The organism is Ignavibacteria bacterium, assembly GCA_017302895.1.
Lineage (GTDB): Bacteria > Bacteroidota > Ignavibacteria > Ignavibacteriales > Ignavibacteriaceae > UTCHB3.
Genome location: JAFLBV010000001.1, coordinates 1821723 through 1879393, shown reverse-complemented (window position 1 = coordinate 1879393; position 57671 = coordinate 1821723). Strand labels below are relative to the sequence as shown.

At 41.1% G+C, this 57671-nt stretch carries 42 protein-coding genes and 1 tRNA gene (2 of these 43 cut by a window edge); 20 read left to right on the top strand and 23 right to left on the bottom strand.

The window, feature by feature from the left end; genetic code table 11:
• Together J0L60_07610 and J0L60_07605 are read right to left on the bottom strand one after the other, a co-directional pair.
• Positions 1–704, bottom strand: partial view of a SpoIIE family protein phosphatase gene (locus tag J0L60_07610; GenBank protein ID MBN8545985.1) — the 5' portion only. The gene continues 484 nt to the left of window position 1, outside the view; 704 of the gene's 1188 nt are visible here — the first part of the coding sequence; its start codon is at positions 702–704; its stop codon lies beyond the left edge, outside the window.
• Positions 705–738: 34 nt separating this feature from the next.
• Positions 739–4368, bottom strand: coding sequence for a PAS domain S-box protein (locus J0L60_07605; GenBank protein ID MBN8545984.1), 3630 nt, complete (start codon positions 4366–4368; stop codon positions 739–741).
• 145 nt (positions 4369–4513) lie between these two features.
• On the opposite strand from J0L60_07605, the gene J0L60_07600 reads away from it, so the two are divergent.
• Complete coding sequence (locus tag J0L60_07600; GenBank protein ID MBN8545983.1) at positions 4514–5479, top strand: SPOR domain-containing protein; 966 nt, start codon at positions 4514–4516, stop codon at positions 5477–5479.
• Positions 5480–5651: 172 nt separating this feature from the next.
• Positions 5652–8147 carry a T9SS type A sorting domain-containing protein gene (locus tag J0L60_07595; protein ID MBN8545982.1) on the top strand — a complete coding sequence of 832 codons (2496 nt, stop codon included), beginning with the start codon at positions 5652–5654 and terminating at the stop codon, positions 8145–8147.
• Between the two features lie 96 nt (positions 8148–8243).
• Here J0L60_07595 and J0L60_07590 read toward each other — a convergent pair whose 3' ends face one another.
• The 3 genes from J0L60_07590 to J0L60_07580 form a co-directional block, all read right to left on the bottom strand.
• Positions 8244–8465, bottom strand: a complete 222-nt coding sequence (locus tag J0L60_07590) for a hypothetical protein (GenBank protein ID MBN8545981.1) — start codon at positions 8463–8465, stop codon at positions 8244–8246.
• 335 nt (positions 8466–8800) lie between these two features.
• Positions 8801–10519: an AraC family transcriptional regulator gene (locus J0L60_07585; protein MBN8545980.1), complete on the bottom strand. Its 1719-nt coding sequence runs from the start codon at positions 10517–10519 to the stop codon at positions 8801–8803.
• Positions 10520–10534: 15 nt separating this feature from the next.
• Entirely contained in the window at positions 10535–11125 is a 591-nt protein-coding gene (locus tag J0L60_07580; protein MBN8545979.1) for a hypothetical protein, read from the bottom strand.
• A 131-nt stretch (positions 11126–11256) separates the two neighbouring features.
• On the opposite strand from J0L60_07580, the gene J0L60_07575 reads away from it, so the two are divergent.
• Genes J0L60_07575 through J0L60_07565 form a run of 3 tightly spaced genes read left to right on the top strand, consistent with a single transcriptional unit; the run spans position 11257 to position 12751 of the window.
• The gene (locus J0L60_07575) at positions 11257–11769 is read left to right on the top strand and encodes an RNA polymerase sigma factor (GenBank protein ID MBN8545978.1); all 513 of its coding nucleotides are present in this window, start codon (positions 11257–11259) and stop codon (positions 11767–11769) included.
• 10 nt (positions 11770–11779) lie between these two features.
• Positions 11780–12232, top strand: a complete 453-nt coding sequence (locus J0L60_07570; GenBank protein ID MBN8545977.1) for a hypothetical protein — start codon at positions 11780–11782, stop codon at positions 12230–12232.
• Between the two features lie 48 nt (positions 12233–12280).
• Entirely contained in the window at positions 12281–12751 is a 471-nt protein-coding gene (locus tag J0L60_07565; GenBank protein ID MBN8545976.1) for an energy transducer TonB, read from the top strand.
• A gap of 108 nt (positions 12752–12859) precedes the next feature.
• Here J0L60_07565 and J0L60_07560 read toward each other — a convergent pair whose 3' ends face one another.
• A complete protein-coding gene (locus J0L60_07560; protein ID MBN8545975.1) occupies positions 12860–13213 on the bottom strand; it encodes a nuclear transport factor 2 family protein in 354 nt (117 codons plus the stop codon).
• A gap of 183 nt (positions 13214–13396) precedes the next feature.
• Here J0L60_07560 and J0L60_07555 point away from each other — a divergent pair, with 183 nt between their 5' ends.
• A complete protein-coding gene (locus tag J0L60_07555) occupies positions 13397–16213 on the top strand; it encodes a TonB-dependent receptor (protein MBN8545974.1) in 2817 nt (938 codons plus the stop codon).
• Positions 16214–16261: 48 nt separating this feature from the next.
• On the opposite strand, the gene J0L60_07550 is transcribed toward J0L60_07555, so the two are convergent.
• Positions 16262–17506, bottom strand: a complete 1245-nt coding sequence (locus J0L60_07550) for a T9SS type A sorting domain-containing protein (protein MBN8545973.1) — start codon at positions 17504–17506, stop codon at positions 16262–16264.
• A gap of 119 nt (positions 17507–17625) precedes the next feature.
• Complete coding sequence (locus tag J0L60_07545) at positions 17626–19368, bottom strand: ATP-binding protein (GenBank protein ID MBN8545972.1); 1743 nt, start codon at positions 19366–19368, stop codon at positions 17626–17628.
• 76 nt (positions 19369–19444) lie between these two features.
• Between J0L60_07545 and crcB the strand changes: the two genes are divergently transcribed.
• The 3 genes from crcB (at position 19445) to J0L60_07530 (ending at position 23515) form a co-directional block, all read left to right on the top strand.
• Entirely contained in the window at positions 19445–19819 is a 375-nt protein-coding gene (crcB, locus tag J0L60_07540; GenBank protein MBN8545971.1) for a fluoride efflux transporter CrcB, read from the top strand.
• 86 nt (positions 19820–19905) lie between these two features.
• Entirely contained in the window at positions 19906–22137 is a 2232-nt protein-coding gene (locus J0L60_07535; protein ID MBN8545970.1) for a glycoside hydrolase family 3 C-terminal domain-containing protein, read from the top strand.
• A gap of 64 nt (positions 22138–22201) precedes the next feature.
• Positions 22202–23515: a serine hydrolase gene (locus J0L60_07530; protein MBN8545969.1), complete on the top strand. Its 1314-nt coding sequence runs from the start codon at positions 22202–22204 to the stop codon at positions 23513–23515.
• Here the strand turns inward: J0L60_07530 and J0L60_07525 are convergent.
• The 3 genes from J0L60_07525 to J0L60_07515 form a co-directional block, all read right to left on the bottom strand.
• On the bottom strand, positions 23507–23980 hold the full coding sequence (locus J0L60_07525; protein MBN8545968.1) for a hypothetical protein: 474 nt from the start codon (positions 23978–23980) through the stop codon (positions 23507–23509). The two genes, J0L60_07530 and J0L60_07525, sit on opposite strands and share 9 nt — an antisense overlap.
• Positions 23981–24036: 56 nt before the next feature.
• On the bottom strand, positions 24037–26328 hold the full coding sequence (locus tag J0L60_07520; GenBank protein MBN8545967.1) for a PAS domain S-box protein: 2292 nt from the start codon (positions 26326–26328) through the stop codon (positions 24037–24039).
• A 102-nt stretch (positions 26329–26430) separates the two neighbouring features.
• Positions 26431–27633, bottom strand: coding sequence for a histidine kinase (locus J0L60_07515; protein MBN8545966.1), 1203 nt, complete (start codon positions 27631–27633; stop codon positions 26431–26433).
• A 315-nt stretch (positions 27634–27948) separates the two neighbouring features.
• Here J0L60_07515 and J0L60_07510 point away from each other — a divergent pair, with 315 nt between their 5' ends.
• Positions 27949–29589, top strand: coding sequence for a PAS domain S-box protein (locus J0L60_07510; protein ID MBN8545965.1), 1641 nt, complete (start codon positions 27949–27951; stop codon positions 29587–29589).
• Positions 29590–29648: 59 nt separating this feature from the next.
• On the opposite strand, the gene J0L60_07505 is transcribed toward J0L60_07510, so the two are convergent.
• The 7 genes from J0L60_07505 to J0L60_07475 all read right to left on the bottom strand — a co-directional run bounded on the left by J0L60_07505 (position 29649) and on the right by J0L60_07475 (position 35962).
• Positions 29649–29861, bottom strand: a complete 213-nt coding sequence (locus J0L60_07505) for a TM2 domain-containing protein (GenBank protein MBN8545964.1) — start codon at positions 29859–29861, stop codon at positions 29649–29651.
• Between the two features lie 390 nt (positions 29862–30251).
• Positions 30252–31214: an NAD(P)-dependent alcohol dehydrogenase gene (locus J0L60_07500; GenBank protein ID MBN8545963.1), complete on the bottom strand. Its 963-nt coding sequence runs from the start codon at positions 31212–31214 to the stop codon at positions 30252–30254.
• A 200-nt stretch (positions 31215–31414) separates the two neighbouring features.
• Entirely contained in the window at positions 31415–32077 is a 663-nt protein-coding gene (locus tag J0L60_07495) for a DUF2461 domain-containing protein (GenBank protein MBN8545962.1), read from the bottom strand.
• Between the two features lie 45 nt (positions 32078–32122).
• Positions 32123–32971 (bottom strand): UbiA family prenyltransferase, encoded by an 849-nt coding sequence (locus J0L60_07490; GenBank protein ID MBN8545961.1) that lies wholly within the window; start codon positions 32969–32971, stop codon positions 32123–32125.
• 283 nt (positions 32972–33254) lie between these two features.
• Positions 33255–33327, bottom strand: a tRNA-Met gene (locus J0L60_07485).
• A 176-nt stretch (positions 33328–33503) separates the two neighbouring features.
• A complete protein-coding gene (locus J0L60_07480; GenBank protein MBN8545960.1) occupies positions 33504–34211 on the bottom strand; it encodes a M15 family metallopeptidase in 708 nt (235 codons plus the stop codon).
• Positions 34208–35962: a M14 family metallopeptidase gene (locus tag J0L60_07475; protein ID MBN8545959.1), complete on the bottom strand. Its 1755-nt coding sequence runs from the start codon at positions 35960–35962 to the stop codon at positions 34208–34210. Before J0L60_07475 ends, J0L60_07480 begins: the two co-directional genes overlap by 4 nt.
• A gap of 174 nt (positions 35963–36136) precedes the next feature.
• Here J0L60_07475 and J0L60_07470 point away from each other — a divergent pair, with 174 nt between their 5' ends.
• Both J0L60_07470 and J0L60_07465 read left to right on the top strand, forming a co-directional pair.
• Entirely contained in the window at positions 36137–36541 is a 405-nt protein-coding gene (locus J0L60_07470; protein MBN8545958.1) for a hypothetical protein, read from the top strand.
• A gap of 226 nt (positions 36542–36767) precedes the next feature.
• On the top strand, positions 36768–40037 hold the full coding sequence (locus J0L60_07465; GenBank protein ID MBN8545957.1) for a PD40 domain-containing protein: 3270 nt from the start codon (positions 36768–36770) through the stop codon (positions 40035–40037).
• A 68-nt stretch (positions 40038–40105) separates the two neighbouring features.
• Here the strand turns inward: J0L60_07465 and J0L60_07460 are convergent, their stop codons facing one another.
• The 3 genes from J0L60_07460 to J0L60_07450 are packed head-to-tail and all read right to left on the bottom strand — an operon-like array spanning position 40106 to position 42978.
• Positions 40106–41749: a tetratricopeptide repeat protein gene (locus J0L60_07460; protein ID MBN8545956.1), complete on the bottom strand. Its 1644-nt coding sequence runs from the start codon at positions 41747–41749 to the stop codon at positions 40106–40108.
• Between the two features lie 13 nt (positions 41750–41762).
• The gene (locus J0L60_07455) at positions 41763–42767 is read right to left on the bottom strand and encodes a substrate-binding domain-containing protein (protein ID MBN8545955.1); all 1005 of its coding nucleotides are present in this window, start codon (positions 42765–42767) and stop codon (positions 41763–41765) included.
• Positions 42751–42978: a hypothetical protein gene (locus J0L60_07450; GenBank protein ID MBN8545954.1), complete on the bottom strand. Its 228-nt coding sequence runs from the start codon at positions 42976–42978 to the stop codon at positions 42751–42753. The genes J0L60_07455 and J0L60_07450 overlap by 17 nt, the downstream gene beginning before the upstream one ends.
• 234 nt (positions 42979–43212) lie before the next feature.
• Between J0L60_07450 and J0L60_07445 the strand changes: the two genes are divergently transcribed.
• From J0L60_07445 to J0L60_07430, 4 genes are read left to right on the top strand one after another with little or no spacing between them, the layout of a single operon-like run.
• Positions 43213–45735 carry a S9 family peptidase gene (locus tag J0L60_07445; GenBank protein ID MBN8545953.1) on the top strand — a complete coding sequence of 841 codons (2523 nt, stop codon included), beginning with the start codon at positions 43213–43215 and terminating at the stop codon, positions 45733–45735.
• Between the two features lie 56 nt (positions 45736–45791).
• Positions 45792–46979 (top strand): GAF domain-containing protein, encoded by a 1188-nt coding sequence (locus J0L60_07440; GenBank protein ID MBN8545952.1) that lies wholly within the window; start codon positions 45792–45794, stop codon positions 46977–46979.
• Entirely contained in the window at positions 46969–47616 is a 648-nt protein-coding gene (gene msrA, locus J0L60_07435) for a peptide-methionine (S)-S-oxide reductase MsrA (GenBank protein MBN8545951.1), read from the top strand. The genes J0L60_07440 and msrA overlap by 11 nt, the downstream gene beginning before the upstream one ends.
• A gap of 27 nt (positions 47617–47643) precedes the next feature.
• Complete coding sequence (locus tag J0L60_07430) at positions 47644–48396, top strand: TIGR00266 family protein (GenBank protein MBN8545950.1); 753 nt, start codon at positions 47644–47646, stop codon at positions 48394–48396.
• A 52-nt stretch (positions 48397–48448) separates the two neighbouring features.
• Here J0L60_07430 and J0L60_07425 read toward each other — a convergent pair whose 3' ends face one another.
• Together J0L60_07425 and J0L60_07420 are read right to left on the bottom strand one after the other, a co-directional pair.
• Positions 48449–50809, bottom strand: a complete 2361-nt coding sequence (locus J0L60_07425) for a TonB-dependent receptor (GenBank protein ID MBN8545949.1) — start codon at positions 50807–50809, stop codon at positions 48449–48451.
• Between the two features lie 73 nt (positions 50810–50882).
• Positions 50883–51494: a TetR/AcrR family transcriptional regulator gene (locus J0L60_07420; protein ID MBN8545948.1), complete on the bottom strand. Its 612-nt coding sequence runs from the start codon at positions 51492–51494 to the stop codon at positions 50883–50885.
• 154 nt (positions 51495–51648) lie between these two features.
• Between J0L60_07420 and J0L60_07415 the strand changes: the two genes are divergently transcribed.
• The 4 genes from J0L60_07415 to J0L60_07400 all read left to right on the top strand — a co-directional run.
• A complete protein-coding gene (locus J0L60_07415; GenBank protein MBN8545947.1) occupies positions 51649–51966 on the top strand; it encodes a winged helix-turn-helix transcriptional regulator in 318 nt (105 codons plus the stop codon).
• 25 nt (positions 51967–51991) lie between these two features.
• Positions 51992–52798 (top strand): arsenite methyltransferase, encoded by an 807-nt coding sequence (arsM, locus tag J0L60_07410; protein MBN8545946.1) that lies wholly within the window; start codon positions 51992–51994, stop codon positions 52796–52798.
• A 400-nt stretch (positions 52799–53198) separates the two neighbouring features.
• Positions 53199–56141 carry an ATP-binding domain-containing protein gene (locus J0L60_07405; GenBank protein MBN8545945.1) on the top strand — a complete coding sequence of 981 codons (2943 nt, stop codon included), beginning with the start codon at positions 53199–53201 and terminating at the stop codon, positions 56139–56141.
• Between the two features lies 1 nt (position 56142).
• A protein-coding gene (locus tag J0L60_07400) for a hypothetical protein (GenBank protein ID MBN8545944.1) crosses the window boundary here: on the top strand, positions 56143–57671 show its 5' portion. It continues 1078 nt past the right edge of the window; the window shows 1529 of its 2607 coding nt (coding positions 1–1529); its start codon is at positions 56143–56145; its stop codon lies beyond the right edge, outside the window.

The window sequence follows — 57671 nt, the reverse complement described above, 5'->3', positions numbered from 1 at the left end:
TCGGTCGAGTATGTTTTCAACAATCCTCTTGTGTCGCCCTGATCCACACTTAAGAATTTACTCAAAGTGAATGAAAGCATCGCAGAAGAGACTCCGTGACCAGAAACATCGAGGAGGTAGAACCCTACATTCTCTTCATCGAGCTCAAAATAATTAAAAATATCGCCTGCAACAAAAAGTGAAGGAAGGAAAATTGAATCAAACGAAAGATCATGGATTTCGAGGTGGTGCATCGGCAGGAGGCTTTTCTGCAGGTCGGCAGCAGCCTTAAGATCCTTTTCCAGCCGCTCATTGTACTTTTGCAACTTAAAATTTTTCTCTTCAAGGTCTTCCTGCAACCTGATAATTCTCTCGCCCGCTCTTATCCTTACATTCAGTTCCTGATTATTGAAGGGCTTGGTAATAAAATCGTCGGCACCGGCTTCCATTCCCTCTACCAGTTCATTTTTTTCATTTTTTGCCGTAAGCAGAATAAGATAGATATATCTGCCCAGATCGGTTTCCCGGATTTTCTTGCAGAGCTCTATACCTGTTAGATTGGGCATCTCCCAGTCACTTATTACCATCGCAATGTTTGAATTTTGAAGTGCCTCCCACGCCTCCTCTCCGTCTTCAGTGGTGGTAACATTGTGACCAAGTTTTTTAAGTATCGATTTCAGAAGCAATCTTGTTTCAAGAAGATCATCGGCAACCAAAATATCCATAATTACTTTTCCTGTTTCTTTAATTTTTTGTGAGTTATTTTCCGGCCCGGTTTTCTTTGATTTCTTTCAGGGCTTCGTTTGAGTAGAATTCAAGCGTGTCGAGAAGTCCCGGAATTTTCCTTTCGGGATCGCTCTCAAGAGCAAGTTTTTCTATCTGTGGCACAACCCCTTCAAGCTCCTTGATACCCATATAAGAGAGTGTCGGTTTGAACTTGTGAGCAACTTTTTTTATTTCTTCCCAGTCTTTCACTTCATAGAGTGATCTAAGTTTTGAGAGTATTTCAGGTGTGTTTTCAGTGAATAAATTCATCATCTCACCGATAATATCATCGTCACCACCTGTAAGTTCGTTCAGATAGTCGAGACGGATATATTTGAATTTGGAATCCACAGGCATAATGACCTCAGTTCTTTCATCTTCTGTGTTAATTTTTTCCGCCGGGATCCGGTCTCTTCCCGTGAGTGTAAAAATCTTTTTCTGAAGTTCAACCGGTTTTACGGGTTTGCTTATATAATCATTCATGCCGCTCGAAAAGACCCTGTCTTTCGACTCAATCATTGCCGATGCAGTAAATGCAAGAATAGGGATGTCTTTTTTCGGGAACGGGAAATCGAGTCTGATTGCTTCGGAGGTTTCAAATCCGTTCATTACAGGCATCGAGAGATCCATCAGGATGATATCAAAATCTTCATTTTTAAAAAGTTCTATTGCCTGTTTGCCGTTTGGTGCCACTTTATAAGTACAACCCCACAGTTTGAGGATATTGGTGGCCACGAGCTGGTTCATCTCATTATCCTCTACCACCAGCACTTTTAATCCGGTTAAATCTTTTCGGGAATGGGTTGTTTCCTCAATCAGATCACTTCCAAGGATGAGATCATCTCTTTTTGAGATTCTAAACGGCATTTTAACTGTAAATTCAGAACCAACCCCCTCGGTACTCGTCACATAAATTTCGCCTCCCTGTTTTTCAACCAGGGATTTTACGATCGCAAGACCGAGACCTGTCCCCATTTTTGCTCTTCTGTCCCTGTTTTTTACCTGCTCAAACGAGTCGAAAATTTTGTTCAGATATTGTTTAGGAATTCCAATTCCTGTATCAGTCACCCTGATTTTAAGCCTGATTTCTTCCTCGTCCTTGGCGAGGACTTTGACACTCACGGTAACTTCACCTTTTTCTGTGAATTTTACAGAATTTGAGACGAGATTCAGCAGGATCTGCCCGAATCTTACCTGATCACCTTTCACCCAGAATGGAACATCATCTTCAACCGAAGCGGAAACCCTTATCCCTTTTTCATCAGCAGAATATCTGACAGATTCAATGACATGATTAACCGATTCCAGGATCGAGAAGTCGTCAATGAAAAATTCAAGCTTGTTGGCTTCGATCTTCGAAAAATCGAGAATATCATTTATTATGACGAGCAGATTGTCAGTGGAATATTTAATTGCTTTCAGGAACTGTACCTGTTCTTCCGAAGGATTCAGTTCAAGAAGAAGGTGAGTAAAACCGAGAACTGCATTCATTGGAGTTCTGATTTCATGACTGATGTGAGCCAAAAACTGTTCTTTTGCTTTAGTTGATTCAATAGCCATGTTTCTGGCTGCTTCAAGTTCCTTAAGTCTTCTTCGTCTTTCAGTAATATCGCTCAGGGCAACGGTATAGTAGACTTCCTGATTGAATTCCATTCTTGAAACATGAATTTCCACGGGGAAGGTGGAGCCATCGCGCCTTACTCCAGTCAGTTCAATGCTCTGTCCCATTATTTCCCTGTACATCGAATCGACATCACCTGTCCATATTGCAAGATCAAACATCCCCTCCTTGAAGAGCATCTGGAAATCTTCCCTGATAAGAGCTTCTTTTGAGTATCCCCAAATTCTTCTGACCTCTTCATTGATGAGCATTATCCTGCTGTGACTGTCGAGCAGGATAATCCCGTCCGCAACAGTTTCAAGCACGGTCTGGAATAATCTTCTCGATCTCTCCAGCGACTCGTTAGCAGCTCGAAGGTCTGTAATGTCAAGCCCGTACCCTATCAGATAATCGACCTCACCCTCGCTGTTCAATATCGGATTAATCACCCTGAGGATTTTCTTTTTATTATCTTTGTTCCCGACCTCCTCCTCAAAATGGAGAGTCTTCTTTGTTTTCATTACTTCCCGAAGTGTATCCTCCCTTTTTGTAGCTGAAGCAGGATCATAACCCCGGTATGCAAAATATTCCGAATCGGTCTTTCCGATAATATATTTTCTTAATTCCTCGTTCTTAAGACTTTCGGGATTTATGAAAATGTAGCGAAGATTTTTGTCAAATACTGCAATCTGACCCGGAAGGTCATTAAGGATTTTCTCATAAAACTGCTTCAGACGGTCGATCTCGGCATTAAGACTTTTCGATTCAGTAATATCCCTCGCAACAGCATGGAGACCTGACAATTTCCCTTCGGAGATATTTAACCTGACATTTTGACCAACCCATAGAGTTTTCCCGCTTTTGGTGGTCATCCTGAATTCGAGATAAGTATTCTCCACCTGACTCATAATTTGTTGGATGTAGTGTTCTTTGACTCTTTGTTTATCTTCAGAATGGACAAGCTGAAGATAATTCATCTTCAAGAGCTCTTGAAGCGAATATTCACTTAAATTCTCACCTTTGGGATTTACAAATGTAAAATCTCCTTTTATAGTCGCACTGTAAATGATATCGCTGGCATTTTCAATAATCTGACGGTACTTGAATTCATTTTCTCGCAACTGTCTGTCTGATTCCTTACGGGCTGTGATATCCCTGTATGACCAGAGATGTCCCTTATACTCAGACAGAACAAATATTGGGATATAATCTCTCTCGAAGGATCTGCCGTCTTTTAAAAGCAACTCTTCATTCTTGACAAGCACTCTCTCAGCGAGCAATTTTTCTATTCTCTTTACGAACCCTTCGGGATCATCAAACAGTGTTTTTGACTCTTGTGCTGAATTGCTGCAATCTGCACCGATGAGCATTTCCGGATTTACCGGTATCGAAAAAAGATCGCAGAACATCTTGTTTATTGCAATAATTTTCCTCTCTTCATTTTCTACCAGAACCCCTGCGTTCAAATTCATCAGAAGTGCTTCCAAAGTCGAGGAGTATTCTCTGATCTTTCGGGTAGCTTCTTTTTCTTTCACAATCTGAATGATCCGATGACAGTTCAGAGACATGATTCTGGTAAGAAATGATGAAAGTGATTTGAATTCTTCGTTGTAGAAATCCGGTAACTCACTTACATAACCAACACAGCCGTAACATTCATCATCATGAAGAAGCGGAAAATATATTCTGGAATTGACTTTAAATGATCTTTTGCTCGAAACTGAAATGTTGTCACTTTCGGAATCCCCTTCACCCGAAACAAGATTTTTTCTGTTTCTTATTACCCAGCCGGGGTGTCTTTCCCAGGCTGTTCTCTCCGCTTCCAGTCGCTCGACTTCTGAAAATCCTTTTGCGTGCAGGAGTCGAAGATCGTTGGAGTATGGGTCCATCAGATAGAGAGCTGTTTTCTCAATATTGCCATAAGCTTCAACAAAAACATCGAACGCTGAAGCAAATTCTTCAATTGATGTGGCGGTTGAAAATAAAACGGTTACTTCTTCGAGGAGTTGTAATTGTTTGTCCATTTGAAGCCGGAAGTCGTGGTTAAGATTTTTAAAGATTCTTCAATTCCATCCCTAAAATATGTAAAATGGCGTAAAAAGTTATCGAACTAATCAATAATTTCTTTATTTTTACAAAAAAACTTATGAAAATTCGACCAAAATCACATTGAAATCCATCCGGCTTATTACATGTATACTGTTTCTGTTTTTCGCAACCCCCGTACCGGGACAGTTCGCCAAGGCATATTCAGTTGTTGCAGGATCGGGAGGCAACAAGGATGCAGTGGACAAAATAACGGAAAAAGTGATCGCTTCCGGTTTTGTTGCGTTTACGATCGATTTTTCAAATGACAAGAAATCTCTTTACAGAACCTGCTCGGGTTACTTCTCAAATCAGAGCGATGCCATTTCCCTTCGTGATGCTATAAAATCGAAAACAGGAATAAAAGATGCATGGGTTTTCAATATTGCTTCTGAATACGAACTCCTGTTTTCCGAACTTAAAACGGGTAAACCGGTTGAAGAGCCGGAGAAACCCGTGGATAAAGATAAAGATATTGACACTCAAAATCAGACTCCTGTCCCAAACAGTGATACAGGAAAACCGCCTTACCTGATTGACACCTCCCCGGATAATGCAGGTGATCTCGACAAACTGATTTCAATTTACACGGAAATCAACTCGGCTCTGACAAAAAACAAACCTGATTTGATAGAAAAATATATCGATCCCGAAACCGGAATAATCGAGATCATCGACCCTGGTGGCATACCTTTTCCTATCCACTCCGTTTCATTCTCTCAGGCTGTAATTCAGGGGCTTTTCCTGTCACTTTCGGGTAAAACACCCGTGAAAGACTACCTCCCCGAATTCGATTGTAATGCCGGCATTTGGACCAAAAAGGGTACCTTCATTTCGAAGATTAAAAACTACTCCAAGCTTTCCTCGATTCTCCCCGGAGCCTCGGAAATAATCTATCTCGACAAATCTCTCCTCTCCTCCATCGAAAAGATGGAGTATCGTATTTCAGTGATTATTCTGGCAACTGACGAGTCCCTCCTCGGCTTCTTTAAAAAGGAAGGAAACTGGTATCTCGGCATCATCGATAACAGTTTTGACTGCGTTCAATAAATTTACAAATTCCACTTGTTTCGTATTAACTCAATTGTTTATCTTCGCTCTTTAGATAATAGTATTTTAATATCTCATCGAAATCGTGAATCCGCCTCAAAAGCGGCTAAATTAATCTATACCTGAATTATTTCAATCAATCCATTCACTTACCAACTATAAAGAGGTTTCCATGCGGAAATTATTACTTCTTTTTGTTTTGGCTGTTTCCTTGTCAAATCTCGTTTACTCACAAACGGGCACCGACTGGAAGTGGCTTCACCCCTCACCACAGGGCAACCAGCTAAGAGCTATTCAAGCTTTCAGTGCTTCAACATGGTATGCTGTCGGTCTCGCCGGTACTTTCATGAAAACCACTGATGCCGGTGCTACCTGGACATTCAACCATCTGGCAGGCTTGCCATTTGGAACATCAGGTCAGTCGTCAAACGCTTACGATCTGAATTTTACCGATCTTAACAACGGTATCGTTGTCGGAAGCACTGCCGGTATTCTAAAAACCACTGACGGTGGTAATTCGTGGACCCCGGTTCCATCCGGCATTTTAACCACAACCATCAGTTTCTTTGCCGTGGATTTTGATGTCAATAACCTGATTGGTTATGCGGTCGGTTCAACAGGAAGAATTGCTAAAACAACCAACGGTGGTGCATCATGGGATTCAGTTGCATCAGGTGTTACAACCACCTTTAATGATGTCTGGACCAATGACGGAACCACAGTTTTTATCGCTACTACAGCCGGCAACCTGAGAAAATCCACTGACGGTGGTGCAACCTGGACCGCAGTTTATACCGGTGTCTCATATACAGTTCAGAAAATTGAAGGTGACGGTACAACCTTTATGGCTGCCGGTACCGCCGGAAATGTCAGAGTTTCGACTGATGGTGGAACCACTTGGGCAGCCGCAAATACCGGTCTTGCTGCCGCGAATGTTTACTGGGACATTGATTATCTCAATAATACATTCTATCTTACAGGTCCCAGCTTCAATCTTTACAAATCGACCAACCTTGGTGTTTCATGGGATACTCTTGCATTATTAAATCCCGGTCAACCATGGACCTCCACCTTCTACTCTTCAGTTTTCTCACCTACCGGTGACTCTGTAATTACTGTGGGTGGTTTCGGTCTCATTCAGTCGAGATTTGGTGCAACTGCTACTCCAACAAATCACACCAGACTCATTAAACCCGGTACATGGTATGATGTCTGGTCATCAGCTCCTGATGGAAATGTTATTGCCGTTGGTGCTCCTACTGTTGGCGGCGTTCAGGATCAGGTTGCAAGATCGACAAATGGCGGGGGTACATGGACTCTGGTTCCAATGCCTGCGTACTCCACTGCTACATTCTGGAGCATTGACATGCTCGATAATAACAACGGATTTATCTCCGGAACCAACAGCGCCATCTACAAAACAACAAATGGCGGTGTCTCATGGGATTCTGTTGCAACCACGGGAATACCTGCTGGTACAACATTAAGAAAAATTGACTTCGTCAGCCCGACTGTCGGTTGGGTGTTTGCGGGTGCGCCAAGCACACTGACAAATTTCATCTTTAAGACCACTGATGGTGGAGCTACATGGACTGCACAGTCACATGGCATAGCTGCTGCAAGTGCCGGTCAGGTTTACGGAGCTAACATGCTGAACGAAAACTACGGAGTCCTCGTAACCTGGGAGCCAAGACCTTATACTACCAGGGATGGCGGGGCAACCTGGGTGAGAGATTCAACTTCGGATAATCATGGCGGATTTTTGTATGATGTGAAGGTCATCGATACTACCCTCAGCTATGCAGTCGGAAGCAGTGGAAGAATCTATAAGAAAGTTAACGGTTCTACTGTATGGGATCTTATCCCCAATCCAACCGGGACTTCTTACTCTTTTAATTCACTTGAAGTTTATTCACCGAACACCTTCTCTGTTTTTGGTGCAACCGGTACATTTCTTCTTACAACCGATGCAGGTCTCACATGGAGCGTAAAAAACACCTCCGGTGCCACTCTACAAGGTTCGCACTTCTCAATGAGCAACAACAACACCTACGCATGGTTTGCGGTTGGAGCCAACGGCTTTATGTTCAAAAACACTTTGAGCATAGTTCCTGTTGAACTCGCTTCCCTCTCTGCAACCGTCGCGGGCACTGATGTAAACCTGATGTGGACAACAGCTTCTGAACTGAACAACAACGGTTTCGAAATCGAGAGAAAATCGGGTGAAGGCTCATGGTCAAAAGTTGCTTTTGTAAAAGGTAACGGAACAACCACTAAAATCTCTGAATATGCTTATACTGATAAAGGTGTGAAAACCGGTAAATATCAGTATCGCCTGAAACAGATCGATTTTGACGGTTCTTTCAGTTATTCATATGCAGTAGAAGTTGAAGTTGGTACACCGATGACATTTGAACTGTCACAGAACTTCCCGAATCCTTTCAACCCGACAACAACAATATCCTACAGAATCCCTGAAACTTCAGGTGTTACTCTTAAGATATTTGATGTTACAGGTACAGAAGTTATGACACTGGTCAACCAGAAACAGGAAGCCGGTTCATATACCATCAATTTCGATGCAACTAATTTCGCTTCAGGAATGTACATCTACAAAATTGAAGCAGGAAAATATTCATCTGTCAAGAAGATGATGTTGATGAAATAAGTGTTTAGCTATAAGGTATGAACTATGAGCTATTAGCTGGTAGTTTAATCCTGGATGCTGAAATATTTGAGCCCCGTCAGAAATGGCGGGGCTTTTTTATTTACCTGCCCTCAAAAATGATTTTATTCCAGCCCTCAGGGCGACATATGGATAGAATATAGCAACCAACCCCAAGTAAGCCCTCAGGGTGAAATATGGATAGAATATAGCAACCAACCCCAAGTAAGCCCTCAGGGCGACATATGGATAGAATATAGCAACCAACCCCAAGTAAGCCCTCAGGGCGACATATGGATAGAATATAGCAACCAACCCCAAGTAAGCCCTCAGGGCGACATATGGATAGAATCACAACACTTTAAAATTTTAATAATCTTTCGTTATCCCATGGTTTTTCGGATCGGAAGTGGATTTTTACCCATATGTCGCCACAAGGGCTCTTTCAAGGTTGGTTACCGGATTTTCTACCCATATGTCGCCACAAGGGCTCTTTAAGGTTGGTCACCGGATTTTCTACCCACATGTCGCCACAAGGGCTCTTTCAAGGTTGGTCACCGGATTTTCTCATATGCCGCCCAAGGGCTGGTACAAAATTCAAATCTGTAAGGCTCAAAATAAAGAGGCTGTCTCGAAAGGGGCAGCCTCTATTCTATTTACATGTTTTTCAGAAATGCCGATGGTGACATTCCGGTGGCGTCTTTGAAGACTTTTGAGAAGGTTACCCGGTTGTTGAATCCGCTCATGCCGGCGATTCCGTCGATGCTTAGATTTCTACCCGAATCGGAGGCAAGTATTTTGATGGCTTCTGCAATCCTGTAACTGTTGATGAAATCGAGGTAGTTTTTGTTAAACCTTTTCTGGATTGCTTTGGAGAGGTAGGTTCTGTTGGTATTTAATTTTTCTGCCAGATCAGAGACTGTAAGGTCAGGATTTAGATACACCTTTTCACCGGTTATCAGCATGTCAAGATCAGCAACAATCTTATCAATAGTCGACTCATCGACATCTTTGGTTCTTTTGTCAGGCTCAAGTCCAAAATCAGTTGGTTCATTTTCTAAAATTGTATGTTCACGAAGCAGCAATTCCGGCACATCTGCAAATGCGAGTTGAAGATTCTTTTCCACGAGCCGTTTGTTTGACTCACGCAATCTTCTGAAATAGAACAGGACGACAAAAATGGAAGCCAGCATCACAGCGATCAGCGACAGATAGAGCATCTTTTCCCGTCTGAATCCCTCAATCTGTTTAATTGCAGAATTGTAGTTGTGCTGCGCGTAAAGGTGCATTAGTTTGGCGCGGTTGTAGAGGGAGTCGGCAGTTTTGTTTGTTTTACTGTAAAGTAACAGGTATGAATTTGCTTCCTTAAAATTCCCTTGAGCCGAGTAAGTTTCATAAAACGCTCTATAGAGGTCGATTTTAAACTTCAGGTCGGGGTATTTTCTTTCGAGTTCTTCGGCTTTTTTCAGGTAAACCAAAGATGAGTCGTAGTTATTTCGATGATTCAGAATCAGTGCCTTGCTGATATAATATCCAGTAAGGTCACTTTCCTGCTTAAACCGTTCCGCGAAGGCAGTACCTGTCTCGAAAAACTTCTCAGCCGAAGCAAAATCACCCATCAGGATTGATGTTTCAGTCATTTTCCGGTAGATGTAAGCAAGTCCTGCAGAATCTGAATAAACGGCTTTTATATTTTTAAGCTGATTGATGGAATTTTCAAAATATTGAAGTGCTTCCCTGTATTTCCCCTGCCTCATCTTCACCAAACCAAGATTGTTCTGAATTATTCTGTAGTTAAAACTCCCTTTTATATCGGGAGTCTCCTCCATTATCTGATTGTAAAGTTTCTCAGCTTCCTCAAGCTCTCCCGAATAGTAGTGCATGTCAGCAATTAACTGGAGATTTGCCATCAGATCACTCGTTTTACCCTCATTTTCATAGATATCTTTTGCCGCAAGTGCATAAGCCATTGCTGAATCTGCCATCGAGTTGTCCCGAAAGGAGATCGCCTTAAACATGTAAACATGTGCCAGGAGGGGGTTGTCATCGATCGACCTTGCAAGCATCTCTGCCCGGTTCAACATTTTTATTTTCACATCAAAACTGTTGAATCTGTAGGAATGGACAAGTGCCTTTGCTTCAAACCGGGTATTTCCGGTTTTTTGGGCTTCAGCCACAAGTTTTTTACTCAAACTCTCGGCTGCTGTGAACTCGGAAGAATATAGCAGACCTATGAGCTGCTCTTCATATTTATCCAATAACTTATCGTCAGAAGTTTCCTTGACCAACCGCAACAGACTGTCGGCATCAGATACTGTCTGCGAATACAGGGGTGTAATCAAAACCAGGAGGAAGATGATGTATTTCAATTTCATACAGTCTGTTAAATTCTAAAATTTGTAGCCGATGCTGCAGGTAAGAAGACCTTTCATTCCAAAACCGAGCCCGGCATGCACCATAAACTTTTTGCCAAACCGCAATCCGACCGGCTCGAACTGCGCAGCCAGAATGGTTTTGCTAACTGACTCGTTCTTTCCGTCGTAATTGCTCTCTGAACTGATAAAAGCGGCTCCAACTCCCAAACCAAGATAAGCACCAAACGATTCAGAGCTCGCGTACTCATATCGAATTTCAAGCATCGGTGAAGCAATGACAGCTTCTATCTTTCCGGCATTTCGCGCACCGTAGGCAACATCTTTAACCAGCTTTTCGTATGTAATTGAGCCCCCAAAGGAATACCGGTCGTTTTGATAGAATTGATAGCCGAGTGAAACAGCCGGCACTGCGGAACGGGTATCGCTTCCCGAGTATCCGGCTGTTAGTGCAACAAGCCACACATCAACGAACTTGCTCACAATTTCAGGTGCGCTAAGAGTTCCGATTCCTGTGTAGATAAAATGCTGCTTCGTGTTTTCCTGGGGAAAGGCCGTTGAAGCGAAGAGGAGAAGGCATGACGCAAGAACCAATGTTAATTTTTTCATTTTTTTGCCGGATTAAAAATAAAAAACATTCGAAAAATATTACAAATTATATGGAATTTGACATTTTTTTTAATAATTGTACCAACTTTTACGGTTTTTCAGCATCTTCATAGTAAAGAAATTTATTTTTTATGGACAGCACACTCGACTTCACAATCTGTTATAACAGATATAAAAAGAAACTTTTCAATTTTGTTCTCCGCATGACCGGCGACCGGATGACATCGGAGGATATTGTTCAAACTGTTTTTCTCCGTTTCTTTCGAAACATGGGAAACATCAGGAACAGTTCGAGTGTTGTTTTTTGGCTTTACAAATCTGCAAGAAATGAGATATACACCCATTTCAGGACAAAAAAGAGATTTTCAGAGAAACATGTTTCTGACGATGTTTCTGAATTAAATCTGAAATCGGGTGGAAATGCAGAGACTGAATTCATAAAAAATGAACTGAGGGAAGCTTTGATGACGCAGATAAATCTACTCCCCGATGACCAAAAGGAAGTATTTCTGTTAAAAGAGTACAGCGATCTCTCTTATGAGGAAATTGCTTCGATCTGCGAAATTGATACTACTCTCGTAAAAAGCAGATTGTATTCTGCGAGACAAAAACTGATAAAAAAAATTCAACCTGATCTTAATTAGTGAGATAACTATGAGCAATAACGATATTTATGAAAAAATTAATTCCTGGTACGACGGTGAGCTGGATCGAAAAGATGAAGCGAATCTCTTTGCTCTCCTCTCGGTTGATGAAAAAGCACGGGACTATTTTCAGCAACTCAGCAAATTAAAAAACGGACTTGGACAGATAGAGGAAGATTTTCCGGATGAGCTCGACGAAAGAATTTTGAGATCAACACAACCGGAAATAAAAAGCACCCCGGTTTCGTTCAAAAGCAGTTTTCAGCCATATATGGGATATGCCTTCTCGATAGTATTTGCAATTGTTGCTCTCTTTTTCTACATGGAGATTCGCAGTTACCGTACAAATCTCGAGAATATTACCCTGAAAGTAAAAGAACAGGATCAGACTATTAAAATGATGTTTAACGCCTACCCCACCATAGTTGTGAAACCGGGGTTAAACAATACTTCTGAACAATAACCGGACTTTATTTATCAAAAAACAATTTTTAACTTAATGGAGAAAAAAATGAAATCACTATTGTTAGCAATGTTCATACTTATTGGTGCAGCTTTAGCCCAAAGTGGAGAAGCTAAATCGATTGCATCGTTTGACAAAAAAGCCCCGAACAAGCTTGATGTTGAAATGACTGCAGACAAAAAAGCCCCTGCAAAGCTGGATATCGAAGTTCCATCAGACTCGATTTATCTGGAAGTCGATAAAATGCCCGAACCAATCGGCGGTATGGAAGGGATCATGAAACTTGTCGTTTATCCCGAAGATGCAAAGAATAAGCAGATTCAGGGAATGGTCGTGGTCTCGGGAGTTATTGATGAAAAAGGTATTGTTGTCAGCTCCAAAGTTGAAAAAGGGATCGGCTACGGCTGTGATGAGGCTGCACTAAAAGCCCTTACCTCAACTAAATGGATTCCCGGAGTGCACAAAGGTAAAAAAGTTAAGGTAAGAGTGGCACTTCCCGTAATGTTCAAACTGCAATAGTCTAAAAAAAGACGGCTGTATAAAACAAAAACACCGCAAGATTATTCCGGTAGAATCCGGCAGCCTTGCGGTGTTTCTTCATGAATGGCATACTTATGCCGGGCAAAATTAAAAGAAGAACTGTTCCAGAACTATTTTGCCATCCTTTACCTGATAAACACAAATTTCTTCCATGTTCATGCGGTTACCGTCCTTCATAGTGCAATCGACTCCCATCGTTAAACTGAAATGACTGCCTGCAACGATAGGGTCTCCTACATATGCACTGTGAAATTCAGCAATCATCTCATTCCACTCTTTCCCTTTTTGAAGTATTGCGTCGATTCCTTTCACTTCCCTGTTTGGGGAACCTTCCCCTTCGATGCTCACGCAGTCGGGTGAATAAAGTTCTTTGTAGCATGTGGCGTAATCTCCTGCTTTACAAAGTTCCACGAGGCGGTTGGCAATTTCCTGTACTGTCATATTTTGACTCTCCGATTGATGATGAAAAATGTTGTTGTTAGAACCTCAATTTAATTCTTTTCCAGTATTATTCATAACGATGAGTGTTGAATGGTTACATAATTTGATAAGAATTTTAAACCAAACTTACCTTATATTTGTCAAATAGAAGTATTCTTATATTAAAGCAGTTATGGAAACCCAATGAAGAACCTCTCTCTCATGTCTCTTATTCTAATCGCTCTGATTTCTCCCGTTTTCGGGCAGTCGTTTTCCGTTAAAGGTATCGTGGTTGATTCTTTAGATGGTTCGTCTCTCCCGGGAGCCAGCATTTCCCTGATTCCTGCGAGAGCTGATCAGCAGCAATTGAATATGCTCTCAGGTTCAAATGGTGAGTTTGAGTTCAAGTTGGCGAATCCCGGAAGATATCTCATCAGAATATCCTTCATGGGTTATTTCGATTTTGCTGACAGTGTGAGAGTCAGAAGAAACGAATCCACGACAGATCTGGGCAAACTAAAGCTCAAAAGAACAAGCATCGAGATGAAGGAAGTGGACATAACCGGTGTCGCCATCCCCTCATCTCAAAGTGAGGATACTTTAAGTTTTGCCGCCAAGGGATACAAAACCAACCCCGATGCAACTGCTGAAGACCTTGTTACAAAACTTCCGGGTGTGCAGAAAGAAGAAGGGACACTTAAAGCACAGGGTGAAGAAGTGAAGCAGGTGCTAATTGACGGGCAGCCGTTTTTTGGTGACGATCCAAATGTGACATTAAAAAATCTGCCGGCAGATCTGATTGAAAAAGTCGAAATATTCGACAAACTCAGTGATCAGGCGAGATTTACGGGATTTGACGACGGGCAAACTTCGAAAACCATTAACATCGTAACCAAAAGAGACCGGAGAAACGGGCAGTTTGGGAAATTATACGGTGGATATGGTTCTACAGAAAAATTCCAGAGTGGCGGTACTGTAAATTTCTTCACCGAAGGAAGAAGAATAAGTCTCCTCGGACTCGCTAATAATGTAAACCAGCAAAATTTCTCTCAGCAGGACCTTCTTGGTTTAAACCAGGGTGGCGGCAGCGGTGGACACCGTGAAGGTTTCCAAGGAAGGGGTGGCGGACACGGCGGCGGAAACAGGGGTGGTGGCAATGCAGCAAATAATTTCCTCATCGGAGCCCTGGAGGGTAACACAAAAACCTGGTCGACAGGGGTTAACTATCAGGAAAACTGGGGCAGAACCGCTGTGCTGACCGGAAGCTACTTTTTTAATTTCTCCGACAACAGCAACAACCAGACCATCGGCAGACAGTATTTTACATCTACCCCCGGAAATCAGTTGTATGATGAGATCTCTTCCTCCAATTCAAAAAACTATAATCACAGACTGAATTTCAGACTGGAGTATAATCTTGACACGATGAACACAATCGTCCTCACTCCGAGATTCAGTTTCCAAACCAATGAATCGGCAAGCCTTTACTACGGTATAAGTACATTCGGGAATCAGGGAAGATCAAACTCGACTGACAGTAAATCAGGAAGTGACGGATCGGGCTATACATTTAATAATGAGTTGATCTACAGACTCCGTTTCGCAACTCCTGGAAGAAGTCTTTCCTTCACCATTAATACCGGCATAAATCGAAGAACACTCGACAGAAACCAGTTTTCCGATAACAGATTTACCACTGGGAACAACATAGTCACTTTTGATACCATAAATCAAAAAGGCAATGACCTGGTAAAAGGCTACAATTATTCCGGCAATGTGGTTTACACCGAACCGGCAGGAAAAAACGGACAGTTGCAGGCAAGCATCAGTGCGGGTATGACAAATAATTTCAGCGACAAAAACACTTTCAACTACAACAATGCCTTAAACCGGTATGACTTGCTCGACTCCATCTCCACAAACAAATATGATAACGACTACATGACTTACAGAGGCGGTATTGCCTATCGTCTAAGAGATGAAGCAATTTCTCTGAATGTGGGATTAAATTATCAGATTGCCCAGTTGACGGGAGATCAGTCGTTCCCGAATAACATCAAAACCGAAAAAGACTTCTACAATTTCCTCCCCTCCTTGAGGTTCAACTATAAAATTTCGGAGGCACAGAATTTTAGAGTATTCTACAACACGAATGTGAACGCACCCTCGATCACACAGCTTCAAAATTTTTATGATGTTTCCAATCCCCTCTTTATCAAAGCCGGAAATCCCGACCTGAAAGCTGAATTTTCTCACAGAATGTCTGCCCAATATCTTACTACTGATAAAACAAGCGGTGCCAACTTTTTCACAATGGCATTTTGGCAGATCACAAAGGATTATGTTGGAAGTTCCTCCTTCACAGCACAGAAAGACACTCTTATTGGCAGAAATGTTCTCGTAAAAAGAGGTTCACAGTTTTCCTTCTCCCGGAATTTTGAACAGAGCAATATTGGCAGATTTATGTTGAGTGGTGGTCTTCCCGTTCCATTCATCAAAAGCAATATTTCGTTGAATGTGGGAATCGGATATCAGACGCTCCCTTCAGAATATCAGTCTCTGACAACGGAATCAAAACTCTATTCTTTCAACCAGGGTATAACCATTGCGAGCAACATCAGTGAAGACATCGATTTCAAGTTCACCTGGTCACCTTCATATTATATCGCAAGAAATGAATTGCTGCCAAACACAAATGATGAGTACTGGGTACATTCGGGTACCGCAAACCTTTTCTTCAATGTTTTCGATCTGTTTTTCATAAGAACTGATTACTCCCTTTACAAGACTTCCGGTATCTCGAATGGCGGAGATATTACCTATTCACTCTGGAATGCCGGAATTGGTGTCAAATTTTTGGAGGGTGATCGTGCAGAGTTAAGACTGGATGTGTTTGATCTGTTGAATGAAAATAAAAGTTTCATCAGAACAGCAACTGATATTTATATCGAGAACAAAACGACTCAGGTTCTGAAGCAGTATTTCATGCTGACTTTTACATATAATCTGAGAGCTTTTTGATTTAACCGGATGCTGCCTGAGATTTTGATTTCAGGCAGCTTCCCAAATTTATTTCAGAAGTGTCATTTTACCCGTTTTTGTTCCCGACGGTGTGACCAGTTTATAGAGATACACGCCTGATGGCAGGTCATCAGCCCTGAATGATACAGAATGATTCCCGGCTTTAGTGTACCCGTCAACAAGTGTCGCCACTTCTTTCCCGATAACATTGTAAACTTTAAGTGTGATTTGTCCACCTGCGTCGAGACTGAAATTTATTTTAGTCGATGGATTAAACGGATTTGGATAGTTTTGTGAAAGAGAAAACGCATCAGGTGTCTCGATATCATCACCAATTCCTGTAATCGTATCGGGTTTATAATAGAGTCCATCCAGCCTGCCGGCCCAGATTTTTCCTCCGCTGATATTCATCGAATAGGCAAGAGATCCCGACTGCATATCATTTCTCCACCAGGTAACGCCATTGTCATTCGAGTAGTAGATATAATATCTTGCTGCCTTTGAGAGTGCAATAACTATAGTGTTCCCTTTTACGGAAATTTCGCTGCTTTCAACGAGCCCGATCCCAAAGCTGTGTTTTGTCCATGTCAATCCGCTATCGGTGGAAGTATAGACTCCCTGATGTGCAGATGCTACTATTTTGCTGCCGCTCTTCCCGAACGCGAGTATCCCGTTGGCTTCACCATTGAACCAGTCGAAAGAAATTTCAACCCAGTTTGAGGTATTTTTCCGGTTGACATAGTAAAAACCGTTCACACCCCCGCCTGCATAAAGATCACCGTCGATGTTTTTTAAACAATAGACCGTCCAGCCGGTATTCCAGGGTATTCCGTCAGAAAAAAGAACCCATTCTCCGGGATTGGTGAGTGAGTTTCTGTAAATGCCGCCTCCTATCGTGGAGACATAAACATAATCATCCCTGACAGCGAAATCACTGATCTCTTTTGCTCCCAATCCTGTTAATCCGGCAGATCTTTCTTCCCACGAATTGCCAAGATTTGAAGAGAAATAGACTCCTTTTAATGAGGTACCAATGTATATTCCGCCATTGACCGGTAAAATCGCATTAATTCCGTATTCAACATCCGGCACCTTTGACGAATTTCCCCATGTGTTACCGGAGTCGAATGAGTAGAACAGAAGACTGTCGCCCCCGGCAAAAAGTGTATCGCCGGAGGACCAGAGGGAATAGACCGATCCGGGTGATACCGGCTCGACTTTCAGCCATTGGCCGAAAGTTGCTCCCAAAGAGGAAAGCATCAGAAAAGTTGTAAGAACATAAATGCGTTTCATAGTCATAAATTCCAAAATTGTGTAACCCAATTACACATCCAAACAGTTGAAATTAAACCGGGAATTGGTTTTTGGTGGATTATAATGATAAATGGTTATTATTTTTGAGGATTATGTTGTCAGGAAAGAGGAAGCGAGAAGTAAAATGTTGTTCCCTTTTCGGGATTTCTGCGTGCCTCGATTGTGCCGCCGTTCTGTAAAATAAAATCGTGGCATAAAATCAACCCGAGACCTGTCCCCTTTTCACCAAGAGTACCTGTGGTTTTGATCGATTCGTCGATCCTGAAAAGTTTTTTTATGTCTTCTTCTGCAATACCCACACCATCATCAATTACAGAAACAACTGCCATACCGGAAGAAATTTCCGAAGAAATGGTTATTTTTCCACCAGGGGCGGTGAACTTGACAGCATTTGTTATCAGGTTTCGGAGCACAGTTTTTATCATGTTGGTATCAGCGAACACTTCCAGCGAATGCGGTACCTCAATTTCGAGATTAAGTTTTTTCAGAGTTGCCTGAGAGCGGTAGGCTTCCACCGTTTTCATAATAAGTTCGCTCAGGTCGAATTTTACCGGTGAGAAAGCAAGGGCACCTGTCTGCTGTCTCGACCATTCGAGCAGATTTTCGAGAGTCTTGAATGTTTCTTTTGCGGTCTGATTTATTTCTTTCAGCAACTTCAGTTTTTCATCATCCGGAAGCTCTGCATAGTCTTCGATTACAATGTCGGAAAGACCAATTATACCGAAAAATGGATTTTTTAAGTCGTGAGCAATTATCGAAAGGAGTTTGTCTTTTGCGGAATTAAGTTCCTTCAGCTCATTTCTGTTACGAGTCAATACAGCTTCACTCATTTTAAGATCTGTAACATCCGAAACACTGATTAATCTCCCCTGGGAATTTCCATCCTGATCTGAGATATCAATAGATGTGGCACTGAAATTCATTCCATCATAAATGAAATCAATCTTAGATATCTCTTTTTTGTCACAAGTCTCGGCAAGTTCGGGAATATTGGAAAAGAGTACCGAAGGTTTTCCACCCATCAAAGCAGTTTTCCCGGTGTATTTAAGGAAGGTCTTGTTCACATCGATTATTCTTCCTTCACTGTCAAGTACAATAATCCCTTCATTCAGATTATCGAACAAAATATTTCGGGCGACAGGAATAAGATCGAGAAATGAGTACTTGAAGATTGCTGTTGAAATTAACATCCCTGTAACGGCGAACGCTACCGGTGTTGGATCGATATATCCGATATACTCACCATAAAAAACATAAACCGCATTTACCGAAATTGGTAAAAGCTGTGCAATAAGCAGGAGTATAAGTTGCTTTCTGAAAACACCCGAGAAAGACCATATCCCCCTTAGAAGATGAAGAATTGTTGCTCCTACTGCAGAGTATGTAACCAATACCACGATGTAGAAAAACAGACCATGCCCGTAATCAGCGGTGATACCTGCCGCTCCATTTGAAAGTGTAACTGTGGGCCAAAGAAGTTTGTGATAACCGTTGGTTGCTGCTGCAATGAAGGCTGTCGCCGGGAAAATATAAAACAGTATTTTGGTCAATTTTATATGAAAGCCCGAAGATTGGGTGAATCGAAGAACAAATGACAAGAATGCAAAAGGGATTAACGGAATTGCAAGATAAGTGAAGACCGACCAGAATGTTTTCGCTTCTACAGTCGTGACTGCCTGTTCGAATGTTCCACCGAAACACCAGATGGAAACAGCGACAATCATTAAAAAGAAGTGGTTCCCTCCTCTGACTGTCCCTTTCCTCCGAAAAACAGCAATCGAAAGTAACAAAGAAAGTAAAAATGCGATAAAAAGAAGGGCTATATAGAAATTAAATTGCATATATTTGAATTAAAATAATTCTCAATCTACGAAATTGTTTCATTAAATTTACTGATTAAATAACTCTCTAATTTCTATGTCATATCTTTTAGTCGCGCTTGGTTCTGTGCTTGGTGGAGTGCTCCGCTACTGGCTTTCGAATGTGGTTAACAACTTTTTACCGGCAACTTTTCCCTTCGGGACGATGATGGTGAATTTTGCGGGAAGTTTTATTATCGGTGTCACAATCTTCGGACTAAGCGACAGGGGTTTAATTTCTCAGGATTTGAGACTTTTCCTCACAGTAGGGTTCTGTGGTGGATTCACTACTTTTTCCACTTTCTCATTGGAAACCTTCAATCTCTTGCGAAATTCCGAATATACTCTTGCCGGACTGAATATTGGTATGTCTCTTATAATCTGCCTGGCAGCAACTTTTCTTGCATTTGTAATTTTTTCACAGGAGCAGTAATGTTTAATTCGGGCGGATCAATGCATGCAACAAAATACACTGACTTTAAATAAATTTACTTTCAGAATATCTACCGGAAAAGTTCTATGAACACAAATATCTCAAAATTCTGTATCGCAATTTTAATTGCTATAATATTATACAGTCCAATACATTCCCAAAATCCTGTTATAGAGAAAAAGATTGATTCCCTCCTTTCCATAATGACCCTCGAAGAAAAAGCCGGGCAGTTGCATCAGGTGAGTCTTTCATGGAATACAGGTCCTGCCTCACCTGAAGGAAACAAACTGGACGACATTAAAGCCGGAAAAATGGGTGCCATATTGAATATTCTCGGAGCTAAAAAAATTCGTGCTCTTCAGGAACTGGCAATGCAGTCAAGACTTAAAATACCACTCCTCTTCGGACTTGATGTTATTCATGGCTACAAAACCACTTTCCCCATTCCTTTGGCAGAGTCGATGAGTTGGGATCTTGCTGCCATTCAAAAAGCGGCGAGAGTTGCTGCTTACGAGGCCGCTTCGAGCGGGATCAACTGGACCTTCGCTCCGATGGTGGATATTGCGAGAGATCCGAGATGGGGCAGAATAATGGAAGGTGCAGGCGAGGACACATACCTTGGTTCCCTTATAGCCGCGGCAAGAGTGATCGGATTTCAGGGAAAAGGTCTCGGAAGTCTCGACGCTGTGATGGCGTGTGTGAAGCATTTTGCAGCTTACGGAGCAGCGGTCGGAGGACGGGATTACAATTCAACAGATATGAGTGAAAGAACTCTTCGACAGACCTACCTTCCTCCTTTCAAGGCTGCCTCAGATGCAGGTGCCGCCACCTTTATGAACAGCTTTAACGATTTAAACGGAGTTCCCGCTACGGGCAGTGCTTTTCTGCAGAGAAAAATCCTTAAGGGTGAGTGGGGATTTAACGGCTTTGTCGTAAGTGACTGGAATTCAATCGGCGAAATGATCCCGCATGGCTATGCTCTCGACAAATACGACGCAGCGAAAAAAGCAATACTCGCCGGAAATGATATGGACATGGAAACCTACTCCTACAGAGATCACCTTGCAGAGCTGGTCAAAAACGGGGATGTGCCTATTACAATTGTTGACGATGCTGTGAGGAGAATCCTTAGGAAAAAATTTGAACTCGGTTTGTTTGATGATCCCTATCGTTTTACGAACGAGGAAAGAGAAATCAAAGCACTTTCTGACCCGGAAAACAGAAAAGCAGCAAGGGATATGGCTAAGAAAAGCATCGTTCTAATGAAAAACGAAAATAAAACACTCCCCCTTTCGAAGAATAAAAAGGTTGCCTTGATAGGACCCCTCGCTAAATCTGAAACCGACATGCTCGGCGGATGGTCTGTCGGCTGGGATGACAACAGCGATGTAGTCTCACAATTTGAGGGACTCGAAAATCTTCTCGGAAAAGGAAATGTCCTGCATGCTGAAGGTTGTGGCGTAAAATCGCTTGATAAAAAGGGTTTTCAGGAAGCCATCGAAACAGCAAAGAAAGCTGATGTTGTGATTCTTACTCTCGGAGAGAGTCGGGATATGAGCGGAGAGGCACAAAGCAGATCTGATATCACAATTCCCGGAGTTCAGGAAGAACTCGCAGAGGCAATTTTTGCATTGGGCAAACCGGTGGTGGTACTAATTAATGCAGGACGACCCCTCGTTTTTGATAAAATAGCGAAAAAAGCTAATGCAATTCTTTACACATGGTTTTTGGGAAGTGAAGCCGGAAACGCAATTGCAGATGTGCTTTATGGTGCGTATAATCCATCTGCCAAACTGACAGTCTCATTCCCGAGAAGTGTGGGTCAGGTACCAATCTATTATGATCACTTCAATACCGGCAGACCCTCCATGACCGACATCCCGTCGAAGGATTTCAGAACGGGGTACACAGACTTAAAACAAAGCCCTGAGTACCCTTTTGGATACGGCCTTAGCTACACTACATTTAAATATGATGGATTAAATACTTCAAAAGTTGAGATGAAAGCGGATGGTAAAGTTGAATTCACATGCATGGTGACAAACACTGGCGACATCGCGGGTGAAGAAATTGTCCAGTTTTACATTCGCGACAGGGTGGCTTCACTCGTGAGGCCCGTCAAAGAATTAAAGGACTTCGCAAAAATTTATCTGAAACCCGGTGAATCCAAAAAGGTAAGTTTTATCGTCGATAAGGAAAAGCTTTCTTTTTATAATGAAAAACTCGATTGGGTGGCTGAGCCTGGCATGTTCGACATCATGATCGGAGCATCTTCAGCCGATATCAGACTTTCAGCAGAACTGAAACTGGTAAAATAAAAACAGATGGTTAAACTTCTTTTTTTTGAACATTGTCTATGAGTCAGAAAAAAAAGGAATAACTTTGCGAATATTAATTCTTCTTCAGATTCTGTTGCTTGGGATATCTCAGGCACAGAATCTCTATTTTCCGCCTCTCACCGGGAGTGACTGGGAAACAGTGTCCCCTTCATCTCTTGGCTGGGATGTAACAAAAACCGACTCTTTGTACTCCTTCCTCTCATCCACCAATACAAAAGCATTTTTAGTATTAAAGGACGGGAAGATTGCCATCGAAAAATATTTTGGTTCGTTCACGAAAGACAGTGTATGGTATTGGGCTTCCGCGGGAAAATCATTAACCGCAGTCCTGGTCGGAATTGCTAAACAGGAAGGGAAAATTAATCTCTATGACTCCACTTCCAAATACCTTTCTCCCGGCTGGACCTCCCTTATTCCTTCACAGGAAGGCAGGATAAAAATAATCCATCAGTTGACAATGACCACAGGACTTGATGACGGAGTGTCCGACCCCTACTGTACACTTCCTGCATGTCTCATTTACAAAGCTGAACGCGGCAACCGGTGGGCATATCACAACGCCCCCTACACTCTCCTTGACAATGTGATCGAGAGTGCTACCGGACTAAACATGAACCAGTTTTTACAACAAAAACTCCGTCCTTCCACAGGTATTAACGGACTCTATCTGAAAAACGGGTATAACAATGTTTTCTACAGCAACGCAAGAAGCATGGCACGATTTGGTCTGCTTATGCTCAACAAGGGGAAATGGAACTCAACAGCGGTGATTACAGATACAGCATATTACAGGGATATGGTAAATACTTCACAAAACCTTAACCTCTCCTACGGTTATCTCTGGTGGCTGAATGGAAAAGAGTCGTATATGTTACCTCAGTCTCAGTTTGTTTTTCCGGGTGGTTTTGCTCCGGATGCCCCTGAAAACATGTTTGCCGCAATAGGGAAAAACGGACAACTGGTTAATGTGGTACCCGGTGAGAACCTGGTAATGATCAGGATGGGAGACGCTCCCGGTTCAGGGGTTGAAGTGCCAACTTTTTATAATAACGACATTTGGAAGAGACTGAAAGTGGTGGTTAACCCTGCCACATCAATTAAGGAAACTTCATTTGTAAAAAAAGAAGAAACGATGATTTTCCCGGTTCCGGCTGGCAGCACACTTTTCATCAATGGATTGAATGAGTTGACGGAACCTGCAGAGGTAAATATCTACTCAGTGACAGGTGAGAAGGTTATGCGGTCTTTCTACAACGGTTCACTCGATATCTCATATCTGTCAGATGGAGTCTGGTTTGGTGTTATTGTCTCTGAAAAAGGTACGAACACCTTTAAATTTGTGAAATTATCACAATAGCACTTGAAATGCGAAATAGGACATCATGATTGCATAGAGAAGTGTCGACAGAGAAAAACGAACCAGTCTGCCAATAGATTTATTTTCAGAAGTGAGGAAACGGTATCCGTGAAGGATACTTGCCTGCAAAAGGTAGAGAGCATACCCAAGGATTACGACTGCCTGCGCCACCATCCCCCGGTCGGGAAATACCGCGACAAATCCCGCAATTCCAAATGCAAGATTTGCAAAACCCACTTCGAACATCCAGTCAGGGCGGTCGGTTTCCCAGCCCATCCTTTTTGCATCTGCCTTGTGAAAAATTACATGCCGTACAAAAGCGAGTATACCGACAATTCCAACGGTGGTGACAGCAACGGTTTTAAGTGCCAAAACGGCATCGTTCGAGGTAAAGAAGTAAAATCCGAAAAATATTCCGATAGTGCCGCATAGCGTTCCGGTAATACCGATAATGTTCGCAATCATTTTGAGCTCACTAAATCGTTAATTAAATCCTGTTATCACGAGTTTACAATCATCTTTCAGTGTTCTTCGGTTGATGGAAGTGAAAACCTGAAGGTGGCACCTTTATCGACCTCTCCCTCAGCTTCCACAGTTCCACCGTGTTTCATAACAATCCTTTGAACAATTGCCAATCCTACACCAGTCCCTTCAAATTGATTCATCCCGTGAAGCCGCTGAAACACTCCAAAAAGTTTGTCTTTATATTTCATGTCGAATCCTGCTCCATTATCAGAGATGGAATAAAATACTTTATTTGCTACAGATTTACACGATACAGTTATTTCGGGTCTGGATACCTTGGAAGAAAATTTCACAGCATTCGATATGAGGTTGTAAACGACCTGCCGAATCATCGTGGCATCGCCGTAACATTTTTCCAGTTCATACTTATTAAATGTTATTTTATCACGATTTGACTCAGTTGTAATCTCCATAAAGGTTGCATCAAATAAAGCATTCATGTCGATGGGTGACCTGTTTATGTCTTTTCTTGCGAGTCGGGAGAAACTAAGGAGGTCGTCAATCAGTTGCCCCATCTTTGTGGAATTCTCTTTGATAATCGAGCAAATCCTTCTTCCCTCTTCGTCCAGCCTGTCACCATAATCCTCTTCAAGCATTGATGTGAATCCATTGACTGCCCGAAGTGGTGCCCGTAAATCATGTGAGACTGAGTAACTGAATGCCTCCAGTTCCTTATTGGCAGCGAGGAGCTGTTCGGTTCTCTCCTCAACTCTTTTTTCCAGTTCAGTATTAAGCCTAAGAAGCTCTTCACGAGTCTGCTTCTTTTCGGTAATATCGGTAATGATCATCTGAATTGCCGGCATCTCATTGAATGAAACAGGGGTCTCAATGATTTCCACATCAATCTCGGAACCGTCAATTCTTAGATACACTTCCTCAATCGGATAATGTTCTACTCCACCCTGGATCAGCCGGTCAGATCTTTCATGGGATTGTGTTCTGAAGTCGGGGTGAATAAACCCCTCAATTTCTTTTCCAAGCAACTGATAGTAGGAAATGGCACCCAACAAATGAAGAGCAGAGGGATTAAGATAGACAATATTTCCCCACTGCTGAACAATGATACCAACCGGAGCAACATTCAAAATATTTTTGTATCTCTCCTCACTCTCCTTCAGTGCAAGTCCGGCAAGAACTTCCTCTGTTACATCCACGATAGTGGAAATCAGTAAATTAGATTCAGGCAGAGGAATGCTCGTAGCTGTAATATACCTGATTACCTCTCCGCCTCTTGAAATCGGAACATTCTCCCATCGCATCCTCGATTGTTCACCGGAAGCAATATCCTCCAAAACTCTTTTTTTTATGTCTGCTCTGAATTCAGGATCCTCGTAAACTGCATCCCAAAATGCATCAGGATCTGTTAATTCCTCCCTGGTAGTGCAATAATATTTTGTGAATAAATCGTTCATAAAATGAAATTTCACATCAGGAAAAACCGAGTTGACTGAAAGTCCGATTGGGAGATTCTCCATTATCAGTCTCGAAAGCTGCTCTTTTTCTTTAATCTCAAATTCGGCATTTTTTAACTGTGTTATGTCTGTAACGACGCCGAAATACCCGCTTACAACTCCGTCATCATCAAACATAAATTTAGACTTTGAAAGAACCCAGAACAGCGATCCGTCTTTTCGGAACGCGCCCAGTTCATGACACCATAATTTATCTCCTGTTGATTGGCCTGATTCGATAAGTTTCGTTTGCTCACGGACGATATCCCCTATTTTCTTAAGTGAATCCGGGGTAAAAATCTTCTCCTGCTGAAGCTGTAAAAACTCTGATGTCGTATATCCAAAAATCTTTTCCACAGACGGACTTACGAAAGTAAGATTCCTGTCAAGGTCCGAGGTCCAAATCATCTCGGAAATGTTTTCTGTTATCCGCCGATACTTAAGTTCGCTCTCCATCAGGAGTCTTTCCGAGATTTTCTGCTCTGTTATCTCCTGAAAAATTATCGAAATCCCATTGGGTGAGGGGTATATTCTGTTGGCAAACCATCTGTCCCATGGGGGATAATATTCTTCGATGAAAATCGGCTTTTGTGTTTGAAAGGACTCCACATATGCACTTGCGAACCTTGTTCCTTTTGCCTCGGGGTACTCCTCCCAATAATTTTTCCCGACAAGATATTTGGGCTCCCGGCCCAGCATCAGGCTGGCATGATCATTTACATATATATAATTGAAGTGTTCGTCGAAAGCAACGACTCCGTCACTAATTCGTTCAAGCAGTTCCTCGAGCATCTTCACTCTTTTTTCAGATTCAGATTTTAATTCAACGACAGACATTGTATTTTCTCTCGATTCAAAATATTCTCACAACACAAAGTAACTTATCTAAATTCTACAAAACGACAAAGACCCGGTTAAAAATAGTACTCCTTTTGTCATTTATTTGGAAATCGTAAAATCGAATCGGGTCCCTCTACCGGGTTCTGAATCCACGGCAATATCGCCACCCATCCCTTCCAAGAGCTTTTTCACTGTGGCAAGTCCTATACCGTTCCCTCTTCCCCCAAAGCGGTCGCGAGTTGATAAAACCGTAAAAATCTCAAAGATTTTATCTTTAAACTGAGGAGAAATACCTCTCCCGTTATCCTTGATAAAAAAGTGATAATATCTTTCTGACTGACTGAACCCGATTTCAATCTGAACCCGGTTGCTGTCATTATATTTTATTCCATTCGAGATCAAATTCAGCAAGACCTGCTGCAATCCCGTCTTGTTTACCAGTATTACCGAGCCCGGTTCGGGAAGAATAAGTTCAATCCCTTTTGCTCCGGGTATAAGAGCTAGCGTCTCTTTGAGGAGGTTGTCGAGGTATAGATTTTCCTTCGACAGTTTGATGAACCCCTGAGATCTGCTGTGTTCGAGAATGCCATCAACAAGACTTCGCAGTTTGTCTGCCGACCATCGTATGGCTTGCAACATCTCTTTGGCTTCATTATCCACTTTTTCACTGTATTCCTCCAGTAACATCTGTGAGAGTGCCGACATGCTCCCAAGAGGTGATTTTATATCGTGAGCCGCTACGAATGCGAATTTCTCGAGTTCGGAATTTCTTTCTTCCAAATTGTCGATCGTTAAGTCGAGTACTTTTTTGTTTTTCCTAAGTTCAAATAATTTGACCACTTGATTTGCAAGAATTTTCAGAGCTCTTACATTCTGCTCACTTATTATTCTTGGTTCGTGATCAATAACGCAAAGCGTCCCCATTGGCAGCCCGCTCGCTGTAACCAATGGTACTCCTGCGTAGAAGAGGATTGGTGGATTTGCCAGTACATTTGGGTTGTCATGAAACCTTTCATCCAGCCTTGCATCAGGAACAATAAAAATTGATCCGGGATGATTAATCGCATGGGAGCACATCCCGAGTTCCCTGGGTGCTTCGGTGAATGGAATCCCAAAATGGGATTTGAACCACTGCCTGTTTGAATCTATCAGATTAACAAGAGAAATTGGAGTTCCGCAGATGAACGATGCAAGTTCGGTTATATCATCATATTCCACCTCGGGCATCGTATCAAGAATTGAGAACTCTTCAAGTTCTTTTAGTCTTTCCGCTTCACGGGGATGCATTTCAGGTTTTATCATCAATGTAGCAGTTTTTAGTTTAAAAAATGGAAAACGAAGCAGCAGTATCAGTCAAAAATTTGGGAATTTTTTAAAGTTTGCCAACTTTCCAGTCCTAAAATAGTAAATTACAGAAAGAAACAAACACTGATTTTTTTGTTTATCGAACTGATGCTGTCATCATTATACAAAAATCCAAAGCCCCTTTCTTTTTGAGAAATATTTTTGTATTTTTCGTTCTGTTTATAAAATTAATCAGTACTCTGTTCATGTTGAGTTCACAATCAATAAAAAAATGAAGACATCCTCTCATTCGTCAGTCAGGAGATCACTTAGATGGTAGATTATAATGACATGTCTAAAAATGACCTGATCGAACTGATCACTGGACTTAAGGAAGAGGTCGACAGGTTAAAAGCCACCCGGAAAATCAGATCCGGTGAGGCCGGTTTATCAGATATAACAGATCGGGAAGTGAATAAATATATCACTACTGCCGAGTATTCTGAAATACTGCACCGTATTCCTGCAGGAATCTATATATTCCTTATTACTGCCGCCGGTGAAATGAGTTTTGTCTACGGGAGCAGCAAATACTGCCAGATGCTTCGCGTAACAAAGGAAGAACTTCTTGCGAATCCTGCTGTTGTTCTGGACAAAGTTCACCCGGATGACCGCCCTTCACTCGACGAAGCAAACAGACAAGCCTGGCTCACACACAAACCATTCCGCTGGGAAGGACGATCCGAAATCGATGGCGAAATGAAATGGGCACGAATTGAGTCAATTCCCACCATCTTGCCAAACGGTGATTCATACTGGAACGGCATTATGATTGATATTACAGAGCAAAAGAAGGTTGAGTCCGCGCTCATTTCAAGCGAAGAAAAATTCAGGTCACTGTTCAACAATATGATCGAGGGTTCTGCCCTGCACGAATTGATTTATGATGAATCTTCTACACCTTACGATTACAAGATTATCGATGTAAATTCCTCTTTCGAGAGAATACTCGGTTTGAATAAGGAAAACATCCTGAATAAAACGAGCCGGGAGGCATATGGCGTCGCCGACCCTCCATTTATTGATATTTATACTAAAACAGTTGAAACTGGTGAATCACTTGTTTTTGAAACCTCGTATCCCCCTCTGAATAAGTACTTTTCAATTTCTGTATACAAAACCCATTCGAACGGTTTTGCCACCACATTTCAGGACATCACAGAAAGAAAAAGATGGGAAGATGACCTCAATAACAAAAATGCCGAACTCGAACGGTTTGTGAAAGAGAAAGACAAGTTTTTCTCGATTATAGCCCATGATCTTAGAAGTCCGTTTCTTGGATTGTTGGGATTGACCGAGATACTTGCTGATGACGCAGCGGAAATGGAGAAGGATGTGCTTCTCAAATTCAGCAAAAGTGTCCACAACAATGCTCAAAATATATTCGAGCTCCTTAAAAATCTTCTCGAATGGTCTCAAATGCAAAAGGGTTCAATACCTTTCGACCAAACTGTATTCAGTCTAAACTACATTATTGACAGTAATATCGAATCTTTGGCAGAAAGAGCATCACAAAAGGAGGTTCAGATCGTCAACAAATTTACTGAGTCTGTGAATGTAATGGCTGATAGAAACATGATAAATTCCGTCGTTTTGAACCTGCTTACGAATGCGATCAAATTCTCAAAAAGAGGTGGATATATCAGTTTTGACATCGAGGCGCTGGATGATAAAATGGTTGAAGTCTCAGTCAGAGATAAGGGAGTTGGAATGGACAGTGAAAGTGTGGCAAAACTTTTCCAACCGGGTGAGAAAACCGGTTCAAAAGGAACTGACGGTGAATCAGGAACAGGCTTGGGACTGCTGCTCTGTAAGGAATTCGTTGAAAAAAATGGCGGAACTATTAGAGTCGAGAGCAAGGCTGGAGTGGGGAGTAAATTCTCGTTCACTCTAAAGAGATCAACCGGCCATTAACCCGAAATAATAACCTGAAGCTAAAAAAACGGGCTGGAAATAAATTCCAGCCCCTTAAATTATACGAGGTCTCTACCGTCAGCCATTTTCATGCTGCCAGTGATAATCTGAATAAGATCTATCAGTGACCAAATACCGCAACCACCAAGTGTGATTAACTGCAACCACCAGTTGGAATAGCCCATCATAAGACGATGAATACCAAGTCCTCCGAGAAATAGACAAACGAGGATCATGGTTACCTTTGATTGAACTGGTTTCTGTTCTGTCATAATTATACCTTTTGTTTCTCCTACTCGTCAGGCTTTTCGGTGACGCCCCGTTTTTTAATGTGGTTTCTGGGCTCCACAGTATATTAAAAAAAATTGTCTTGAAATCAATAAACAATTCCGGTAATTTCAGACAATACATCCCGTCGGCAGGCAAAAATGATGAGTGACGATTGTCGCTCGTTGTGCCGTCAGCAAATTGTGTATTTTTTTGTTATATCAGAGATAGATATAATTGGGAGAGTTTTTGGACCTGAGTCGAAGAAAACTATTATTAAAGTAACGGTCGAAATTAGGTTTTTTTCACATTACTACCAAATAAAATTTTGAAAAATATATTATTTTTTAATAACCATTTTTTATTAAAGTAAACGGAGGGAGTAATGTTCCTCATCACTCATAAATTTTGATAACAACATTCCCTTTTTTGTGTCCCTTTTCCACATATTCATGGGCGGCTGCAGTTTCCTCCAGTGGATAAATTCTATCGATAACAGCGCGGTACTTCCCTTTTTCTATCTTTGATGCAAGCAGGTTTAGGTTCTCCCTTGTCTCTTTGACGATACCCCCTGTCACTTTCACCTTTGTTGTTAGATTCGTCCACAATCCCTTGAAAAAATCCACCGGATTATGATGAACTGCACGCAAATATCGCCCGCCATCTTTTAATGATTTAACACATCCCTTAAAAGGGCTTTTCCCAACGGTGCAATAAATGACATCATATTTTTTACCGTTCTTCGTAAAATCCTCTTTTGTATAATCCACTGTGAAGTGGGCCCCCAGCGATCTGACCAGTTCAGCATTGGAGCCACTGCAGACAGCCGTCACTTCTGCACCCAAATCGTTCGCTATTTGAACTGCCGCTGCGCCAAGACTCCCCGATGCACCATGAATTAATACTTTATCACCCTTTTTTACATTCCCGTTTTGCAGGAAGTAAAGACTGGTAAGTCCACCAAACGGAATGGTTGCAGCCTCTTCAAATGAAATATTTTTTGGTTTATGAGATATCACCCCATTTTCAGGGAAGCAGCGGTATTCAGCGTAAGTACCAAAATCAAATCCTGCTGAACCGAAAATCTCGTCATCTTTTTTGAACAGAGTGACATTTTTACCAGTCTCCTCAACAATCCCTGCAAACTCAATACCCAGGATTTGCTTTTTTGGAGAAGTCAGACCATACACTAATCTGGCTACCCACGGGTCGGCTTTTCTGATTCTAATGTCAGCCGTAGCAACCGTTGTAGCCATTATCTTTACTAAAATCTCGTTGTCCTTGGGGGCGGGTTTTTCCTGTTCCTTGAGTTTAAGTACCGAGGGGGGACCATAGTTAGAGTAAATTACTGTTCGCATGAATTTCCTGAGGATGGTGAATTAAAATGATGACTTATTAAAGGAGATAATCTTTTCGTTCGAAACAATAAAAGTTCTGACTGAACAAATTTTATTAGAAGTAAAATAAATTACGATTTAATCTTGCGAAGTTACAACTATCTAAAGAGTCTCTGTTATAAATAGTTTGAACGGATGAATGACCTTTCAGACGGTTCTGTTTATGACCTCATCTCTAATGCTTCATTCAGATAATCGATAAGGGGTTTTATCGATAGAAATGATTCTTCAACCAGATCGATCAAACCACCGGATGTAACCTCATTAATTGAAAGCGTTTTAAGCGAAATAAAACTTTTCATTTTAAGAAATTCGATGTATTCATGATCTTTTGGGAATCCTTTGGGAGCAGTCCTGAGAGTTTCTTCACTTGAGTCGAGACCTCCATAGAAATTAACAAAACGGCTTTCAGTTACTATTTCTTGAAGCTCCCTGCCGTTTTGTGCTACAAATCTTCTAACATTTGCGAGCAGGTCAGCAGGCGGACGGTAGAGTCCCCCACCAACAAATGACCTGCGGGGACTGATGGAGAGATGAAATGATGCTGGAGCAACCTTTAAGTAAGGTGTGAAAGTGAAATTGTCCTTGTACACCGGTTTGTCGGGTTGAAATCTCCGGTTGTTGAAGATTCTGTGGACTGTATCCTTGGGTTGAATCCCGTGCAGTCGCTCATCGTAGATCGAGAGTCTTTCGAGCATATCAGCCACCTGATCAAACCAGAAATCTCTGACTGCAATGTATCTGTTCCTCTCTTTGTCCATCCACTCTTTTGAATTATTCGCCGAAAGGTCTTTCAAAAAAGCGATTATATCATTGTTATTCATTACTTTTACCTCGAAAACTCAATTGAAATTGAAACCAAAAATGTTCTATAATCCTGCAAGTCTCATGATCAGAAATGCAAGAATTGCCCCTGTCGAACTCCGGTAAATCCATTTAATGTAGTTCCTCCCCTCGTCACCTTTTGAGTGAAGAAGCCTGAAGACGGAAAGGATTATTACCCCATCCATAACGAGAAAAGGAATCAGATACGGAAGCCGAAACCAGCCCAAAACAAACGGGATAACTGTCAGAAGTATAACAAAACCAAATATGTAGCTGCTGATCTTTAATGCCCGGGTTCGTCCAAGTTTGATTGCGAGAGATTTGGAATCTATCTTTTTATCTCCTTCCAAATCCATGGCATCGGCAGAGATTTCCTCTCCCAAATCCAGCGTGGCAGCCAGCAGACCAAAAAACAGTACTGTTTTTTCAAATGGAAGACCGACAGAAATCCCGCCAAATATAAAAGTCATCCCAACTGAAAAGCTTACCATAAGATTTCCGGGGAGTCCCGTTCGCTTCAGTCTCCAGTTGTATAAAAAACCTGTAATTGCCAGAACAATTCCTGCCGTGAATGCAACGATATTCAAGAGGTAACTTAGGAACAATCCAACAGACAGCAATATGATAAAAAGAATCAGAGCTTCTGATTTTGAGATCATTCCTGAAGGAATTGGGCGGTGAGGAGCATTAATGATGTCTGACTCGACATCGAAATAGTCGTTGATGGCCAGTATGGCACCGGAGATCAGTGCGACTGCGAAAAACCCGGCAATTGTTTGGAAAAGTGTAGCAGGAGCCCCAAGTGCAAGAAATTGACCTGTAACAACACAGATACCTGCAGCAATAGAGAGGTCAGGTCTTATCAGGGTAAGACTTCCTTTAATCCGGTTCATCGGATGAGTGAGACTGTGAAGAAAAAATAAATCATCATTCTCAAAAATAACCGAAGAGTATTTAAAACAAAAAAGCCCGAGAATTTCTTCTCAGGCTTTTTTTCTTGTAGCGGGGGCCGGACTTGAATTCGCCATAGCGAACTTTCAGCCGACAATTCGCCGCGGCGAATTATGAGCCCGACAAAATACAATTACTTAATAATCAACTGCTCAGCGACAGAAATAACCGAAGACTATTTAAAACAAAAAAGCCCGAGAATTTCTTCTCAGGCTTTTTTTCTTGTAGCGGGGGCCGGACTTGAACCGACAACCTTCGGGTTATGAGCCCGACGAGCTACCAATTGCTCCACCCCGCGATCAAAAACTTTTTTGTGATTTCAGACCGACGAGCTACTCCCGATTTATCGGGACTCCACCCCGCGATCAAAAATCTTATTTATATTTCCCGTATCGTAACTGTTATAATTTAGACTTCAAATATAAGCATTATTTCTCAATCCACCAAATAAATAACAGTCCTAATCCGTTTCCCCTATTTCAGATCCTCAAAACTGATATCCATCAGGTCAAAACTTTTCCAGCTTGAATAATCATAATGCCACCATTCACTTTCGAGAGCCTTGAAACCGTGTTTTTCCATAACTGTCCTCAAAAGTGCACGATTTATCCTTTGCTGAGGTGATATTTTCATATACTTGTGACTCGCCTTTTCCGTAAAATCATCGAAAATGGTAGGCATATCAAGCAGTTCACCGTTCGTTATGTCATACAGACCGATATCAATCGCACACCCCCTGTTGTGACGACTTCCTGTTTTAGGACTCGCTGCAAAATCTTCATTGAGAACAAACTCCCAAATCTTTTTCGTGATGCTGTAGGGTCTATATGCATCATAAACAACAAGCCCGATACCGTTCAATGCAAGTTCTTCTGCAGTTTTTTTTAATGCCTCGGCAGCAGGTTTCCTCAAAAATACTCCCGGAGTAGTGTAAAGCACCTGTTTTGTGACATTATCCGTGGTTGCGTACTTCACATCTTTGCGAAGATTTGGTATAAATCCTTCAAGGTTGAGCAATGTATTCTCAACATTATTGGAAACCTGAGCCAAATAAAGGGATTTGGAATCGACAACCTTTAATCCAAATTCATTTACGGGCACTTCCGGTTGTGAAAATGCAAGACCTGAAAGTAACAGGAATGCAGGAAGGAACCATTTGAAAGAAATATTGCATCTTTTCATTCGACTACCCTTAAAATTGGATATACACAGTAGTTTTTATCAAAATAAGGTGACTTTTTATAAAAAAACGAAAGTCTTGCATCGGGGTCATTTCTAAATTTTTCATCATTAGCAATTTTTTCCTCAAATTCCTTTTTTAAGGCGGGGTTGGCTGCGAGCATTTCAAGTGCCACTTTTTCCATCACATAATCTTCGAAATATTCCTTCATCTCAAAAATCTGATTGAAAAATCCCCATGACAGAAAGGAATCTTCAGAACGGGGTTCGAGCAGCAGGTTGATAACTTTAAGTGCCCTTTGGTCGCAGGAGACAAAAAACGCGCCTGACGGAACCACTTCCTTTATTTTGGAAACATCATAACCGGAAGTCACTCTGAATCGTCCTTCATAGGGAGTTTTAGCAAATGTGAAGTCTTTGAATTTTAGTCGCTCAACCAGGAATTTTTTTGGTGCTTCAAGTTTCTCCACTTTTATCCCGTGAAGCTCCATTATTGAAACAAGTGATGAATACTCGGCCGGTATTATGTAGCCCGACGGAACCTCCATCGAATCAGAGGCGATCACATTATCAAAAACGGGAATTTCCTTTTCAAATTTTTTGCCAGTATAAACGATTTTTTCAGTGCCGGAGACCGCACTCGTTTCATGAACAGCTTCAATTCCTTTGAATAAAATGCTGCTGCCGGCCGTTTCTTTTGTAGAAAACTTAATTGGAAGCCATTTCGCACCTTTTCCGATGAACTGTTTCATGTTATTGTCGGCTTTGTTATTCTCTTCCCTGATTATTTTGCCATTCAGAACAAGAAATTTTGCAGTCGTTTCCAGAACCGACTTCGTGGCGAAAACACGGTCCTTGTATGGTTTCATCATATGAGTTTCAACCAACAGCGAAATCCTGTTTTGTGCGGCTGTATATCCACCCGAAAATCTGGGAGTTGAAGCCCAGTCGAGCATCCCCTTCTCAACATTATTGTCCTTGAAGTAAACATACGGAGCTACGAGCCAGCCAGCAGCCTCAACATTTTCAATAAGAAATGGGAGGAATACTTTTTCTGAAAGCTTTGCCAGATTTGGTGCAATATTACCATGGCGTTCGAGTCCGTAGGTAACAGTATATTGATAGTCAGCACCGTCGGTCGTATGATTATCGATCATGAAATCGGGCATCCATGTCGAGAACAATCCCAACATTGCACGCATCTCCGGTGCATCAGCTTTCATCCAGTCACGATTCAGATTTATATTTTGAGCAGTCGTTCGCCAGCCCATATTCGTCGGACCGTTCTGATTGATTCTATTGTAGGCAGAACTTCTCTCATGCCCGTCAACACTAAATATCGGGATGACGAGTAAAATCACATTTTCGAATACATCCTTGTGTTTTCCCTCAATCAGCATTTCACGAAGAAACAACATCGAAGCATCTTTTCCCTCTATCTCACCGGAGTGGATACCATTCAGTATGAGAAGCACAGGTTTGCCCGTTTTCTTTGCAACCTCTGGGGTAAAAGCCTTGTCCTTTGAAACGATAAAAACTTTTATTTCCCTTCCCTGGGGTGAAGTGCCGATGGTTTCATACCTTACTGCATCACTTATTGTGGCGAGCCGGGTGAAAAACCTGTCCGTCTCTTCAGAAGTCGAGGTGGCTTTAAAGTCAGATTTTTCAAATTCAGTCTTCCAGTCAGCTTGGGAAAACATCGTTGAGGAGAGAATCAAAAGCAGTGAGATGATTTTTGAGAAATATTTTGGCAATTTCGGTGATTCCTGGTTAATTTTAAATAAATCAGTTGGATAATTTAATTAAATGAATTGAATAATCAGGCAGCAGAATTGATGAAGTTTTCCGAATTCCCTTGAATTTTATTCCTTATTTAAGTAAGTTGAACAACAGTTTTTCCCGATTATTCGGCGATGGGAGATCGAAACATGCTTACACAACTTGACAAAAGCAATTACTTAAAGGGACTGTTAATTGTCGCTAGAATCGACAACAGTTTAATAGACCAGGAAAAAGATATTATTAGAAATGTTGCCACAAAACTTGGATTCAGCAAAGATTTCTATGAAGAAGTAATCAAAAATTTAATGATCAATGAGAATATAAGCGATAATCCGCTTATGTTTAGTTCTGCTGCGATTACAGAAGTGTTTATCGATGAGGCGCTAAATCTTGCATTCTCCGATAACGACCTTTCCGGACCCGAAGTGGACTGGCTAAAAAAAACAGCAGAAATGAACGGGATTTCGAATCACAGGTTTTCAGAAATCCTCACGAATTTTACAAATCTTAAGCAAAAAGAGATATCATCGAAAGTATCGGCTTCTGCATGAACTGATTCACACTTTCGTGAATTTTAGAACCTTAAAACAGTTTAAATGAATATTGAAGCCGGTTAAACTCGGCGTCGGGGGGGAGCTATGCCGTGTTTTACAGTCTCTGTAGCGGATCTGCCGTTCCCCTCATTCAATAACCCTCCATCAAAAAACAGTTGATATATCAATTTTTTTTGAATAATATTCAAATCTATTTTTCCATTAACAAAAACAGTAAGGTACTATGACTCGAATAATCATGTTTATTTCTCTGCTTTTGGCAGTTTTCGAACTGCAGGCACAGGAATCCCGGCTTCTTCGATTTCCAAATATCAACGGTGATCAGATTGTTTTTACTTATGCAGGTGATCTGTATATTGTGAATGCCACCGGTGGTACTGCCCGGAAGATTACCAATCACACGGGAATTGAAATGTTCGCCAAATTCTCCCCCGACGGCAAGCATATAGCTTTCACGGGGCAGTATGATGGAAATACCGAAGTGTATCTGATTCCCTCAACGGGTGGTGTCCCGAAAAGACTGACTTACACCGCAACCCTTGGAAGGGACGATGTATCTGACAGAATGGGACCAAACAACATCGTGATGGCATGGCGTGACAATGAAACAGTGATGTTTCGCAGCAGATGGATAGAGCCAAATGACTGGAAAGGTCAGCTCTTTTTCGCAAATGTAAAAGGTGGACTCGCCGAACAGCTCCCTCTCCCAAGAGGTGGTTTTGGCACATTCTCACCTGATGGAAAAAAACTTGTTTACAACAGGGTCTTCAGGGAGTTCAGAACCTGGAAACGCTATCGTGGCGGACAGGCGGATGACCTCTGGATCTATGATTTTGATTCAAAGAAGACTACCCGTGTTCAGGAAAATCCCGCTCAGGACATTTTCCCGATGTGGGCAGGCAACAAAATATATTTCGCCTCCGACAGAACCGGCACCATGAATCTGTATTCAATCGACCTCGCGACAAAGCAGGAGAAACAGATTACAAATTTTACCGATTTCGATGTGAAATTCCCCTCGATAGGTGGGAATTACATTGTTTTCGAAAACGCCGGATACATCTATAGACTCGATATTACGAATGACAAATATTCAAAAGTTGAAATCCGGATCAGTGATGACTTTGCCACAGGCAGAGACGGGATAGTGGATGTAAGCCGTAATATCGCCAGCTTTGAGATTTCACCCGATGGAAACCGGGCTCTTTTAAGCGCCAGAGGTGATATATTTACGGTTCCCGCAAAGAATGGTGCCACCAGAAATCTGACAGCCACTTCAGGAATTCATGAACGCTCACCGAAGTGGTCACCTGACGGCAAATTTATTGCTTATATCTCCGACAAAAGTGGAGAGGATGAAGTATATATTACTCCTCAGGATGGCAAAGGTGAGGAAATTCAGATTACAAAAGGCGGAAATGCTTATAAATTCTCGATTCAATGGTCACCCGACAGTAAAAAGCTGATCTTCTCCGACCAGAATTATACATTAAACTTTGTTGATATCGACTCAAAAACAATAACTCAGGTCGACAAATCAGATGTTACTCCTGTCTTTGCCTTCGACTGGTCGCATGACAGCCGTTACATTGCCTACAATAAAGCAGAGGACAATGTATCATCAAGAATATATATCTATTCGCTTGATGATAAAAAAGCTTCTCCTGTTACCGATGGCTTTTTCGATGTCGGGCAACCTGTTTTCTCAAAAGACGGAAAATATCTCTTCTTCACCTCGGAAAGGACATTCAACCCGACCTATGGCTGGACAGAGTGGAATCACATCTATTCAGACATGACAAAACTGTATCTGGTTACCCTTCAGAATTCGACTAAATCACCTTTCGAACCCAAAAGTGATGAAGTCTCTGTAAAAGAAGAGAAACCGGCTCCTGAGAAGAAGGAAGAAAAAGATACCAAAGAATCGAAAGAGACAAAGGATTCAAAGGAAGTATCGAAGAAACTCGTCATCGATTTTGACGGAATTCTGAACAGGGTTGCGGAAATACCGGCACCCTCAGGCAGTTATGGAAACCTCTCTACAACTGCTGATAAAATTTTCTACTACAGAAGGGGTGCAAGGGAGGACAAATTCAACCTCTACTCATACAATCTGAAAGACCTGGAAGAGACTAATCTCGGTGAGGTTGCCGGATATGAAATCTCTGCCGACGAGAAAAAAATGCTCGTAAGAGTTGGAAATTCCTACGGAATAGTACCACTTCCTTCTGCTCCTGTAAAAATAAAAGATGCCTTGAATCTTTCCGATCTAAAGGTGTCGCTCGACAGAAAAGCTGAATGGAAACAGATTTTCGATGAGTCCTGGCGACAAATGCGCGATTTCTTCTATGCGAAAAACATGCACGGGGTCGATTGGGCAGCAGTAAAAAAACAGTATGAAGTGCTGCTCCCCTATGTAAACCACAGAATTGATCTGACCTACATTATCGGAGAAATGATCGGTGAACTGAATATCGGGCACGCCTATGTCGGTGGCGGTGACTATCCCAAAGCTGCGAGAATTGCCCTGGGACTCCTCGGTGCAAAACTGGAAAAAGATGCCTCGGGATATGTAAAGGTTAAGAAAATTCTTACCGGACAAAACTGGGACAAAGACTTCCGTTCTCCTCTCACTGAAATCGGTGTAAATGTAAAAGAGGGTGATTATATCATCGCAGTGAACGGAAAATCCGTGAAGGAGATGGATAACATTTATGAATCGCTCGTCGATCGTGCAGGAAAACAGGTGGTACTTACCGTTAACACTGTTGCTGACGAAAAAGGTTCGAGAGATGTTACCGTGGTTCCTGTTGCTGATGAACAGAATCTCTATTATCTCAACTGGGTGGAAGGAAATATTGAAAAAGTCACCAAAGCCACAGAAGGAAAAGTTGGTTACATCCATATCCCCGACATGGGTGTAAACGGACTGAACTGGTTCGTAAAATATTACTACCCTCAGTTGAACAAAGAAGCTCTCATCATCGACGATCGAGGAAACGGCGGCGGAAATGTTTCTCCTCAAATTCTCGAGAGACTCGCTCGAATGCCGGTAATGATGAACTACAGAAGAAATTCCATCAATACCTTTAATCCGACAGGCATGCATGTAGGGCCTAAAATTCTGCTTATGGATGAGTTCTCTGCATCGGATGGAGACATCTTCCCCTATCGCTTCAGAGCTGCCAATCTCGGCAAGCTTGTCGGTAAGAGATCATGGGGTGGTGTTGTGGGAATTTCCGGTTCACTTCCATTTGTCGACGGTGGCATTTTGAATAAACCTGAGTTTGGTCCTTACCACCTGAATGAGGCTAAGTGGATCATGGAAGGGCATGGTGTCGATCCCGACATAGTTGTCGACAACGACCCTGCACTCGAATTTTCAGGAACTGATGAACAGCTCAACAAGGGAATCGAACTGATACTGAAAGAACTGGAAAAGAATCCCGTTAAGAAGAACCCTGTTCCCGCTTTCCCGGATAAAAGCAAATAAAAGTTGGAATTGGACATAAAAAAAAGGCTGCCTGATCGCCCGGGCGGCCTTTTTTTTATATAATTGCTTTACTTTTTATCCGCGGGTACCAGCTTAAGGTTGTCTTTTGCTCCCTGGTTATTAGGATCGAGAACCAGAATTTTTTCATAGGCATCTCTGAAATTTTGTTTCCAGGTGTCTTTGAATTCAGGTTTATCCTGACTTTGGAAGTAAAAATAACCCATGTAATCGTAAGCATTAATGAGCTGTGTCTTGAATTTATCCGGGGTTTTACCGGCGATTGCTATAAAACTGTCGAATACAGGTTTCGCAATTCCAAACTTGGTTGAATCAAGTGTCTCTATTTGAGAGAGGCACAAAGCTTTATAAAAATAACCAAGGGCAAAGTCAGCCTTCTGGCTTAAGAGACTGTCGAATGCAACAATACCGGCATCGTAATTTTTCCCGAAATAGTAAGCCATTCCAAGGTTGTAGTATTCACGCTGTGCCAGTCCGCGTTCGAGCTGTTCTTTCTTTTTATAGCTCTTTGCAGCAGATTCCCAGTCTTTTTTCTTGAAGTAGTATGCTGCAACATCACCAAGAAGAGTGGATTTGGTGGAATCAAGATCAACAGCTTTAATGTAGTTCAGAACTGCAATCGAGTCGTTTCCAACTTTTTTATGGTTTTTACCATAGAGTTCGTAATCATAGGCTTTGATCTTTGGCTGTTCAACGAATGAGAAATATTTATCGAATGATGCAATTGCATTTGTTGAATCGCCTGTCATATCGTATGCATAAGCCTGAAGAACCCACATGTCGGCATTCTTTCCAGCGCTGGCAAGAAACTCTTTTGTGGTTGCAACTGTCCCGACATAATCTTTACCGTTATACTGGATAATGGCAAATCTTCTGAGATTAGGAAGTGTCTTTTCCGACTTTTGCAAATACTCTTTATAGTTCTGGATTGCTTTTGCATAGTCTTCCATATCGTAGTTCATTTCGGCAATCTCACGGTATGCAGGAGCATAGTCCGGGTTGAGTTTTAACGCATCCTGAAATTTGATTTCGGCAGAACCATATTGCTTGATCAGTCTGTAAACCTGTCCATACCCCACATGTGCAGCGGGTTTATTGCTCTGAATATCGAGCGCTGATTTGAAGAACTTAAGAGCATTCGTGCCATCAGGAATGGTATAATAAATCTTTCCTGCTGCGATCAGGAGATCATAATTCTTCGGATCTTTTGACAGATTTTTTAATATGGCATCAATTCCAAGCTCGCAAATTTCCTTGTCGGCACCGCCAACATAGATGGCATCAGACAAGTCAATGAGAAATTCGACATCATAAATCGTTGTACCTTTTTTCTCAGTCGAAACTTTCGCGAGTGCCTGTGAGATCAGGTCTTTGGCAAGAGTATAGTTTTTATCTTTGAATGCGAGGGTGGCGACTCCCAGCATGTAGTAAGGATCGCCGGCAGCAGTCGCAGTAAATTTATCCATCACCATTTTTGCGCTGTCATTTCTTGCGACATGCAGGTAGGCATGGGCTAAAAAATAACCATACTTAACATTGCCGGGTTCTTCGGCCAGCAACTGGTTGTATGTTTGCAGTGCATTTGTGTAGCTTTCGTTTTCCAGATATTTGTGGGCATCTTTAAGATTTTGAGCATTACTTAATGTGAATGCACCAACAACGAGGAGGAGGGAAAGCAAGATTGTCTTTTTCATATATATTCCGGCTTTACTTGATTTGAATATTTTGGTTTGTTATTTGTAAGATCCTGACGGGCATCCGGGCAGGCACCAGACCAAATCTGAGTACTGTCCGCTGTCCCGGTTCGCTCGCTACATAGGCGGTAAATCCCTGTCCTAAACCTGCCCTGCCTTCAAAGTTCACAGAAGTGAGGCTTCTGACGAGCGGATAGAGAGGTGGTTCTCTTTCGGTGTTTACCGTGGGATCGTATCTTTGAGCAACATAATACTGCCATGGACCGACTGCTTTTTGGTCTGATTTAATTGAATCAGCCACTTCGAGATCGAGAACTTTAACATCTTTTATAAAAGTCGTTTTGTTTGTGTCAGCGTCATCGTATACATAAATTGAGCTCAGGAAGCCAATTGCATCTGCATTTGTCGAGACATGACTGATAAGGTCTTTTGGTGTTTTAAGGTCGTAAACATTCTTGGCTGTACGGAAATCTTCACCATATCGGGCAGCAAAGAAATTTACTGTTCCTGCGAGCGAGTTTTCGAACACCAGCGAAAACGGTTCTTTTGCCAGACCTTCTTTTATCTCGTCAAATTTTGTAACCTTGCCGGTAAAAATTCTCATAAGATCGTCGTGGGTCAGGACACCAAGTTTGTTATTCTTGTTCACGAGTACTGCAACCCCGTCATAGGCAATCTTTGTGTTGCGTGCAACCACTTCCCTTTTTGCCATAATTGCGGCTTCTTTTGCGTTCAACTCCCGGGCAATAAAAATGATCTGGACGGAATCCTGGAGAAGAAGGTCGACCACCTTTGATTCTGGTGCATAAATGATGTCGAGAAAAGCATTTGGGTAGAGTGTTTCGAACTGTTTTTCAAGTTCTTCAAAGACAGGTTTGAATGTTTCATCAACGGCGATCTTCTTTTTACCCATCGTGGGTTCATCAGCCTGACCGGTTGAAATTTTATTTTCACAGGAAGTGAAAAGGAAGGCAACTGTTGCCAAAAATAATACTAGAACTCTATTGATCTTCTTCATTTGAGTTTTCCTCGCGGCTCTCCATTATCCTCTTATACGATCTGTATATCCTGAAGGTTCCATAGACGACCAGTCCGCCCGAGATAAGATACAGCTCATAATCCGAGAGATTCTCGAATAACGGGATGTATCCCAAATATACCACAACACCTGCACCAATGTAGAAGAGTGCCATGAACATTTCAAAATATCTGATAACTTGTGAAAACAATTTCGCGCCGGTTAGTGTTGAAAAGGTACCGTTTAACCTTTAATTTGAAGCGGTATCAAAATTCGTAATTTTTTTAAAGGCAAACATTAATATAAGCAGAAGAAAAAAAATAATTTAGATAATAAACTTTTCATGATGCATTTTATGAGGCATTTTTACTTTTTTTCCGGTACAATAACCTTCCTTTTTTGTATTTTTACACACCCCCTTTATTCATTCATTATGAGACAAGAGATGCTTAAAAAGTTGCTCCTGACGCTGGTCTTTTCTGTGACCACAATTTTAACCCAGTCCGTAGATATTAAAGTAAACAGTTTTCTCGTTTACGGACCTCTTAAAGTAACCGGCCCGGTTATCCACACAGACAAGAATCCGGATATTAAATCGGTATTTTCAGACGGTGACAATATATTGCCCGTAATCGGGTTACTCCCAGATAGGGATAAATGGGATGTGCTGACTCCTTATTTTCTTGAAAATGTTGATAAGAGCAAAAATTCAATCTATTATGCAGCCTTTTATCTCGAGGTTTCCGATTTTACTTCATCAGATATGAAGGTTACCTCCAGAATGCCATACCGGGTTTATCTCGGAAGTGAGGGTAAAAAATCGAATATCGACGCACCCGATTCCGACACTTCCATCACAAAATCGGTAACAATTCCGTTGAACCTCGAAGCAGGAAAACATCTTGTTGTTATTAAAGTACTGAGTGTTGGCAATGTACCCGGTGACAGGGACCTGAAAGTATCCTTAACAAAGCCCAAAGAACCCGGGACGGTTATAGCTCCAACTGTTGATCCGACCCGGTATACTTCATTCGAAAGACTGCTCGACGACCCTAAAATACAGAGTGTGTCAATTTCAGGGAACGGCGAATTCTCGGCTGTTGCAATCAACCAAAGAAATAAATCGAAGGCATCGTTCGACAGGAATATTCTGATTTTTGAAAATGAAACCGGAAACCAGGTGCGGACTGTTTCAGTCTCCGGATTTGAATGGGTAAAAGATGACTCTTATGCATACAGTTCGAGCGGAAATAAAACTTCCTCCATCCATCTCGCCTCGATGAAAAACGGACAAACACGAACCCTGATTGAGGGAATTGAAAATCTGTCCGGATTTTTCTTCAGCAAAGACGGTTCCAAACTCTTTTATACGGTTTATAAGGAGGTTGATCAGTTCGAGAATGGAGCAAAAAGACACAAAGGGATCCAGGACAGAGCCCCGGGGTCAAGGAATAAATATAAAACACTCTCATACGACATCGAAACTGGCCTTACTTCTGTGATAACGGGGTTCGATGACAATCTGATTGTCTCATCTCTTTCTGAAGACAATAAAAAGCTTATTCTCACCAGGTCTGATTATGATATGACGAGACGCCCTTATTCATACACAGATCATTTTATTTATGATTTCGAAACAGGCTCTCTTGACTCCCTCTTCAGGGTTTTCTACGGTGGTGATGCGGTTCTTAATTCAAACAATTCGCAACTGTATATAACCGGCGGACCCGCACTTTTCGGGAATACAGGAGTAACTACCCCTCCCGAACTGATCCCGAACGACTATAACACTCTCCTTTTCCGTTACGATCTTAAATCAAAAACAGCGGAATGCCTTACAAAAACTTTTGATCCTGCTATTTCATCCTTCAATCTTGATGACAATTCGGGCATGATCTGGCTGTTGACCACTGATAAAAGTTACAAAACTCTTTATTCTCTTTCCTCCGACGGTAAATTCAAAAAAATCGAACTGCCTGTTAAATCGGTGGAGAAACTCGATTTTGACAAAAAGTTCAAATATGCCATCATTAGCGGTTCAAATCCCGATTACCCCGAACGGGTCTGGCTCTACAATACAAAGACGGGAAAATCGACACTTTTATTCAACCCGAATGAAAAAACTTACAAGGACATCGTTCCCGGTAAATATGAGGAGTTTACCTTCACTTCCGGCAAAGGAAGAAATATAGAGGGAGCGGTTTTCTTCCCTCCGAACTATGATCCGAATAAAAAATACCCCTGCATTGTAAACTACTATGGTGGAACCACCCCCGTCTCAAACCTGTTCGAAGGACGGTATCCCAAGAACATCTGGACTGCAAATGGCTATATTGTTTTCATTGTACAACCCTCGGGGGCAATTGGCTACGGTCAGCAATTTGCAGCATACCATGTGAACGACTGGGGTGAAGTGGTTGCTCAGGAGATCATTGAAGGGACAAAAGAGATGCTGAAAAGGTATCCGGCAGTCGACCCTTCGCGGCTTGGCTGCATTGGTGCCTCCTACGGTGGATTTATGACGATGTCACTGATAACCAAGACCGATATGTTTGCGGCTGCAATCTCTCATGCAGGTATAAGTTCCCTTTCAAGTTACTGGGGGGAAGGATTCTGGGGGCTTGTATATTCCGCAGTTGCAACAGCGAACAGTTTCCCTTGGAACCGTAAAGATATCTATGTCGATAAAAGTCCTCTCTTTTCGGCTGACAAAGTGAACACTCCCCTTCTGCTTCTTCACGGAAATGATGATACAAATGTACCTCCCGGAGAAAGCATGACATTCTACACAGCACTAAAAGTGTTAGGAAAAGATGTGGAACTCATTGAAATTGACAAGCAGGACCACCACATTCTTGACTATGATAAACGGAAACACTGGTCAAAAACAATTCTTGCTTATTTTGATAAATATTTGAAGAAAAATCCCGCATGGTGGAACTTCCTGTATGAGGGCTCTTCAAAATAATTTTTATGTATATTAGCGGCTTGTAAATCTCTTTTTAATCAATCTAAATAAAGCTTATGAGTCTTTATAAATCAATCGCCCTGTTTTCCGATAATCCCCGCTCAATTGATATATATCTCGAATTTGCCAGGGAAGGAAGTCACGACCTCCTTCACCTGGCTAAAAACACCCAAAATTTGAGCGAACTTTCTTCAAAAAAGTACGACCTGATTATCGTAGAGATTTCCCAACCCTCAATGTCTGAAATCGAGTTTATTGACGCGGTTCACTCAAGGGGGGAAACGGCACCTGTTATCGTTATTTCCTCCTATTTCTACGATACGAGAGAGATAGTTTTTGGAGGTAAAATAAGCCATTTTATTCAGAATCCATTGACCGTTGCCAAGCTGAAGGACGCTGTCTCTCTCTTCTTCAAGGATGAAGCGGAGCCAATAAGACCCGCCGAGCCTGACAGTGGAGTCGATAAACTGATTCTTGTGAATAAAAGATTGACTGTGCTTCTCGAGTTGTCCCGCTCCCTTACTTCCATCACTGACCTCGACGAGCTTCTCGCTCACATTATTAAGATGACGGCTGAAGTGCTTGCTGTCGAAAGGGCAACCGTCTTCATCTACGACAAGGAAAAAAACCAGCTTTGGTCCAGAACAGGAATCGGACTAAAGGCTTCTGAAATCAGATTCCCCTCCAATCAGGGTGTTGCCGGTGAAATATTTACTTCAGGTGAGCCGCTGATTATCGCAGATCCTTACTCGCATCCCGTATTCAACAAAGAATTTGATCTGAAATCAGGGTTCAGAACCAAAAATATTCTCGGCTACCCGTTAAAAAACATTAATGGTGAAGTAATCGGTGTGATTCAATTGTTGAATAAGAAATCGGGTGAATTTGACCACGACGATGAATCGTATCTCGGTGCCCTTGCTTCAGGAGTCGGGATAGTGCTCGAAAATGCATTGTTGAGAGAAAGTTACAGGAACAAACTTGAAGAAATTCAGGTTGCATATAAGGAACTCGACATTGCACAGGATACAATATTGCGTGAAACCAAGTTCGCTACAATTTTTGAGATGAGCGGAATTATTCGTGATGCAGTCGCACATAATAATCCGTTGGGGGTTATCGACAACTTGAGGTCCGACTATTTATACGATTCCAAATTGATTCGTTCGCTCGATTTGATAGAGGGTTCAATCAGAAAAATAATTAATGATACCGAACAATTCGCAAAAAATAATGGCCATTAAACTTTTTCTCTTCCTTTTCCTGATGCTCCTTCCCGTTACCGGTTGTCAGAGAAATTCGGAGGAGAGGACAAAAAAATACGGAGATAAAATGACAGTCGACAAATCGAAGCTCGATACAGCCACTTTTGGTGCAGGGTGTTTTTGGTGTGTGGAGGCGGTCTTTCAGCGTCTTAAGGGAGTGGAAAAAGTAATCTCCGGTTATTCGGGTGGCAGTGTCAAAAATCCTTCATATAAACAGGTTTGCGAGGGAAACACCGGACACGCCGAAGTGTGCAGAATCTTCTATGATCCCGCCGTTGTTTCATTCACGGAACTTTTGGAGGTGTTTTGGAAGACTCACGATCCTACCACTCTGAACCGTCAGGGAAATGATGTCGGAACCCAGTACCGGTCAGTCGTTTTCTACCATAACGAGGAACAAAAAAAACTTGCTGAACACTATAAAAAAGAGCTTGATTCATCAGGAATTTTTCCCGATAAAATAGTTACAGAAATATCACCCGCTCAGGAATTCTATGTGGCAGAAGATTATCATCAGAATTATTTTGATGAAAACGGGAACCAACCCTACTGTTCATTCGTAATAAAACCGAAAATCGAAAAATTTAACAAAATATTTAAAGATAAAATCAAATAACAACACTTTAACCAAACTGGAGTACAAATGAAATCACATGAGATTGATTACACCATTATAGGCGATGATCTGCAAATGGTCGAAGTTGAGCTCGATCCCGGAGAAACTGTTATTGCTGAAGCAGGTGCGATGTGCTATATGGAAAGCGGCATTGAGTTTGAAGCCAAAATGGGAGACGGAAGTGATACAAACAGCGGTTTTTTTGGAAAGCTCGTTTCTGCAGGTAAAAGAGCCCTCGCTGGTGAATCCATTTTTATGACACATTTTACCAACCGCGGTAGTGGTAAAAAAAGACTTGCTTTTGCTTCGGCTGTTCCCGGGAAAATAATACCTGTCGATCTCTCTGAGTTCGGTGGAAGACTCTTTTGCCAGAGTGATGCGTTCCTCGCTGCTGCTCTTGGTACAAAAGTAAGCATTGCTTTTACAAAGAAACTTGGAGCAGGCTTCTTTGGTGGTGAAGGTTTTATTCTTCAGAAGCTCGAAGGTGACGGAAAGGCATTCATCAACTGCGGTGGAAGCATAATCAGAAAAGATTTACATAATGACACATTGCGGATTGATACTGGTTGTCTTGTGGCATTTACCGAAGGAATTGACTACGATATCGAAAGAGCCGGAAATCTAAAAACGATGTTCCTCGGTGGAGAAGGAATTTTTCTTGCCACATTGAGAGGCACCGGAACCGTCTATATCCAAAGCCTCCCGTTCTCGAGACTCGCAGACAAAATTATTGCAAGAGTTCCAAAACCCAGCACTACTACTTTCAGTAGCTCAGACTAACCTGAATTAAATTGCAGATAAAAAAAAGGCGGCTCATCACCGCCTTTTTTTGTTAAAATTCGACTTTCAATCCGAAAGTCGGTAATATCTGAAATCCCTTTTTCACTATCGAACCATCACGGTTGATAAAACGCTCTTCATTCACATTTAACCGGCTGTAAGCATTTGAAATGTCAAGAAACATTACAAGTGCAATTTTCCCAAGTTGCAATCTGTGATCCACTCTCAGGTTCAAAGTGTGAAAATCATCAAATCTTTCCGAATTGTTGCCTGTTATTTCCTTTGAATATCTCAGATATCCGGGATCGTTCATAACATCGGAATGGACGATATAAGAGTCTTTTGGCCTTCCCGTGGCATACTTCCACTTCAAAGAAACAGCCCAGGCTTCGTTAAATTCGTAACCGAGTAAAATATTGAACAGATTTGGCTGACTGAAGTCTGAATTATACCATCCTTCCCCAAGGTCGTCATTTCGTTCGCTTTGTGACCAGGAGTAGTTTATTTGTCCGTACCAGTTGTCAGTCAATCTTTTTACGATTGAGATATCAACACCCGCTGCCCATCCTTTTCCACCGTTGATTCGTGCGGGAGTTGTACGGTCGGGTCTCACGATTAGATCAGAAAATTCTTTATAGTAGGGTTCAACCGTTAATTTATATTCATCGGAGAGATATGCAGTTACACCTCCGATAAAATGAATCGATCGTTCATTCTTCAGCGATTTGTTTCCGTTGAATTCGGTAATGAGCAGAAAATCGGGTGCCTGATAATAAACTCCGGTGGCAAAGTTTAATCTGATGTTTTCGGCAGCAAACCACGCAAGACTTAATCTTGGTGAAAAATTGTCTGACTTGCTGAATCCTGTTCTTTCATATCTTCCTCCAATATTGTAGCTGAATGACTGTCCAAACTTTCCGTTCAATTCGGCAAAGAAACTTCCATTTACTGCATTGTCACTGAAGATATTGTTCACCATTCCGGGAGTGACGATCAAATATTTTTTTGAAGGGTCGGGTCTGAAATCATTCCTGTCGAATGTATAAACGGTATCAGTCCTTGAAAGAATAAAATCGTATGATGCTGAAATTTGGCTGATCTCGAATCCCGAGGATACACCAAGTTGTTTGCTGAACTGGTGATTGAACTCGAATTTCACACCCGCTTCCTCTTCGAATCCGCTGTTACGGTAAAGATCCTGAACTATCCCGGCCTGCTCTTTTGCCGGCCGGATTCCATTAACCGGATCGTTGATTACCCTTCCGAGTGTAACCGCCACATCTTTGTTTTTGTAGTAACCCGTCAATGTGAAATAACTGTTACTCCCCAGCAGACTTCTCCAATTGATTCCGAAAACTCTTTTTGTCTCTGTTTGACGAATAAGGTCGGTATCAAATGCCTTATCACTTTCGTAAACATGGTCAATGTTTCGGTCGAACAGTTCCGGTGAGAAGATGCCCACCACTGTTATTTTGTTACCATTTTCGAACCGGGTTGTGCTCTTGAAAAGAATATCCATGAAGGAAGGATCGCCGAGTTCTTTTTGGCCCGTCCACTGAAGAATATTTCTGAAATCCTGTTTTCTTGCAGAAAAGAGAATCGAAGTGTTCTTGTTGATAAACGACGGTCCGTCATAATTCACTTCCCATCCAAGAATATCATAGGTACCGTTCACAGTAAATCCGTCAAAATTGCCCTCCTTTATTTTCAGGTCTACAACCGAGGAATTTTTTCCGCCGTACCGCGATGCGAATCCGCCTGCCTGAAATGTTGCTGCATCAATTACTCCCGGAGTGAAAATCGAAAATCTGCCACCCTGCACTTCCTGATCTTCATTTCCTCTGTCAAAGTGAGCAATCCTGTCAAAAGGGATATTGTCCACGAGTATGATATTGTCCTTTGGACTTCCTCCTCTGACCGAGAATGCTGTAAACTCCCCTCCGGCGCTGCTTACACCGGGAAGTGTCTCAATGGCTCTGAAGATATCTCCTCCTGCGCCGGGAGTTCTGAGTATCTCTTCCCTGTTATAACCGAAAGTGTTTATTGTGCTGCTCTGATCATCATTGAACAGACCTGCCCTTATGGTAACCTCTTTGCCAACAACGGGAGATGGAACAAGTTCAACTTCTCGAACCCCAGTAGTTTTTTCCCGGATTACCCGGGTGTCTTTTTCAAGATGAGTGCCATAACCAACGAAAGAGAATTCCACTCTGTAGATCCCCTCTGGAATCTTATCTACTTTATATTTTCCGTTATAGTCACTGACCGCACCGAGCTGAGTACCGAGAACTCTTACAGTGACCCCGGGTAATGGTTGCTTTGTGTCCTGATCATACACAAATCCTGATATACTGCCTGTGTTCTGACCGAAAATCAGTCCGGTAACCAGTATTAAAAAAACTATTAAACGCATTGCTGCCTCTTTATTTTTGATTAATTATGATTGATTATTTAATTAACACTGTTTAGTTTTATGCCAAAAAAATTTAAGTATGCACTACTTCATTTAACATTGAATCAATTGTGCTGTTAATTAGTGCCTGAAGGTCATCACCTTTAACTTCATTTATTCTTTGCCTGTTTACCAGGGAAACTATTCCGTGAACAAACGACCAGAGTCCGAATGCCACCGGCATGGGAGGACCCTGCTTTACCACTCCCTTTTCCATCGCATACTCTACAGTACGGTGAAGTACCATGAAACTCTCGCGACCCTCTTTCCACTCTTTGTTTTCACCATATTTTTTCATCGGAGCTCTGGCAATAAACATCAGATCGTAATACTCCGGGTGCTCGAGACCGAACCGGACATACATCCTTCCGAGTTCTTTCACTCTTTCTCTGGGGTCAGTAACAGATTCCGCCTGATGAAGGAAATTGTAAAACTTAACAAATCCTTCTTGCTGGAGATTGCTCAGTATTTCATCCTTGTCCTGAAAATAGAGATAGATGGTTGCGGGAGAATACTCGATTTTGTCCGCAATCTTTCGGATCGAGACATTCTCATATCCTTCATCGATAAACAGTTGTATTGCTGTATCGAGAATCATCCTCCTTTTTTCGTGTTTTTCTCTCTCTTTTCGCTCGCTGATTCCCATGACAGGCCTTGTTTACTGAACAGTGTTTATTTTATGTGCAAAGTTAAGTATTTTAACATATTCATGTCAAGAACTTTTTTTTCTTTTTTTTACTTTTTCACTTGCATTGTAATTATATCTATCGTATATTTACGATATACAATATAGGAATTTTATGGCATTCTCTAAAAAAGAGCAATTTACCGATGAAGAAATCTGGCTTGCGGATATTGCAAAGTCGCTTTCTCATCCGGCACGAATAAGTATCCTGAAAATTCTTAACCGGATGAACAGTTGCATGGTGGGAAGTCTTGTTGATCAGCTCCCCCTTTCACAGTCGACCGTCTCACAACACCTGGGCGAGCTGAAGAGAATCGGACTAATAACGGGAGAGATTGACGGACCAAAAATCTGCTACTGTATTAACAAAGAAACCTTAACCAGAGCCAAGATGGCTATGGACAAACTTTTTACTCACATTGGCTGCTGCTGACAGCTTAATAAAAAGGAATAAAACAATGAATAAGAACGAAGAAATGAAAAACATAGTTAAAGACAGATATTCGAAAATCGTCATCAATGCAACCCAATCAAGTTGCTGCGGCCCGCAAACAACCTACTGCTGCTCTGATACAGAGGATTTCACAGTATTCTCCGATGACTACACAAATCTCCCCGGCTACACTCCGGATGCCGACCTTAATCTTGGATGTGGTCTGCCAACCGAATTTGCCGGTATAAAGGAAGGTGACACCGTGATTGATCTCGGTTCGGGAGCAGGAAACGATGTTTTTGTGGCAAGAGCACTTACAGGTGAAAAAGGAAAAGTTATAGGACTCGACTTCACAGAAGCCATGATTCAAAAAGCAAACCAAAACAAAACCAAACTCGGTTATGAAAATGTTGAATTTGTTTTTGGAGACATCGAAAAAATGCCAATCGAGGATAATCTGGCTGATGTAATTGTATCAAACTGTGTACTGAACCTTGTTCCCGACAAAGAAAAAGCATTCAGTGAAGTTTACAGAACAATGAAACCGGGTGGACATTTCTGCATGTCGGATGTGGTGCTCCAGGGAGAGCTTCGGGATGAGTTGAAAGAGTCTGCAACACTCTACGCGGGCTGTGTAGCCGGTGCCCTTCAGCAGGAAGAATATCTTGAAGTAATAAAAAATGCAGGATTCAAAAACATCGAAATAAAGAAAAGTAAACGGATTACACTTCCCGATGAACTACTACAAAAGTATCTTGATGAGGCAGCATTAAAAGCGTTCAGAGAAAGTGGTGCGGGTATATTCAGTATTACTGTAACTGCTGATAAATAAAAACAGATTTTTCGTTACCCCCACTTTTAGTTGATTTCATTGGGGTATCATATCTCAAAAGGATGTGGTACCCCATTGTCTTTAACCACTCGAATTCTCGTTTGCGCCAATTATTCTCTTACCTCTCCATGATTAATATTTGTAAACTACTTACGAATATCCGGACATAGCAAGTTGTTTAATTCTATTTGAGAATTTTAGGGGTACCAAGTGCTCATTTATTTGGTTTCACAAATGGTTTTAGTAAATTGCCAGAGTAAAATTTTACAAAGTCTGAAGGCAAAAGAATGAAAAAAAATCCACTCATGCCGAAAAGCTACTTTTATCTTAATATTTATTACTGTATAGTACTTAGTGTTTACCCCAACCATATAGCGCGGCATAAAATGTGGACGGCTTTATGCTAGAAATTCGAAAGAACACATTTTCCAAAAGCTATGAAAATTCTTTTTTTAGACATTTTTCAGAACAACTTAACGACTTATTTAAAGAACGAAACCTTGACGGATTACTTTTGGGGAGCCCGGTATGCGAGGTCGATGAACGACTTCAGATTGACGCTTTACTCATTACGAATAATGTCGTTTGTATTATCGACTTTAAGAACTATAATGGAACAATTACACTTCCTCATGAATATGACTTTGAAGTTGGTCTATGGATAACAGAAACCGGGGAACAAGTTAAAGGTGGTAGTTCAAAAAACCCATTTATACAACTAAAAAACCAAAAACGCAGATTTATTGAAGTTTCAAAAAAAATTATTGAAACCAAAATTTGCACCTCCGACTCTTTCAATCCATTTCACACCATTCGAATCGTATGTTTTCAAGATGAGGTTAATATTATTGGCAGCATTCCAAGAAAAGAAAGCTTGAATTTTTTCATAGTTGAAAAACGAAATTTCCGGGATAAGGTTCTTGACATCATAGATGTGACTGATAGGGATGTGCATTTAACTGAAAAATCGTTTGATGTCTTTAAGGAAGTTTTTAAGGCTGACAAATACACGCTTGAGAAGAGGCAAAAAGAAGAAATTAATATTGAAGTCGCAAGCAAATCCGCTAAATTTGATCGCTCCAAGCTGTATGATGACCAAAAGGTAGCTCTGGATGAAATCAAAAAATTTTTAGAAGACCCCACAAAGCAAGTTTTTATCTTGCAAGGAACGATCCATAGCGGAAAAACATCCCTAATACCCTTTATTCAAGAACTCGCCTATGATTCCCAAATTCACGAAACGGAGATTTTTGCTGCATCAAGTAGAATTGCTCATAATCTTTTGTCATTAAATGGGTTTGAGAAGGTAAATAGTATTTATTCGTTTATTTATGGAGGGGTAATGAACGAAAGTCAAAAGGTGAATTCAGAAAATGAAGAACTTATAACTGAAATTGAAAAGGAGGGGATATCGGCTGAAATACCTTTAGAAATTGTTCCACTCAAAAAATGCGACAACACAGAAAATGCCTTGTTTATTGTTGATGAATCACAACTGGTTTCCGATTCATACCATGAGTCTTTTGATCTGGTTTTTGGTACAGGATATTTGCTGGGAGATTTTCTCAATTTCGCAGAACTTGATTCTTCGATGCGTAAGATTATATTTATTGGCGATCCATTTCTACTTCAATTTGGTAGAACAGAAGAATCTCCACTAAATCCCGCATATTTGGAAGAAATCTATAAACTTAATGTCTCTTCGTATTCATTAGTTGACAAACACAATTATTCTGACTTAAACAATCAGGCTTTAAGATGTGTACAGAACATTAAAGCGAATTTATTCAATTCGTTGAATTTTGTTGCTGGGAGTCAAGTTTCGATCATCCACAACAACGATAAACTAACAAGTGTAAAACAATTTGTCCTGGACAATATTGATGGACATATTCTGGTATTTAGCAACGAAGATGCACATAAAATAAATCTATGGATAAAAAAATCCATCTTTGGAACTGGTACAGAGATGGCTACGAATGATTTAGTTCTATTCCACAACAATATTTCTTTTGATGACAAAAATGATCCTTTTGCAGTTCCAAAAAAAATATACAATGGACAGTTTGCTAGAGTAATTGGTATTGATCAAAACCGAATCTCTGAAACTGTCAAAATTAAGGGAGAACAAACGGAAATAATTTTTAGAGAAATTGCTTTGCAATTAAATGGTTCTGGTGATAAGGTATTAGTAATGAGTTTAGAAAACTTTTCTAAAAGTCTGAAGCCCGAACTATCCAAGAATGAAACTATTGCATTCAAGATTATTCTCAATACCCAAATCTACAATTATTTAAAAGAGAATCCATTTGAAAAGTCTCCTTATTATTCAGAATTGGTGACTTCAGATATTTATCAACTAAATCAAAAAGAAATAGCTGAACTTAAACAAAGTCTAATTGAAGGTCAAAAAGTAAAAGGGAAACTTGATTATAAGGAAAGTGAACAAAAGAAATTAATAAACCGGGCGAAGAGTGAATATAGACGAAAAATTAAGTATTCTCTTGCTAAAGACCCCTCAACAAAATACTACAAATATAAAAATGCTGCACTACTTAGGTTTGGGTGGGCAATGACCATACACAAGTCTGTATCATTCAAGTGGGATGAAGTAATCATTAATATCGAATCAGGAATAGGGTACAATAATTCAAGAAACCACGAAACTTACTTTAGAATGCTTTACACGGCTTTAAGTAGAGCAAGGCAGAAAGTAAATCTAATTAATTACAAATCAATTAGTCCTTTTGATAATACTGAAATCATTGATAGTAATACAGGCATGAAACCCAAGGAGGTATTCTTTCAGTCATATAACTCGGAGCCAACACTCCGCATTGAGGAACTAAAAGCTTTTGTAACAGCTAAACTTGCAGTTGTGAAACTTAATATAAAAAATATTGAACATTATGATTGGCAAGAAAGGTATATTATAACAAATGAAAACAACCAAGCAACACTTCTTTCGATTTCATACACAGCAAAGGGACTTTTTCATTTGCAACCAGTTCTTGGAGGAGATGGGAACTTATCCAAAATAGTCCTGGATGCCCTTACAAAGAAGTCTGAAATGACCTCCTTCGACCTAATCAAAGATGAATGGCGAAAATTAGAATATGAAAAATTGAGAATTGCATTGTTTGCTGCGGAGATTAAATTTGAGGCTATAGTCCAGTTTGCGTATAAAGACAAAATTCGTTTCTATTCTCACGCAAGTGAATTAGAGATTGAAGTCGATTATGGAAATGACGGAATGGTGAGAAAAATTACCGCAAAATATTACAGTGACCAAAACATTTGGAATCTTTTTAAAGAGAGTATAATAAAACTAAAGCAGGAATAATATGGACTCTAGAACACTTTTTAGTCTTAGAAACGAGGCAAAGAATCTTTCGGGCGATGCGAAACTAAATAAATTAACAGAAGCATTGAATAATGCGAATAATTTAACAGCGAGTGAGAAGAATGATGAATGGACGCTTAAAGCAATCGCATATATTTTTATAGATTTATGCAAATATTTTTTATCAATTGATGATCATCAACAAGCTGAAATTTATTATCAAAAACTTTGTTCAATCAATTTTCAAACCGAAGACAATATAATTGAAGGACAAAAAGAATATCTTCATTCAAAATTGGATATTAATAATTCTGAAGTTCAAAAGGCTGATAAATTGAGTAAAAATGGGAATCACACATCGGCACTCAGGATAATCACAAATCTAATATCTAATAAAAAACTCACAGAATTGCATCATGAATCATATGGGTGGATTATATACAGGTATCTTAAAGCGGAAGAAAAAAATCTGTCCTCAATAACAGTCAGGACATTTTTGAAGGACTATTTGAATTTAAGGAATGAAAGACCCTCATTACTTCATTCAATGATTTTAAACTTTGCTCTGAATTATTCCAAAGCACATACAGATTTTAAGTTTTATATTTTTTTTAAGATGTGGAATCCCAAGAATCTGCGTTACGAGGATTTGCACGACGGTACAAAGGACGAGAACATCATTCCCTCCTTGATATCGAGAATTATTAAGGAATTTGTAAGAACTGAGACTCCAGTAAATATTGAAGAAGACATCCTTCAACCATCTGGACTGGACATGAAATATGTAATTGACCTTTTTAGAGAACCATATTTCTGGAACTTAATTAATGTAAAAAAGGAGGATAAGTATTCAGACTTATGGCACCTGTTTGAAAATTACAACACTCTCTATTCTCATTATGGCCCTTCAAAATGGCACTCTGAAATCCTTAATCTGGCTGAAAGATTTATGTCAGAAAAAGATGAATGGCGGTTTCTAAGTTTTTTAAGGAATTGGAATCTTAATAATTTTAGATATGAGGATTGGAAGGAAGTTGTGGATGGTGAGAAAACTTTTAAACCATTAGCAATAAAGTCATTAAAAAAGGCTTTCGAAATCCTTAAAAATCATGACACGAAGCAAGATTTGTCCTGGTTAATCCAAGCTTATGAAAAAGCGATTAATGAATACCCTGGTGACGAGTGGTTGCTGAGAGAAAAGGCCTTGTTAGACCTGAGAAGTAACAAAATAGAGTCCGCTATCCAGATTTATAAACAATTATCACTTGACCTTCCTGATAAATTTTATATATGGAAGGAGTTTGCTGCATGTCTAAATGGTGAAGACCAAATTAAAATCGGTATGTTGTCAAAAGCCTTAATTTTAGAAAAAAACGAAGATTTTTTAGGGGATTGCCATTTAGAATTGGCTAAAATTCTAATCGAGAACGACTTGCATGAAAATGCTCGATTTGAATTGGAGGTCTATAAAAAGCATAGGGAACTGAAAGGTTGGAGATTAACTGAGGTGTATGAGGAACTTCATTCAAA

Excerpts from the sequence above, each read along its gene's own strand:
- J0L60_07605 (MBN8545984.1), bottom strand. The coding sequence starts at position 4,368 with ATGGACAAACAATTACAACTCCTCGAAGAAGTAACCGTTTTATTTTCA.
- J0L60_07595 (MBN8545982.1), top strand. The coding sequence starts at position 5,652 with ATGCGGAAATTATTACTTCTTTTTGTTTTGGCTGTTTCCTTGTCAAAT.
- J0L60_07585 (MBN8545980.1), bottom strand. The coding sequence starts at position 10,519 with ATGAAATTGAAATACATCATCTTCCTCCTGGTTTTGATTACACCCCTG.
- J0L60_07580 (MBN8545979.1), bottom strand. The coding sequence starts at position 11,125 with ATGAAAAAATTAACATTGGTTCTTGCGTCATGCCTTCTCCTCTTCGCT.
- J0L60_07575 (MBN8545978.1), top strand. The coding sequence starts at position 11,257 with ATGGACAGCACACTCGACTTCACAATCTGTTATAACAGATATAAAAAG.
- J0L60_07570 (MBN8545977.1), top strand. The coding sequence starts at position 11,780 with ATGAGCAATAACGATATTTATGAAAAAATTAATTCCTGGTACGACGGT.
- J0L60_07565 (MBN8545976.1), top strand. The coding sequence starts at position 12,281 with ATGAAATCACTATTGTTAGCAATGTTCATACTTATTGGTGCAGCTTTA.
- J0L60_07560 (MBN8545975.1), bottom strand. The coding sequence starts at position 13,213 with ATGACAGTACAGGAAATTGCCAACCGCCTCGTGGAACTTTGTAAAGCA.
- J0L60_07555 (MBN8545974.1), top strand. The coding sequence starts at position 13,397 with ATGAAGAACCTCTCTCTCATGTCTCTTATTCTAATCGCTCTGATTTCT.
- J0L60_07550 (MBN8545973.1), bottom strand. The coding sequence starts at position 17,506 with ATGAAACGCATTTATGTTCTTACAACTTTTCTGATGCTTTCCTCTTTG.
- J0L60_07545 (MBN8545972.1), bottom strand. The coding sequence starts at position 19,368 with ATGCAATTTAATTTCTATATAGCCCTTCTTTTTATCGCATTTTTACTT.
- crcB (MBN8545971.1), top strand. The coding sequence starts at position 19,445 with ATGTCATATCTTTTAGTCGCGCTTGGTTCTGTGCTTGGTGGAGTGCTC.
- J0L60_07535 (MBN8545970.1), top strand. The coding sequence starts at position 19,906 with ATGAACACAAATATCTCAAAATTCTGTATCGCAATTTTAATTGCTATA.
- J0L60_07525 (MBN8545968.1), bottom strand. The coding sequence starts at position 23,980 with ATGATTGCGAACATTATCGGTATTACCGGAACGCTATGCGGCACTATC.
- J0L60_07520 (MBN8545967.1), bottom strand. The coding sequence starts at position 26,328 with ATGTCTGTCGTTGAATTAAAATCTGAATCTGAAAAAAGAGTGAAGATG.
- J0L60_07515 (MBN8545966.1), bottom strand. The coding sequence starts at position 27,633 with ATGATAAAACCTGAAATGCATCCCCGTGAAGCGGAAAGACTAAAAGAA.
- J0L60_07510 (MBN8545965.1), top strand. The coding sequence starts at position 27,949 with ATGGTAGATTATAATGACATGTCTAAAAATGACCTGATCGAACTGATC.
- J0L60_07505 (MBN8545964.1), bottom strand. The coding sequence starts at position 29,861 with ATGACAGAACAGAAACCAGTTCAATCAAAGGTAACCATGATCCTCGTT.
- J0L60_07500 (MBN8545963.1), bottom strand. The coding sequence starts at position 31,214 with ATGCGAACAGTAATTTACTCTAACTATGGTCCCCCCTCGGTACTTAAA.
- J0L60_07495 (MBN8545962.1), bottom strand. The coding sequence starts at position 32,077 with ATGAATAACAATGATATAATCGCTTTTTTGAAAGACCTTTCGGCGAAT.
- J0L60_07490 (MBN8545961.1), bottom strand. The coding sequence starts at position 32,971 with ATGAACCGGATTAAAGGAAGTCTTACCCTGATAAGACCTGACCTCTCT.
- J0L60_07480 (MBN8545960.1), bottom strand. The coding sequence starts at position 34,211 with ATGAAAAGATGCAATATTTCTTTCAAATGGTTCCTTCCTGCATTCCTG.
- J0L60_07470 (MBN8545958.1), top strand. The coding sequence starts at position 36,137 with ATGCTTACACAACTTGACAAAAGCAATTACTTAAAGGGACTGTTAATT.
- J0L60_07465 (MBN8545957.1), top strand. The coding sequence starts at position 36,768 with ATGACTCGAATAATCATGTTTATTTCTCTGCTTTTGGCAGTTTTCGAA.
- J0L60_07460 (MBN8545956.1), bottom strand. The coding sequence starts at position 41,749 with ATGAAAAAGACAATCTTGCTTTCCCTCCTCCTCGTTGTTGGTGCATTC.
- J0L60_07455 (MBN8545955.1), bottom strand. The coding sequence starts at position 42,767 with ATGAAGAAGATCAATAGAGTTCTAGTATTATTTTTGGCAACAGTTGCC.
- J0L60_07445 (MBN8545953.1), top strand. The coding sequence starts at position 43,213 with ATGCTTAAAAAGTTGCTCCTGACGCTGGTCTTTTCTGTGACCACAATT.
- J0L60_07440 (MBN8545952.1), top strand. The coding sequence starts at position 45,792 with ATGAGTCTTTATAAATCAATCGCCCTGTTTTCCGATAATCCCCGCTCA.
- msrA (MBN8545951.1), top strand. The coding sequence starts at position 46,969 with ATGGCCATTAAACTTTTTCTCTTCCTTTTCCTGATGCTCCTTCCCGTT.
- J0L60_07430 (MBN8545950.1), top strand. The coding sequence starts at position 47,644 with ATGAAATCACATGAGATTGATTACACCATTATAGGCGATGATCTGCAA.
- J0L60_07425 (MBN8545949.1), bottom strand. The coding sequence starts at position 50,809 with ATGCGTTTAATAGTTTTTTTAATACTGGTTACCGGACTGATTTTCGGT.
- J0L60_07420 (MBN8545948.1), bottom strand. The coding sequence starts at position 51,494 with ATGGGAATCAGCGAGCGAAAAGAGAGAGAAAAACACGAAAAAAGGAGG.
- J0L60_07415 (MBN8545947.1), top strand. The coding sequence starts at position 51,649 with ATGGCATTCTCTAAAAAAGAGCAATTTACCGATGAAGAAATCTGGCTT.
- arsM (MBN8545946.1), top strand. The coding sequence starts at position 51,992 with ATGAATAAGAACGAAGAAATGAAAAACATAGTTAAAGACAGATATTCG.
- J0L60_07405 (MBN8545945.1), top strand. The coding sequence starts at position 53,199 with ATGCTAGAAATTCGAAAGAACACATTTTCCAAAAGCTATGAAAATTCT.